The 57,671-nt window shown below is 35.7% G+C and carries 54 protein-coding genes (1 of these 54 running past the window's edge); 50 read left to right on the top strand and 4 right to left on the bottom strand.

Annotated elements, in window-relative coordinates; genetic code table 11:
* The first annotated feature begins 497 nt into the window (after window positions 1-497).
* From HMPREF0631_RS09590 to dnaJ, 6 genes are all read left to right on the top strand, one after another.
* A complete protein-coding gene (locus HMPREF0631_RS09590; RefSeq protein WP_002844472.1) occupies window positions 498-4,565 on the top strand; it encodes a cell wall-binding repeat-containing protein in 4,068 nt (1,355 codons plus the stop codon).
* A gap of 169 nt (window positions 4,566-4,734) precedes the next feature.
* Window positions 4,735-5,610, top strand: coding sequence for a YitT family protein (locus HMPREF0631_RS08235; protein WP_002844508.1), 876 nt, complete (start codon window positions 4,735-4,737; stop codon window positions 5,608-5,610).
* Window positions 5,611-5,901: 291 nt separating this feature from the next.
* Window positions 5,902-6,918 (top strand): heat-inducible transcriptional repressor HrcA, encoded by a 1,017-nt coding sequence (hrcA, locus tag HMPREF0631_RS08240; RefSeq protein ID WP_002844483.1) that lies wholly within the window; start codon window positions 5,902-5,904, stop codon window positions 6,916-6,918.
* Between the two features lie 22 nt (window positions 6,919-6,940).
* A complete protein-coding gene (gene grpE, locus HMPREF0631_RS08245) occupies window positions 6,941-7,576 on the top strand; it encodes a nucleotide exchange factor GrpE (protein ID WP_002844452.1) in 636 nt (211 codons plus the stop codon).
* A gap of 77 nt (window positions 7,577-7,653) precedes the next feature.
* Window positions 7,654-9,492, top strand: a complete 1,839-nt coding sequence (dnaK, locus tag HMPREF0631_RS08250; RefSeq protein ID WP_002844504.1) for a molecular chaperone DnaK — start codon at window positions 7,654-7,656, stop codon at window positions 9,490-9,492.
* Window positions 9,493-9,656: 164 nt separating this feature from the next.
* Window positions 9,657-10,811 (top strand): molecular chaperone DnaJ, encoded by a 1,155-nt coding sequence (dnaJ, locus tag HMPREF0631_RS08255; protein WP_408634960.1) that lies wholly within the window; start codon window positions 9,657-9,659, stop codon window positions 10,809-10,811.
* Between the two features lie 193 nt (window positions 10,812-11,004).
* Here the strand turns inward: dnaJ and HMPREF0631_RS08260 are convergent, their stop codons facing one another.
* A complete protein-coding gene (locus HMPREF0631_RS08260) occupies window positions 11,005-12,162 on the bottom strand; it encodes an acyltransferase (protein ID WP_002844465.1) in 1,158 nt (385 codons plus the stop codon).
* 244 nt (window positions 12,163-12,406) lie between these two features.
* Here HMPREF0631_RS08260 and HMPREF0631_RS08265 point away from each other — a divergent pair, with 244 nt between their 5' ends.
* The 10 genes from HMPREF0631_RS08265 to HMPREF0631_RS08305 all read left to right on the top strand — a co-directional run bounded on the left by HMPREF0631_RS08265 (window position 12,407) and on the right by HMPREF0631_RS08305 (window position 19,233).
* The gene (locus HMPREF0631_RS08265; protein WP_002844541.1) at window positions 12,407-13,234 is read left to right on the top strand and encodes an exodeoxyribonuclease III; all 828 of its coding nucleotides are present in this window, start codon (window positions 12,407-12,409) and stop codon (window positions 13,232-13,234) included.
* A gap of 10 nt (window positions 13,235-13,244) precedes the next feature.
* The gene (gene prmA, locus HMPREF0631_RS08270) at window positions 13,245-14,189 is read left to right on the top strand and encodes a 50S ribosomal protein L11 methyltransferase (RefSeq protein ID WP_002844476.1); all 945 of its coding nucleotides are present in this window, start codon (window positions 13,245-13,247) and stop codon (window positions 14,187-14,189) included.
* Window positions 14,190-14,230: 41 nt separating this feature from the next.
* Window positions 14,231-15,007 carry an RsmE family RNA methyltransferase gene (locus HMPREF0631_RS08275; RefSeq protein ID WP_002844420.1) on the top strand — a complete coding sequence of 259 codons (777 nt, stop codon included), beginning with the start codon at window positions 14,231-14,233 and terminating at the stop codon, window positions 15,005-15,007.
* Window positions 15,008-15,009: 2 nt separating this feature from the next.
* A complete protein-coding gene (gene mtaB / locus HMPREF0631_RS08280) occupies window positions 15,010-16,338 on the top strand; it encodes a tRNA (N(6)-L-threonylcarbamoyladenosine(37)-C(2))-methylthiotransferase MtaB (protein WP_002844466.1) in 1,329 nt (442 codons plus the stop codon).
* An 84-nt stretch (window positions 16,339-16,422) separates the two neighbouring features.
* Complete coding sequence (locus HMPREF0631_RS08285; RefSeq protein ID WP_002844414.1) at window positions 16,423-17,247, top strand: RNA-guided endonuclease InsQ/TnpB family protein; 825 nt, start codon at window positions 16,423-16,425, stop codon at window positions 17,245-17,247.
* Complete coding sequence (locus tag HMPREF0631_RS10355) at window positions 17,228-17,593, top strand: RNA-guided endonuclease InsQ/TnpB family protein (RefSeq protein WP_330360462.1); 366 nt, start codon at window positions 17,228-17,230, stop codon at window positions 17,591-17,593. Before HMPREF0631_RS08285 ends, HMPREF0631_RS10355 begins: the two co-directional genes overlap by 20 nt.
* Window positions 17,594-17,769: 176 nt before the next feature.
* Window positions 17,770-18,090 carry a putative heavy metal-binding protein gene (locus HMPREF0631_RS08290; RefSeq protein ID WP_002844513.1) on the top strand — a complete coding sequence of 107 codons (321 nt, stop codon included), beginning with the start codon at window positions 17,770-17,772 and terminating at the stop codon, window positions 18,088-18,090.
* Window positions 18,091-18,122: 32 nt separating this feature from the next.
* A complete protein-coding gene (locus HMPREF0631_RS08295) occupies window positions 18,123-18,467 on the top strand; it encodes a histidine triad nucleotide-binding protein (protein ID WP_002844485.1) in 345 nt (114 codons plus the stop codon).
* Between the two features lie 122 nt (window positions 18,468-18,589).
* Window positions 18,590-18,769, top strand: coding sequence for a 30S ribosomal protein S21 (gene rpsU / locus HMPREF0631_RS08300; protein WP_002844447.1), 180 nt, complete (start codon window positions 18,590-18,592; stop codon window positions 18,767-18,769).
* Between the two features lie 23 nt (window positions 18,770-18,792).
* Entirely contained in the window at window positions 18,793-19,233 is a 441-nt protein-coding gene (locus tag HMPREF0631_RS08305) for a GatB/YqeY domain-containing protein (protein ID WP_002844512.1), read from the top strand.
* A 120-nt stretch (window positions 19,234-19,353) separates the two neighbouring features.
* Here HMPREF0631_RS08305 and HMPREF0631_RS08310 read toward each other — a convergent pair whose 3' ends face one another.
* Both HMPREF0631_RS08310 and HMPREF0631_RS10045 read right to left on the bottom strand, forming a co-directional pair.
* A complete protein-coding gene (locus HMPREF0631_RS08310) occupies window positions 19,354-19,749 on the bottom strand; it encodes a type II toxin-antitoxin system death-on-curing family toxin (protein WP_002844417.1) in 396 nt (131 codons plus the stop codon).
* Between the two features lies 1 nt (window position 19,750).
* On the bottom strand, window positions 19,751-19,897 hold the full coding sequence (locus HMPREF0631_RS10045) for a hypothetical protein (RefSeq protein WP_002844434.1): 147 nt from the start codon (window positions 19,895-19,897) through the stop codon (window positions 19,751-19,753).
* Between the two features lie 434 nt (window positions 19,898-20,331).
* Between HMPREF0631_RS10045 and HMPREF0631_RS08315 the strand changes: the two genes are divergently transcribed.
* The 34 genes from HMPREF0631_RS08315 (at window position 20,332) to HMPREF0631_RS08475 (ending at window position 56,502) form a co-directional block, all read left to right on the top strand.
* Window positions 20,332-20,544 carry a hypothetical protein gene (locus HMPREF0631_RS08315; RefSeq protein ID WP_002844503.1) on the top strand — a complete coding sequence of 71 codons (213 nt, stop codon included), beginning with the start codon at window positions 20,332-20,334 and terminating at the stop codon, window positions 20,542-20,544.
* A gap of 8 nt (window positions 20,545-20,552) precedes the next feature.
* Entirely contained in the window at window positions 20,553-20,699 is a 147-nt protein-coding gene (locus HMPREF0631_RS10050; protein ID WP_002844461.1) for a hypothetical protein, read from the top strand.
* Window positions 20,696-20,989 carry a hypothetical protein gene (locus HMPREF0631_RS08320; RefSeq protein WP_002844459.1) on the top strand — a complete coding sequence of 98 codons (294 nt, stop codon included), beginning with the start codon at window positions 20,696-20,698 and terminating at the stop codon, window positions 20,987-20,989. Before HMPREF0631_RS10050 ends, HMPREF0631_RS08320 begins: the two co-directional genes overlap by 4 nt.
* Before the next feature lie 319 nt (window positions 20,990-21,308).
* Entirely contained in the window at window positions 21,309-21,872 is a 564-nt protein-coding gene (locus tag HMPREF0631_RS08325; protein WP_002844552.1) for a TetR/AcrR family transcriptional regulator, read from the top strand.
* A complete protein-coding gene (locus HMPREF0631_RS08330; RefSeq protein WP_002844419.1) occupies window positions 21,869-22,948 on the top strand; it encodes a DUF2871 domain-containing protein in 1,080 nt (359 codons plus the stop codon). The genes HMPREF0631_RS08325 and HMPREF0631_RS08330 overlap by 4 nt, the downstream gene beginning before the upstream one ends.
* Window positions 22,949-23,144: 196 nt before the next feature.
* On the top strand, window positions 23,145-23,573 hold the full coding sequence (locus HMPREF0631_RS08335) for a GntR family transcriptional regulator (RefSeq protein WP_002844408.1): 429 nt from the start codon (window positions 23,145-23,147) through the stop codon (window positions 23,571-23,573).
* 37 nt (window positions 23,574-23,610) lie between these two features.
* Entirely contained in the window at window positions 23,611-24,330 is a 720-nt protein-coding gene (locus HMPREF0631_RS08340; protein WP_002844477.1) for an ABC transporter ATP-binding protein, read from the top strand.
* Window positions 24,323-25,126 carry a hypothetical protein gene (locus HMPREF0631_RS08345; protein WP_002844478.1) on the top strand — a complete coding sequence of 268 codons (804 nt, stop codon included), beginning with the start codon at window positions 24,323-24,325 and terminating at the stop codon, window positions 25,124-25,126. Before HMPREF0631_RS08340 ends, HMPREF0631_RS08345 begins: the two co-directional genes overlap by 8 nt.
* A 12-nt stretch (window positions 25,127-25,138) precedes the next feature.
* Window positions 25,139-26,026, top strand: a complete 888-nt coding sequence (locus HMPREF0631_RS08350) for a hypothetical protein (RefSeq protein ID WP_002844511.1) — start codon at window positions 25,139-25,141, stop codon at window positions 26,024-26,026.
* On the top strand, window positions 26,019-27,383 hold the full coding sequence (locus HMPREF0631_RS08355) for a hypothetical protein (RefSeq protein WP_002844479.1): 1,365 nt from the start codon (window positions 26,019-26,021) through the stop codon (window positions 27,381-27,383). The genes HMPREF0631_RS08350 and HMPREF0631_RS08355 overlap by 8 nt, the downstream gene beginning before the upstream one ends.
* Window positions 27,384-27,536: 153 nt before the next feature.
* Window positions 27,537-28,682: an SLAC1 family transporter gene (locus HMPREF0631_RS08360; protein WP_002844412.1), complete on the top strand. Its 1,146-nt coding sequence runs from the start codon at window positions 27,537-27,539 to the stop codon at window positions 28,680-28,682.
* A 123-nt stretch (window positions 28,683-28,805) separates the two neighbouring features.
* On the top strand, window positions 28,806-29,357 hold the full coding sequence (gene hpf, locus HMPREF0631_RS08365; protein ID WP_002844470.1) for a ribosome hibernation-promoting factor, HPF/YfiA family: 552 nt from the start codon (window positions 28,806-28,808) through the stop codon (window positions 29,355-29,357).
* Between the two features lie 149 nt (window positions 29,358-29,506).
* Window positions 29,507-30,517 (top strand): PhoH family protein, encoded by a 1,011-nt coding sequence (locus HMPREF0631_RS08370; RefSeq protein WP_002844410.1) that lies wholly within the window; start codon window positions 29,507-29,509, stop codon window positions 30,515-30,517.
* Between the two features lie 6 nt (window positions 30,518-30,523).
* Window positions 30,524-31,000, top strand: coding sequence for an rRNA maturation RNase YbeY (gene ybeY / locus HMPREF0631_RS08375; RefSeq protein WP_002844469.1), 477 nt, complete (start codon window positions 30,524-30,526; stop codon window positions 30,998-31,000).
* Entirely contained in the window at window positions 30,990-31,739 is a 750-nt protein-coding gene (locus HMPREF0631_RS08380; protein ID WP_002844453.1) for a diacylglycerol kinase, read from the top strand. Before ybeY ends, HMPREF0631_RS08380 begins: the two co-directional genes overlap by 11 nt.
* A gap of 114 nt (window positions 31,740-31,853) precedes the next feature.
* Window positions 31,854-32,753: a GTPase Era gene (gene era / locus HMPREF0631_RS08385; protein WP_002844458.1), complete on the top strand. Its 900-nt coding sequence runs from the start codon at window positions 31,854-31,856 to the stop codon at window positions 32,751-32,753.
* Between the two features lie 28 nt (window positions 32,754-32,781).
* On the top strand, window positions 32,782-34,161 hold the full coding sequence (gene mgtE, locus HMPREF0631_RS08390; RefSeq protein ID WP_002844495.1) for a magnesium transporter: 1,380 nt from the start codon (window positions 32,782-32,784) through the stop codon (window positions 34,159-34,161).
* A gap of 101 nt (window positions 34,162-34,262) precedes the next feature.
* Window positions 34,263-35,009 (top strand): DNA repair protein RecO, encoded by a 747-nt coding sequence (gene recO / locus HMPREF0631_RS08395; protein ID WP_002844451.1) that lies wholly within the window; start codon window positions 34,263-34,265, stop codon window positions 35,007-35,009.
* A gap of 11 nt (window positions 35,010-35,020) precedes the next feature.
* Window positions 35,021-35,608 (top strand): DUF4342 domain-containing protein, encoded by a 588-nt coding sequence (locus HMPREF0631_RS08400; protein ID WP_002844475.1) that lies wholly within the window; start codon window positions 35,021-35,023, stop codon window positions 35,606-35,608.
* A 103-nt stretch (window positions 35,609-35,711) separates the two neighbouring features.
* Window positions 35,712-36,596 carry a glycine--tRNA ligase subunit alpha gene (gene glyQ, locus HMPREF0631_RS08405; protein WP_002844456.1) on the top strand — a complete coding sequence of 295 codons (885 nt, stop codon included), beginning with the start codon at window positions 35,712-35,714 and terminating at the stop codon, window positions 36,594-36,596.
* On the top strand, window positions 36,589-38,652 hold the full coding sequence (gene glyS, locus HMPREF0631_RS08410; protein ID WP_002844509.1) for a glycine--tRNA ligase subunit beta: 2,064 nt from the start codon (window positions 36,589-36,591) through the stop codon (window positions 38,650-38,652). Before glyQ ends, glyS begins: the two co-directional genes overlap by 8 nt.
* Before the next feature lie 288 nt (window positions 38,653-38,940).
* Window positions 38,941-39,573, top strand: coding sequence for a helix-turn-helix transcriptional regulator (locus HMPREF0631_RS08415; protein WP_002844430.1), 633 nt, complete (start codon window positions 38,941-38,943; stop codon window positions 39,571-39,573).
* 13 nt (window positions 39,574-39,586) lie between these two features.
* Window positions 39,587-40,426: a pyruvate, water dikinase regulatory protein gene (locus tag HMPREF0631_RS08420; RefSeq protein WP_002844464.1), complete on the top strand. Its 840-nt coding sequence runs from the start codon at window positions 39,587-39,589 to the stop codon at window positions 40,424-40,426.
* Between the two features lie 17 nt (window positions 40,427-40,443).
* Window positions 40,444-43,089, top strand: coding sequence for a pyruvate, phosphate dikinase (gene ppdK / locus HMPREF0631_RS08425; RefSeq protein ID WP_002844443.1), 2,646 nt, complete (start codon window positions 40,444-40,446; stop codon window positions 43,087-43,089).
* Window positions 43,090-43,337: 248 nt separating this feature from the next.
* On the top strand, window positions 43,338-43,799 hold the full coding sequence (locus tag HMPREF0631_RS08430; RefSeq protein ID WP_002844409.1) for a GtrA family protein: 462 nt from the start codon (window positions 43,338-43,340) through the stop codon (window positions 43,797-43,799).
* 140 nt (window positions 43,800-43,939) lie between these two features.
* Window positions 43,940-44,410, top strand: coding sequence for a COG2426 family protein (locus HMPREF0631_RS08435; RefSeq protein WP_002844496.1), 471 nt, complete (start codon window positions 43,940-43,942; stop codon window positions 44,408-44,410).
* Window positions 44,411-44,505: 95 nt separating this feature from the next.
* The gene (locus HMPREF0631_RS08440) at window positions 44,506-45,429 is read left to right on the top strand and encodes a nucleotidyltransferase family protein (RefSeq protein WP_002844494.1); all 924 of its coding nucleotides are present in this window, start codon (window positions 44,506-44,508) and stop codon (window positions 45,427-45,429) included.
* Between the two features lie 231 nt (window positions 45,430-45,660).
* Window positions 45,661-46,914, top strand: coding sequence for a M16 family metallopeptidase (locus HMPREF0631_RS08445; RefSeq protein WP_002844486.1), 1,254 nt, complete (start codon window positions 45,661-45,663; stop codon window positions 46,912-46,914).
* Window positions 46,914-49,343: a DNA translocase FtsK gene (locus tag HMPREF0631_RS08450; RefSeq protein ID WP_002844468.1), complete on the top strand. Its 2,430-nt coding sequence runs from the start codon at window positions 46,914-46,916 to the stop codon at window positions 49,341-49,343. The genes HMPREF0631_RS08445 and HMPREF0631_RS08450 overlap by 1 nt, the downstream gene beginning before the upstream one ends.
* 39 nt (window positions 49,344-49,382) lie before the next feature.
* Complete coding sequence (rimO, locus tag HMPREF0631_RS08455; RefSeq protein WP_002844437.1) at window positions 49,383-50,732, top strand: 30S ribosomal protein S12 methylthiotransferase RimO; 1,350 nt, start codon at window positions 49,383-49,385, stop codon at window positions 50,730-50,732.
* Window positions 50,733-50,744: 12 nt separating this feature from the next.
* Window positions 50,745-51,284, top strand: a complete 540-nt coding sequence (gene pgsA / locus HMPREF0631_RS08460) for a CDP-diacylglycerol--glycerol-3-phosphate 3-phosphatidyltransferase (RefSeq protein ID WP_002844516.1) — start codon at window positions 50,745-50,747, stop codon at window positions 51,282-51,284.
* Between the two features lie 304 nt (window positions 51,285-51,588).
* The gene (gene recA / locus HMPREF0631_RS08465) at window positions 51,589-52,644 is read left to right on the top strand and encodes a recombinase RecA (RefSeq protein WP_002844480.1); all 1,056 of its coding nucleotides are present in this window, start codon (window positions 51,589-51,591) and stop codon (window positions 52,642-52,644) included.
* A gap of 355 nt (window positions 52,645-52,999) precedes the next feature.
* Entirely contained in the window at window positions 53,000-54,547 is a 1,548-nt protein-coding gene (gene rny / locus HMPREF0631_RS08470) for a ribonuclease Y (RefSeq protein WP_002844445.1), read from the top strand.
* A 173-nt stretch (window positions 54,548-54,720) separates the two neighbouring features.
* The gene (locus HMPREF0631_RS08475) at window positions 54,721-56,502 is read left to right on the top strand and encodes a UvrD-helicase domain-containing protein (RefSeq protein ID WP_002844440.1); all 1,782 of its coding nucleotides are present in this window, start codon (window positions 54,721-54,723) and stop codon (window positions 56,500-56,502) included.
* Between the two features lie 134 nt (window positions 56,503-56,636).
* Here the strand turns inward: HMPREF0631_RS08475 and HMPREF0631_RS08480 are convergent, their stop codons facing one another.
* On the bottom strand, window positions 56,637-57,671 hold the 3' portion of the coding sequence (locus HMPREF0631_RS08480) for a DUF4091 domain-containing protein (protein WP_002844481.1). The gene runs 801 nt beyond the window's last position; only the last 1,035 of its 1,836 coding nucleotides appear in the window; the start codon falls outside the window, past its right edge; it ends in the stop codon at window positions 56,637-56,639.

Raw genomic sequence — 57,671 nt, forward strand, 5'->3', positions numbered from 1 at the left:
AAAATGAAGAGATTGTCTTGACATCTGAATAAAAAACTAATAAAATAAATTTAGCAGTTACAGGAGCAGAAGGAGGTGAGAAAGAATCTCAACCAGTAACAGCTAAAGCTGTAGAAAGACAACAACTACCAGAGCCAACTATCAATCCAATCAAAACTGGAGAAAAGAAAGTATCTGGTAAAGCAGAAAAGGCTACAACAGTTGACATCTGATAAGCTAAAAGAAGCAGTTGAAAAAGCAAGTAAACTTATTGGTGATAAAGAAGCACATTCTTATAAACCAAATGATATTAAAAATCAAATTTAAGACGAAAAAAATAATGGAGAATTAAAGAAAGGAAACGTTTTAGTAATAACTATATCTCACAAAGATTACCTATCTAAAACTGACACTCAAAGTGTAAGATAATATGACAAGGATGATTATGGGATAGAATTAGTAGTCCTTCCTATAATCATTAAATTTGAAAACATAACTTAATTAATAGGAGGTTTAAAATGAAAAAAAGACTATTGTCTCTAGTTTTAGTTTTTTCATTTATATTTGGCACGTTACCTGCAAACGTATTGGCAGGTGCAACGCAAACTGGAATAAATAAACCAAAAAGTGAAACTAGAATAACAAATGGTAAGGCTTACGTTAAATATAAATATCTTGATGAAACTAAAAATGATTTAACAACTCTTAGCCCAAGTGTTAAGATTGTTAAAGAAAACTACCCAGCTACTGCAGAAGGCAAAGATGGAGCAGTAATTTCTAATGATCATTTAGACACTACAAAGGCACCAAAATTTATCGGTTATGAGATTAAAACAGTTAAGACAAATCCAGTACCTTCATCAAGTGAAAAAGCAACTTACACTACAAATGGTAAGTACACTGTTGAGTTTATTTATAAAAAGATTGATGACATCAAAGGACCACAAGAACATGCAGATGTATTCCCAGATGGATATGTAGCTGTTATGTTCACTGCTGATGACTCTGGAAATGACAGAGGAGAGTTTGCTGGTAACAAGAGAGAAGTTGTATATGCAGTAAATCCAGATAATACAAAAATTGATATGGGTGCTAAGAAGTTAAAGGGTACGAAGGCTGATGGAAGTGAACAAAATGTACCCTTCCCAATATATACTGTAAAACAAGATTCTCAAGATACTTGGAAGATAAATAATAAAGCCCCATGGAAAATGAATCCTGATAATGCAATTGGATCTGATAATAAAATTGCTTCAGATAAACTTGGAAAAGAACAAAAACTTACTTTTACAGCACAATATGTAAAAGAAAAAGGCACTGTAACTTACGAATTTGTTTCTGGTACAGATAGAAAAACTCTTCCAACTGAAGGGATGCCAACAAAACCAGACGATAAGGAATATGATGTTCAAACTGAAGTAACTGCTGACCCAACAACTTTTGCCCCAGTTCCTGTTAAGGGAACTAGAGAAAGTAAAGAAGTTGTAGTTGGCAACTGGACTTTCAAAAAATGGAAAGTTGGAGATAAAGAAACTAATAAACTTTCTGTTACAAAATCTGGACCAAACAAGTTTACTGGAGTTTGGGAATTTACAGAAGCTGGTAAGCATGGTGTAACTTATGAATTCAAAGATATGCAAGGAAAAACACTTCCTATAGTATCAGGTGAATTAAATAAATTCCCAGTTAAACCAACTGATGGCAAAACATACTATATCGAACAAAATATAACTCTTCCTACCACACCAGCTGTTAATACAAAAGTTAAGGGTACTAATGGAGATAAACAAGGTACTTGGAAGTTTGCTGGTTGGTATAATGGTAACACCAAATTAACTGGAACAACTGTAAAAGCTGCTGGCGAAAACAAATTCGTTGGTAAGTGGACATTTACTGAAGATGAAAAGAAAGATGTTGAATTCTCATTTAAGTTCTACAACAGTAAGAAACTAACAGAAGAAATCCAAACATCTGTTCTTAAGAGTAAATTTGAACCTACTGTCCCAGCTAAACAAACTGGTAAATATGTAGGAAGCGATATTGATTTACCAACATATCAAGAACAAACAGTTAGTACTGGAGATCTACAAGGTACTTGGAAGTTTGAAAGTTGGTATCGTGGAGATACAAAATTAACAGAAGCTAAGGCCAAAGTATCTGCAAATGATGAAGAAAACAAATTAGTTGGTAAGTGGATTTTAACTGAAACTCAAACTGCTAGAGTTAGTCATGCATTTAAAATTGATCCATCTATAGTCGGTGATGATAAGGTTGTTAAGTCAAATCATAAACTACCTAAAGGTGTAAAGGATCAAAAACGTCAAGATACAACTAACTATATTGGTTCAACAGTTAATCCTATAAGCCAACCTCCATTTAGAGATGTTGAAGAAACAATCGACGGTAAAGTTGGTACTTGGACATTTGTAAAATGGGACAAGGATCAATTAACTGTTAATAAAGAGGAAGATAAAAACGTATTTACAGGTACTTGGACTTGGACTGAAAAAGACAAACAAACTCAAACACCAGTCGTTCCAGCACCAAAAGTAGAAGCAAATGACGATGGAAGTGTAAAAGTAACACCACCAACTGATAAAGACGTTGCTGGTGTTCTAATCACATATACTGATGAAAAGGATAATGAACACAAGCTTGAAGTAACAAAGGATGCAAAGGGACAATGGAAATTGCTAAAAGTAACTGACCCATCTATAAAAATAGACCCAAAAACAGGTCTTGTAACTATTCCTGCAAATCAAGTTAAAGATGGAAGCGAAGTAAAAGCACAAGCTGAAAAAAACAGTACACTTTCTGATGAAGTGAGAGTAAAAGCAAAGAATAATCCTAAAAAAGTAGTTACAAAATGGGTACAAGAAACAGCTGGTGGAAAATTCATTGAATTAAAAAAACCAGCAGAAGGAAACAAATCTGACAATGATGGAGTTTCAGATATTCCAGGATATGAACTTGTTCGTACAGACAGGACTGAAGATAAAACAACAATAACTTATACAAATGTATATAGAATAGTATTGGGATCAAAATCAGTAGGACTTGATAGACAAGAACTTAAACCAGCTACTATTGGATATAATAAGGAAAATCCAGAGATATTTAAAGGATATACTTTCTTATTCGATGAAGCTGGAAATACACCATCAGTTGTAGAAGGCAAAAAAGTATATGTAGTAAGCAGAATCTATGCTAAAAATCCGGCAGTAGTAGAAGTAGCAAATCCTAAATCCTTAACGGCTGATGAACAAAAGGCTGTTAAAGCCGCAGTTAAAACTGCAAACCAAGATCTATCTGATAATCAAATCTCTGTAAATGATAAGGGAGAAGTTACAATAACAAGAGGAGGGCGAACTGCTAAATTAGCTCCTACTTTAACTGTCGTAAAAAAAGGTCAAACAGATGCTGAAAAGAACCCAGCTCAAAAGCCAGATAAAACAGAAGTTAAAGACAAAAAAGCTTTAACAAAAGAAGAGAAAGCAGAAGTAGAAAAGAAAGTTAAAGAAAAGAATCCAAAAGCTGCCAAGGTAGAAGTAGGAAATGATGGATCTGTATCTTTAACATATCCAGATAAATCTACAAACACTTTAACTCCAGATCAAACAATAACTCAAAAACAAAAACCAACTCCAGGAGGAAATACTCCAGGTGGTACAACTCCAACAAAACCAACAAAACCATCAACTCCAGACAGAGTTAATGGAAAAAATAGAGTTGATACAGCAATCGAAATTTCTAAGAAATACTTTGGACAAGCTGAAAGAGTAATAATAGTAGATGCTTCAAACTTCCCAGACGCAATGGCAGCATCAGCACTTGCAAAGCAACTTAAAGCACCTATTCTATTAACAAACTCAAATAATTTAGATTCAAGAGTAGCTGCAGAGATTAAAAGACTTGGAGCACATAATGTTACTGTTATTGGAGGCAAATCTTCAGTTTCAGATGGAGCATTAAATCAACTATCTAAATTCGACAAAGATGGCGTAGAAAGAATTTCTGGAAAAGATAGATATGAAACATCAGCACAGGTTGCAAGAAGATTAGCAAAAATAACTGGAAAAACTGACCATGCAGTGATAGCATCAGGTGAAGTTTTCGCAGATGCATTAGCAGTTGGTCCATACGCAGCAAGAGAAGGCTATCCAATACTATTAGTGAAATCAAATAGTATACCAAAATCAATTTCAGATGCTATTACAGAAATTGGTGTAAAGAAGGTATCCATTGTAGGTGGCTATGGCTCAGTATCAAAATCACTAGAAAAATCACTACCAGTAGTGGCAGAAAGATTAAGTGGTAAAACAAGATACGAAACAGCTATAGAAATAGCATCCAAAGGATTAAAAACTTCAAACAAAGCATTTGTTGCAAATGGAGAACATTGGATGGATGCACTAGTAATAGGACCAGTAGGCGGAATGTTAAATATGCCAATCCTATTAACACAAGCAAACAGCGCACCAAAATCACTAAGAGACCATATCGCTAAATCAAAAATCGATAAGATAACTGCAATTGGTGGTACAAGTATGGTAAGTGATAGAGTTCTTAATGAACTAAGTAAATAAAGTAAAAAGAAAGAGCTTGGGGGGACCCTGAGTTCTTTTTTCATGTTGTATATATTGTTCTAAATAGAATGCTCTAAAATAGGAGATATATAAAAAATAAGGAGGCGTATTTAAATAGCTCTTATAAATATGATATAATAATATAGAGATTCAGAAAAGGGGAATGCTTATGGATAAGATTGATTTAAAAAACTTTATATATTTAACTATAGCCGGTATTGTAAATGCCTTTGGGGTGACTATATTTTTGGCACCAGTAAAATTATACGACAGTGGTATATCAGGAACATCTATGCTCTTGTCACAGATGACACCACCCTATATGAGTCTGTCATTTTTCCTGATTCTGCTAAATATACCCCTATTCATGTTCGGTCTTAAAAAACAGGGTAGGGAATTTACAGTTTATGCAGTATATGCTGTCATGGTCTACTCTATAGCAGCCTGGTATATAACGGAGGTGTCACCTATTGATGTGAGTGTAGTATCTCCTCTAGCCGGTTCAGACCTATTATTATGCGCCTTGTTTGGAGGTATGATATCTGGTACCGGTAGCGGTATTGCCCTCAGGTATGGTGGAGCTATGGATGGCATCGAAGTAATGGCTGTTATATTTTCCAAGAAGTTAGGAGTTACGGTAGGTATTTTTGTTATGGTATACAATGTGATACTCTATGTAGTATGTGGTCTTATACTGAGTAGTTGGGTACTTCCATTATACTCAATAGTTACCTATATGGCAGCCCTAAAGACCATAGACTTTATAGTTGACGGTATAGATAGGTCAAAGTCACTTATGATAGTAACTCAAAAGGCCGACGTAATCTGTGAACAATTGTCTTTGGAATTTGAAGAGGGGATTACTATTATGGATGGTAAGGGCTACTACTCAGATGCAAGAAAATCCATAATATACATTGTACTAAACAGGTTCCAGATTATAAAAGCAAAAAACATTGTACACAATCTTGATCCCAATGCATTTATAACAATCAGTGAGATAGCGGATGTTTTTACAAATAACCATGCTAGCTTGGATAATTAAATACCAGCAATATATAATACAATTAAATTTGGACTAGTCAATAGGCTAGTTCATTTTTTTGTATAGTTGTTTATTTATTTTGATCTTATTTTCAGATGGGCTAGTCGAAAAATAAAAACTTTTTTCAAAAAAGGTATTTACAAATTGACTCAAACATGATATAACATAGTTAAGAAGTTTTTAGCACTCTTCGATAGTGAGTGATAATAACAAGAAAAAACATCATGTAAGTTAAGATAGGGACGGGCTAAATTTTTGAACCGTCGTTAATATAGTAAATGGGGTGGTAGTATGGATCTAAGCGACAGACAATTAAATATTTTAAAAGCCATAGTGAAAGACTACATCGAGACAGCAGAAGCTGTTGGTTCGAGGACTATATCTAAAAAATATAGTTTGGGTGTATCGGCAGCGACTATCAGAAATGAGATGTCAGACCTAGAAGATATGGGATATCTAGTTCAGCCTCATACTTCTTCTGGTAGGATACCTACTCAGAAGGGATATATGTTGTATGTTGATTCTTTGATGGGGTCAACTGAGCTGGAGGACCATGAAAAAGAAATTCTAAGAGGATGTATTCAAGGCAACTTTAAGAATATGGACAGCCTGCTTGGTGAATTGTCCAAGATCCTTTCTAGGTTGACAAATTACACAACTATAGCAGTGTATGATGATGAGAGACTAAAACATACTATAAAGTATATACAGTTAGTTAATTTGTCTCCTGAGAAGATACTTCTTATAGTAGTAGCAGATGATGGTGAGATAAAATCCCAAGAGTTTAATACCTTGGTTGATCTACCTCAATCAAAATTGAATGTAATATCCAATAGCCTTTCTAATAAATTGGAAGGTAAGAAAATTACAGAACTAGATGACGATATGATATCCTATATAAAATATGAGATAGGTGAGTACTCAGAGATAGTAGATGATTTAATCAATCTTCTTAATTCTAGTATGGATAACAGGGGATACAAGATTAAGTTAAATGGTACAACAAACATATTTAACTATCCTGAGTTCAATGATATGGTCAGGGCCAAGTCATTCCTTAATATGTTGGAAGAAAAAGATGAGGTCGCTAGAATAATTGATACTAAGGGTATCCAAAAGGATAATCTTAATATAGTAATAGGCAATTCACAAGATGATATGAGTAAGGATTTGAGTATTATTACAGCAACTTATAATGTACAGGACAACCTGCAGGGCAAGATATCCTTTATCGGTCCTACTAGGATGGACTATTCGAAAATATACTCTATATTAAATTATATGAGTTTGTTGCTGGATGGTAATTGATAAAACTTAGAGGGGTGTAGATGTGGAAAACAAGAACAAGGAAGAATTGAAGAACAAAGAAGAATTGAAAAATAAAGAAGAAATGAGTCAAGAAGAAAGTATTGAAACTGAAGAAACAGTGACAGTAGATAGTGATCAAATAAGTGTGGAAGAAGGTGTTCAAGATCAGGAAGAGGAAAATCTTGAAGAAGAACAAGATGACATGGAACCTGCTTTTAAGATTAAATCACTAGAGAACAAATTGGCTGAAAAGGAGGATGCCCTAAAGAGATTAAATGCAGAATATGCAAATTTTAGGAGAAGGACATCTGAAGAAAAGGACACAATTGCCTTATATGCCAATGAAAAAGTAATGAATGAACTATTGCCAGTTCTAGACAACTTTGAAAGAGCTCTTAATGCTGTTGAAGATAAGGAAGACAGCTTATATAAGGGAGTAGATATGATAAGGCTTCAGATAGTTGAAGCTCTAAAAAAATCTGGTCTTGAAAAGATAGATGCTCAGGTTGGTGTAGATTTTGACCCGAATTTACATATGGCAGTTATGCAGGAAGAAAGTCCTGACCATGAGGCGGGCAAGATTTTGATGGAATTACAGCCGGGTTACAAGCTAGGCAAAAAAGTCATCAGGGCTAGCATGGTAAAGGTTTCATGCTAGGATAAAGTAGACAAAAATAATAAAAATAAAAAACAATATTTAAAAGGTAAAATAAGATAATATTTGGAGGTAATAAAATGAGTAAAGTAATAGGAATAGATTTAGGTACAACAAATTCATGTGTTGCAGTATTAGAGGGTGGAGAACCTACAATAATACCAAACAACGAAGGTATGAGAACAACTCCATCAGTTGTAGCTTTCACTAAGGATGGAGAAAGAATAGTTGGTGAACCAGCAAAGAGACAGGCTGTAACAAATGCAGACAGAACTATATCATCAATAAAGACTCACATGGGTACTGACTACAAGGTTAATATAGATTCAAAGAGCTACACTCCACAGGAAATATCAGCTGTAATCCTACAGAAGTTAAAGGCAGATGCAGAGAGCTACCTAGGTGAAAAGGTAACTGAAGCTGTAATTACAGTTCCAGCCTACTTTACAGATGCCCAGAGACAGGCTACAAAGGATGCTGGTAAGATAGCTGGTCTTGATGTTAAGAGAATTATAAATGAGCCAACAGCAGCATCACTAGCTTACGGTCTTGACAAGATTGAAGAGGAAAAGAAGATACTTGTATTCGACCTAGGTGGTGGTACATTCGACGTATCTATCCTTGAAATAGGTGATGGTACATTTGAAGTACTTGCAACTGCTGGTAACAACAGACTAGGTGGAGACGACTTTGACCAGATTATAGTTGACTACCTAGCAGAAGAATTCAAGAAGGCTGAAGGAGTAGACCTAAGAAATGACAATATGGCCCTTCAGAGATTAAAAGAAGCTGCAGAAAAGGCTAAGAAGGAACTATCTTCTACAATGTCTTCTAACATCAACCTACCATTCATAACTGCTACAGCAGAGGGTCCAAAGCATATGAACCTTGACCTTACAAGAGCAAAGTTCAACGAACTTACAGCTAAGTTAGTTGCTGATACTATGGGACCAACTGAACAGGCTATCAAGGATGCTGGTATATCAGTTTCTGAAATAGACGATGTCCTACTAGTTGGTGGTTCAACAAGAATACCAGCAGTACAGGAAGCAGTACAGAAGTTCATAGGCAAGGAACCACACAAGGGTATCAACCCAGACGAGTGTGTTGCTGCAGGTGCAGCAGTACAGGCAGGTGTCCTAACAGGTGAAGTTAACGACATACTTCTACTAGACGTAACTCCACTTTCACTAGGTATTGAAACTCTAGGTAATGTATTTACAAAGATTATAGAAAGAAATACTACAATACCAACTAAGAAGTCACAGGTATTCTCTACAGCAGCTGACAACCAGACAGCAGTTGATATCCATGTACTACAGGGTGAAAGAGCTATGTCATACGATAACACTACTCTTGGTAGATTCCAGCTTACAAATATACCACCAGCAAAGAGAGGAGTACCTCAGATAGAAGTAACTTTCGATATAGATGCCAACGGTATAGTAAACGTAACAGCTAAGGACCTAGGAACTGGTAAGGAACAGAAGATAACAATAACTTCTAACACTAATATGTCAGAAGAAGAAATAGAAAAGAAGGTAAGAGAAGCAGAAGCAAACGCAGAAGCAGATAAGAAAAAGAAGGAAAAGATAGAAGCTGTAAACCACGCTGAATCTTTAGCATATCAGACAGAGCAGACTCTTGCTGAACTTGGTGAAAATATCAAGGCTGATGAAAAATCAGAAATAGAATCTCTAGTAGCCAAGGTAAGAGAAGTTAAGGATAAGGAAGAATCTACAGTTGAAGAAATAAACGCAGCAGTTGAAGAGTTGTTGGCTAAGTTCCAGAAGATATCTCAGGACCTATATGCACAGGCTCAGGCAGCACAGCAGGCAGGAGCAGACCAGCAGGCAGGTGATCAGCCAAAGGACGATAATGTTGTAGATGCTGACTTTACAGAAGTTGATGACAAATAATTAGTAGGATAGTGTAAGTGTCTAATAACTAGTAGACTTTATAAAAAATATATCCTATAATTGTATAGGTAGAAATAAGACAATGGCTTGTGGATAACCGCAAGCTATTGTTGTTAAATAAGGGGAGGCAGGTGTAAGTTTTGGCAAATAAAGATTATTATGAGATGCTTGGAGTGTCTAAAACTGCTGATGAGAAAGAAATCAAAAAAGCATATAGAAAACTTGCGATGAAGTACCATCCTGATAAGAATCCAGGTGATAAAGAGGCCGAAGAGAAATTTAAAGAAATAAATGAAGCCTACGAAGTACTTTCAGATGCAGACAAGAGAAAGATATACGACCAATACGGAGCAGATGCAGTAAATGGCCAAGGTGGCTTTGGAGGAGCTGGTGGCTTTGGCGGATTCGGTGGAGGTGCCGGTGGCTTTGAAGATATTTTCGATATGTTCGGAGATGTTTTTGGAGGATCAGGTGGCTTTGGTGGATTCGGTGGCGGATATACTAGACGTGGTCCGGTAAGAGGAGCCGACATCAGACAGAATGTTACAATTGATTTTATGGAAGCTGCATTTGGAAAGAAAATATCTGTAAAAATAAATAGAAATGAAGAGTGTGACGAGTGTCATGGTAGTGGATGTAAACCAGGAACTTCTAAGAAGACTTGTTCGACTTGTGGTGGATCAGGTACTATAAGAGATATCAAACAGACTATGTTTGGTAATATAGCTACTCAAAGAGAGTGTCCAGACTGCCATGGTACAGGAGAGAAAATAGAAACTCCATGTTCTAAGTGTAAGGGCAAGGGATACACAAGAAAGACTAAGACGATAGAAGTTGATATACCTGCAGGTATAGATGATGGTCAGATTATAAGAGTATCTGGTCAAGGTGAATATGGTGAAAAGGGCGCTCCAAGGGGTGACCTACTTGTAGTAATAAATGTCAGACCACATGATGTATTTATAAGAGATGGTTATGATGTTTATATTACTATACCAGTATCAATTGTACAGGCTACACTTGGTGATGATATACAGGTACCAACAGTTGATGGAGATGTCAAGTATACAGTTCCAGCAGGTACTCAGCCAGGTACAGTCTTTAGGCTAAAATCTAAGGGTATACAGCACGTAAATTCATCAAGAAGGGGTGACCAGTACGTCAAGGTCGATGTACAAATACCAAAGAAGGTAACAGACAAGCAAGCAGATTTATTGAGACAGTTTGCTGGTGATTCTAAGGATGGGGTTGCAATAAATAATCCAAAGGGAAATAAGAAGACATTTGGACAAAAGGTTGAAGACTTCTTCACTAAATGAAGCTCAAGGCTGGGCTTAGACCTAGCTTGAGGATAAAATTTTATATATGAGTATAGATAAAATCATAAGTAAGAGTATTAAAAAACAATAAATAAAAGCATAAATATAATCCTAACAAATATCCTCTTATAGCTAGAAAGTTTAACTCTAGGCTATATCTTTGAGGATAGGTGTTAGGATTTTTCTTGTAATATTAAAAACCGACTAGTTTTTTTAGTAGAGGTATCTTGCTGAGGATAAAGGTAATAATCCAACTTACTATCATCAATACATAAACATAAACCAATACGGCTATAAGTTTATCTAGTCCAAGAGATATCATATAGTTTAAAAAGTCCGTGAATATTTCCTGGTCCTTTACTATCATATGAAGTAGGTAGATTCCAAAAGTGCATGAACCCAAAGACCTTATATACTTAGACAAGAGTCTAGGTATTTTTCTATTCTCTAATAAAAGTTTGCCAGTGATATATACACATATCATATTTATAACCAAGAAAGAATAGTGGTAGGCCTCTATATCGAATGTTTTTGTATCCATTGCCCTCAAGTATGTCACATATGAGGCTATTGAAATACAGCCTATATTGACAATCCAAAGTATAATAGGAGTCAATAGCCTATGTTTAATTTCAAGTTTCTTGTGTATATAATAGCCTAGGCAAGGGTAGATCACTACGTTTGTACAAATCCAACCTATACTGAAGTCACTGCTTAGTCTAAAGGCCTCATTATTTACAAAAAACTGTGTAATAGGTACAAGAGCATTCATAAGCAAGCAAATAGCAACCATATAGTAGTAGTGTTTGTCTTCTAGGTGTTTGACAAGCGACTGCAGAAATGGCAGACCTATCAGGTAGGCTATAAATGCATACATATACCACAAGTGTGTACGGACATCACCCGAATAAAGTTTTAAAATGAAGTCATTTATCCAACCCTTTTCCAGAATTAGCTTGTTGCCATTTGCCTTGTAGATAAGTTCTAGGTAGTATATCAATGATATAATTATAAGTATAAGTAAAAATTTGAGGATTTTTTTTCTCCATAATCTTCCAAGTGGTTCCGGATCTTTTCCAAGTGCCAGGGCACCTGAGATAGCAAAGAATACAGGAACTGAAAACTTACAGAAAATGGCAACACCAAGGCTTATCCAGAACTGTAAGGATGCTGGTTGGTATGTTGAAAATAAGTTAAATCCATTTGTGCCTGTGTGGTTGAAGATAACGAAGAAAATAGCAAACCCTCTCAAAAACTCCAAATACAAGATCTTATTTTTGCTGTGTTTTTTATCTTGTTTCCTAAGGATACTCGGAGTTGGCTTTTGTGAGTCTGTTGAAATATTATGCATTTCTAAATCCTTTCTAATTAATTTATTGAATTAAATTTATCCCACTTTATATTATAGCATTTTAATTAGCAAATAAAAGGGTAATTGTCAAAAAAATTGAAAATTCTAATAGAAAGCATCTATTTAAAAGGAATTTATAAGAGACTTAGATATATTAAAGTTGAAAATCTTGGGTATAAAATATATAATTGACTTAGGATATACTGTTGAATAATAAAACGTAAATGGAGGTTGTAATAAACAAATGAGATTAATTTCTTGGAACATAGATTCATTAAATGCTGCACTTACAAGTGATTCAGCTAGGGCACTCTTATCTAGAGAGGTGCTAAAGACTATAATAGACCTAGATCCGGACATAATAGGTCTTCAGGAGACTAAGTTATCTGTTAAGGGGCTTACAAAAAAGCATATAGAGATTATTGAGGAGATGCTACCAGACTATGAGTACGTCTACAGGTCTTCAGTAGAACCGGCTAGAAAGGGATATGCTGGTACTATGTTCCTGTATAAGAAGGGGATGAATGTCAAGGTGAGTTATCCTGAAATAGGGGCACCTACAACTATGGACTTTGAAGGAAGGATAATAACGCTTGAACTTGATGATTGTTATGTGACTCAGGTATATACACCTAATGCTGGAGATGGACTTAGGAGACTTGAGGAAAGACAGGTTTGGGACTGTAAATATATGGAATACCTAAAGACACTGGATGAAGATAAGCCAGTTCTTGCTTGTGGGGACTACAATGTTGCCCACAATGAGATAGACCTTGCCAACCCAGCCAGCAACCATATGTCACCTGGATTTACAGATGAAGAAAGGGCTGGATTTACCAACCTGCTTGGGGCTGGATTTGTAGATACATTCCGTCATAAGAATGGAATGGTAGAAGGGGCCTATTCTTGGTGGGCTCAGAGGGTCAAGACTAGCAAGATAAACAATACAGGCTGGAGAATTGACTACTGGCTAGTGAGTGAAAGAGTGGCAGACAGGGTTGAATCATCAATAATGGTGGACTCTGGACCTAGACAGGACCATACTCCAATTCTTATGGATATCAATTTATAGGAGGTAAGATATGAGCGATATTTGGATAGAGGTAACAATTAGTACTACTACTGAGGCTGTTGAGGCTATTACAAACATACTGTTTGAAAATGGTGCCCAGGGTGCTATGATAGATGACCCTAAGGACTTTTACCAGCAAAAGGCCCATGACTATGATTGGGACTATGCTGAAAGGGAGCTTTTCAGGGAAGATGAAGATGTAGTGTACATCAAGACATATATATCAGATGAAAAAAATGTCCTTAAATTTATAGAAGACACAAGGCTGAGAATTCAGGAGCTAGGCGACTGTGGCTTAGATGTTGGTGAGGGAACTGTAACTACTGGTCAAGTCAAGGAAGAGGACTGGGCTAATAATTGGAAGAAATATTACAAGCCTACCCTTATTGGAGACAGGATAGTTATAAAGCCTGAATGGGAAGATTATGAAGTCAAAAATCAGGAAATAGTCGTTGAACTAAACCCAGGTATGGCATTTGGTACAGGCAACCATGAAACAACAAGTATGTGTATAGAAAATCTTGAAAAATATGTCAAGGAAGACTCAGTCGTATTCGATATAGGTTGTGGAAGTGGTATTCTTGGTATATGCGCGGCCAAACTAGGAGCAAAGGAAGTAATCGGCATAGACATAGATGAGGTTGCTGTAAAGGTAGCTAAAGAGAATATCGACAAAAACCATGTAGGATCAAATATGACAGCTATCAAGGGTAACCTAGCTGATGATATAGACCCATCAAAAAAGGCTGATGTCGTTGTCGCTAATATAATGGCTGATATAGTGATGTTCCTTACAAAGGATGTCAGGTCATTCCTTAAGGATAGTGGTAAGTTTATATCTTCTGGAATCATACTTGACAAGGTTGACGAGGTTGTTGCTTGTCTAGAAGAGAATGGATTTAAGGATATTCAGGTAAATAAAAAGGGCGAATGGTCTTGTATAGTAGCTAGCTAATTTGAGATGGTAGATAATAAACTTTTCAGTTAGGAGATAGTATGGATAGGTTTTTTGTAGATAGGGAAAATATTGACACACAAGCTAGGAACCTAGTCATATTGGGTGATGATGTAAAGCATATATCCAAGGTGCTAAGGTATAGTGTTGGCGATGAACTAGAAGTGTGTGATGGTCAAAACAAGGAGTATATCTGTAGGATTGATTCTATGGATAAGACTGAGATAGGATTGTCGATAATTGAAGAAAAAGATGTAGATAGGGAGAGCCCTATAAGGATCAAGTTATACCAAGGCCTTCCAAAGTCTACAAAAATGGAGATAATACTACAGAAATTGACTGAGTGTGGTGTAGCTGAAATTATACTTGTAAATACTGCTAGGTCTGTTGTGAATATAGATGATAAAAAATCAGAAAAGAAGTTGGACAGGTGGCAGAGGATAGTATACGAAGCAGCCAAACAGTCAAAGAGGGGTATAATACCAGACTTAAAGGGTATATATTCATTTAAAGAGGCCCTTAGGGATATGGAGGTCAACGACATAAATATAATGCCCTATGAAGAGGAAGGTTCTTTGGGTATCAAAGACCTATTAAGGTCTGAGGGCATACAGCAAATAATAAAAGAAAACAAGTCAGCAACTATAGGTATTTTTATAGGGCCAGAGGGTGGATTTACTGAAGATGAAAATGCCAAGGTAAAAGAAGCAGGAGGACACTCAGTAAAGATGGGTCCTAGGATATTTAGGACAGAGACAGCCTCAATAGTTGCGACTAGTATATGCCTATATGAATTAGGCGATATAGGAGGAATGTAAGTTTGAAAAAAGTAGCATTTTATACATTGGGATGCAAGGTCAACCAGTATGAAACTGAGGCCATGCTTGAGATGTTTGAAAAGAAGGGCTATACCAATGTAGGAAGTGAAGAGTATGCAGATGTATACGTAATAAATACTTGTACAGTAACGCATATGTCTGATAGAAAGTCTAGACAGTATATAAGAAGGGTCAAAAAGAAGAACCCAAAATCAATAATAGCGGTTGTTGGATGCTACTCACAGGTATCTCCAGAAGAGATACTTGAGATTGAAGATGTAAATCTTGTCATGGGTACAAACGACAGGCGTACCATAGTCGATAGGATAGAAGAGTTGGATTCAAACTCTAAGCTTAGTACAGTTGATGATATCATGAAGGTTAGGGAGTTCGAGTCCATTGAAATAAGCCAGAACAACGGCAAGACAAGGGCCTTTATCAAGATTCAGGATGGGTGCGACAGGTACTGTACCTACTGTATCATACCATATGCAAGGGGTAGGATAAGGTCAAGAAATATAGATGAGATCAGAGAAGAGATCATTACACTTGCCAATAATGGATATAAGGAAGTTGTATTGACAGGTATACACGTTGCATCCTATGGTAAGGACCTAAAGGAAGATATAGGTATACTAGACGTGATAAAGGCTGTAAATGATATCGACGGAATTGAGAGGATTAGACTAAGTTCAGTCGAGCCGGTATTATTTACTGATGAATTTATAGATGAGATATGCAAGATAGACAAGTTGGTACCTCATTTTCACCTTTCTCTTCAGAGTGGGACAGATTCAACCTTAAAGAGGATGAACAGGAGGTATACAGCAGCAGAATACAAGCGCACAGTAGACACTCTAAGAGACAGAATTAAAGATGTGATGCTGACTACTGATGTTATTGTAGGATTCCCTGGAGAGACCAATGAGGACTTCTCAGAGACCCTAAGGTTCCTTAAGGAGATCAAGCTGATGCATATGCACGTATTTAAGTACTCACCTAGAAAGGGAACACCAGCAGCTAGCATGAAAGACCAGGTTGACCCACAGGCCAAGCAGTTTAGAAGTGATGCCTTACTCAACCTATCTAAGAAGAACTTCAAGGAAAATACTGAGAAATATATAGGCAGACCTCTTAACGTATTATTTGAGGAAGTAGACAAGGAAGGTTACTATGAGGGCCTATCAGACAACTATATCAGGATCAAGGTTAAATCTGATAAGGATATAAGGGGTCAAATACTAGAGGCCAAGATAGTCGATATAAGGGATGATTATTGTATAGGTGAATATTATAATAGGAGGTATGTAACTGTTAAGAATAAATTATAAAAAATTATAAAGTATATATCGACTTTTATAGCTTTTAATGATAGAAGAAAGCATAAACACTATAAGGAGGTTTAATTATGAGTAATGATAAAGTCAATAAAAGTAAGATTGAATCTAAATAATAAACAACGCACTAAGTTGTTCCAGTATGCTGGATGTGCAAGATTTGCTTACAATTGGGCTATTGCAAGAGAACAAGATAACTATAATCAAGGAAATAAATTCTTGTCGGATAGTGAATTACGAAAAGAATTTACACAGTTAAAGAAACTACAAGAATATAAATGGCTAAATGAAGTAAGCAATAATGTAACAAAACAAGCAATTAAAGATGCCTGTAATACCTACAAGAGATTTTTCAAAGGACAATGCAAATATCCTAAGTTTAAGAGTAAGAAACACTCTACCCCATCTTTTTATCAAGATAATATTAAGATTCAGTTTACGGATACTCATGTAAAGGTTGAAAAGTTTTCAATGAGTAAAAAACAGAATAAGCAAAAATTGAATTGGATTAAACTTTGTGAAAAGGGAAGAATACCAACTGATTGTAAATATGTGAATCCACGTTTTACCTATGACGGGCTATATTGGTATGTGTCAGTTGGAATTGAAGTGGAAGATGCTACTACTATTCCATTAAATGATGGTATCGGAATTGATTTAGGTATCAAAGATTTAGCAGTTTGTTCTGATAAAAATACTTATAAAAATATAAATAAAACACAAAGAGTAAAGAAGTTAGAAAAAAGAAAACGCAGGTTACAGCGTTGTATATCTAGAAGATATGAGAAAAATAAGAAAGGAGTAAGTTACTGCAAAACAAGTAACATTATAAAAAGAACTTTTAAAGGTAGCAAAACGATTAACAAATATTCGTCAAAACCACATACATCAAGCAACATCTGAAATCGTAAAGCGAAAACCAAGTTTTATCTGTATGGAAGATTTGAATGTAAGTGGAATGATGAAGAACAAATATTTATCCAAAGCAGTTTGGCAACAAGGGCTTTATGAATTTAGAAGACAGATTAAATATAAGTCTGAACTTAATAACATACCAGTAATTATTGCTGATAGGCTTTTTCCAAGTTCTAAATTATGTAGTTGTTGTGGAAATATTAAAAAAGATTTAAAACTGTCAGATAGAATCTATAAATGCCAATGTGGAAACATCATAGATAGAGATTTTCAAGCAAGTTTAAATCTAAAAATATATGGAGAAAATGTTTTAAAGCAACAATCTGTATCATAACACCTTCAAGTTATTACAGATATGTACCGAGCGTTAATCGGGAATTTACGTCTATGGAGAGTACAAGAACTTGTGAGTAGTATCTGGATTTGTTCAGTATGAAAGCATGCTCGATGAAGTAGGAATGAAACATAAAAGTTTATAACTTTTTATAAGTTTTCAGTAACGGTAATGATATGATAGTTACTACGACAGGAAATATAGAAGGCAGAGAAATTGACCAGTATAAGGGCATTGTATTTGGAGAAGTGATATCAGGTGTTAACTTTTTACTAGATATAGGAGCAGGCCTTAGAAATATCTTTGGAGGACGCAGTCAAGGCTATGAGGGCAAGCTAAAAGAAGCTAGGGAAGAAGCCATAGCAGAGATGGAGCAAAGGGCGGCAAGTATAGGAGCTCATGCTGTAATCGGTATGAAGATGGACTATGAAATACTAGGTGCAGACAATGGTATGTTGATGGTGACATGTTCAGGAACTGCAGTTACACTTAGATAGTAATTAATAATAAATATATGGAGATGATAAATATGGATTGTATTTTTTGTAAACTAGCTAATGGAGAAATACCTACAAACATGGTATATGAAGATGATAGGGTGGCGGCTTTTAGGGATATGGCACCAGTTACACCACAGCATATATTAGTGGTACCAAAGGCCCACTATGCCAGTCTTGAAGACATTCCAATGGATGAGATGGATATAATTGCAGATATTCATAGGGCTATAAGAAAGATTGCAGACCAAGAAGGATTTGCCAAGGATGGTTATAGGATAATAAATAACTGTGGCAAGGATGGCGGCCAGGAAGTGCCTCATATCCACTACCACCTACTAGCAGGCAAGCCACTTACAAGACTAGTGACAGATTAATTAAGAGATTTAATTAATAAATATACTCAAAAAGTCTTGAAAAAATAAAGGCTTTAGATTATAATATTATGGTGCAAGTCTATATGACATGCAAATCGCTAAATTGCAGGGAGGTGAAACAGATGTCAGAAGTAAGAGTAAGAGAAAATGAATCATTAGATAGTGCACTTAGAAGATTTAAGAGACAGTGTGCTATGTCTGGCATAATGTCAGAAGTAAGAAAAAGAGAACACTATGACAAGCCAAGTGTTAAGCGTAAGAAAAAAGCAGAAGCTGCTAGAAGAAAAAACGCTAAAAGATAGTTTTTAAGAAGAGGTGAAGGGGAATGTCCCTTAAAGAAAAGTTACAAGAAGACCTAAAGTCTTCAATGAAAAACAAGGACACAATCAGAAAGTCAGTTATAACATTAGTTAGAGCTGCGATCAAGCAAATCGAAGTCGACCAGAGAGTAGAATTGGATGACGTTGCTGTTATGGATATTATATCCAAGCAATTGAAGCAGAGAAATGATTCTCTAGCAGAATTTGAAAAGGCTGGAAGAGAAGATTTGATTGAAGAAACAAAATCTGAAATACAAGTTTTGAAAGAATACCTACCTCAACAATTAAGCGAAGAAGAACTTGAAAAAATTGTAATCGAGACTATAGCTGAAGTTGGTGCTACATCAATGAAGGATATGGGCAAGATTATGGCTACCATAAAGCCTAAAACTGCCGGACGTGCAGATGGAAGAAAAATAAACGAACTTGTTAAGAAGAATTTGTAAATTAGGATACCCTAAGAGTGTTGAATACCAATGCTCTTAGGGTATTTTTGTGTCAATCCAATGATTTCTCCAAACTTTTAATCATAGTAAATTACCTACCTTAAAATATATAAAATTTAATTATAGGATAACTTTTTTAGATACTATATCTCTCAATATAACTCTTAAACCACCTTTACTTATGCTTCCTTCTGCAATAGATACAACAACGTCTTCCATAGCCACTATGAAGTCATCAACTACTGAATCGTAACCATTAATATTAAGGAATAAGACTCCACAGGCTATAGAGCTTCTTTTGTTGGCGTCATTGAAGGCATGATTCATAACCAGACTAAAAACTATATGTGTCAACTTGTCTATCATAGTAGGGTAGTAGTCGTCATTCTTAACATGTTCAACAATGCTACTTATTAACCCAGCATTGTTTATACCTGAAAACCCACCTGTTTTTTGTAAGATGATGTCATGCGTAGTCATAATATCATCAAATGTAAGATATTTTATTTCATTCATTTTACTTATCCTTTAGTCTCTTAAATACTTCTATATGCTTGTCAATTTGGTTCTCTAGTTTTTTGTAATTTTCTTGCTTGTCATATGTGGTTTGTTTCGCATTGTTTTCTGATGCGTTTATTTTGATATTTCTATTTGTGTATTCCATAATTTACCTCCTAAACATTACCATTTATGTTGTCATATTCTGTCTTTACTAGGACTATATCACCATCTTTATACATTGACTACATACTGTCACCAGTAACTAGGGTAGCCATGTCATGCGGGTGTAGGTCAATCCTATCTGTATAATATATGCAACTGGGAAAAAAATCAATATATATTTATGAAAAACAAAAATAAATGGGGAAAAAATTCAATATGGGGGCTTTTAATGGAATTTAATTCCATTAAAAGAACAAACAACCCAGCGAGTTAAGAGAAAGAGAGGTTTATATAAAATCAGATATGGAGTTAACACAACTTTTCAAATAAAGCAGTAAAGTTCCCGGAAAGCTTGAGGACTTTCAGAATATAAAGTATAATGAACCTAGAAGGATGAATCAATTGAATAACTAGAAAAGAGAGGGGTTGACGTAAGTGAGCGGAAAAATAAATAATGACGATAAGTGGGAAGTCACTGGGGAGACTCTAGGATATATGATTTCTAGGATTCAAGAGAGGTATCAGGAATCTTTGAGTGAGGGTGACGATGATTTCAACAATGGTAGAAAGCTGGCCTTTTATGAAGTACTGGATATGATAAAGAATGACCTTGAAGTAAGAGGGTATTCTCTAGATGATTTCAAGTAGGTGATACAATGGATAATCTAAAAATAGCGTATAAGATACTGGTTGGCATTGAAGCATCTATGTATAGTCCTGTATTTGATGCAGGGCATAAAACAAACATAAAGACTATAGTGGCTAATAGAAATAAACCGAGAAAGGATTGGAACGAAATATGATCAATCAACTCATAAATTTTATAGAAAAGTATTTAAATAATGAACCTGTAGATACTCCAGAAGGCTATGAAGATATTCATGTAGATAAAGAACAGACCGAGGGGAACTATTACTTTTATTATTTCTTAGAGGATTTTATAGGTTCTGAAAAAGGCGAATTAACCACAGAAGTTGATGACATTGTAGAACATATATTTGATATAGCCATAGAAATGGAACCAATGTTGGATACTACAGATATGGATATTAGGCTTAGTATGTACTATGAAAGATTAAAAGAGATGGTATAATGGATAACCTCTTAAAATAGTGTATAAGATACTGGTTGGAATTGAAGCATCTATGGATAGTCCTGTATTTGGAAGAAATAGGATACTTCAATCAATGATTTTGATATTGATGCAGTTTATGTTGACTCAGATATAGAATTGACACAGTTTTTTTAAAAAAGCACTTTAACAGAGGTTGGGGTGCTTTTTTAGTGCAGAAATTGACCTATACAAGTCCTTAAAGGGTCTATTTTTAATACCTAAATTCGACCTATTGACAAAAATGACACTATGTCATATACTATAGTGACACGATGTCACTTTTGAAAGGGGGATATTTATGCCAAAGGAGACTTTTTATAATCTCAACGAAGACAAGAAGACTTTAATAGAGAAAGCTCTGATCAAGGAGTTTGAATCGAATCCTCTTTGTGAGGCTACCGTAAAAAATATAGTTGAAGACTTAAATATATCCAGAGGTAGTTTCTACCAGTATTTCTACAGTCTAGAGGAGAGTTATTTTTATATATTGGACAAGTTTACTGGAGAGGTTCATTCCTTATTTTTAAACTTGTTAGAAAAAAACAAGGGCAACATAAATAAGACTCTTGAAGACTATGGAAGAGAGCTTGCTGATGAGATATTTAAGGGTGAATACTATTATATATACAGGAATAAGTTTTTGTATTGGAATATGAGTCTCGACAGGGATTGGAAGCAGTATGTAGCTAGCAACTCTAAGGCTTGTGAGGGAAACTATGGCGAGAGTGAACAAGTCCACTACCTGGGGGCCCTGGTACATTCGCTGATGCAGAGATTGTTTTTGGAAGAGTGGTCAAAAGAAGAGTTTGTGGACCACTATAGCTTGTATGTTAAATGGATAATAGGAGGTATTGGACGATGATGAGTTTAATGGAATCAATTTTTGATATAGGTTACTTGAGTCTTGTAATAGGCTTGGGTGTTAGGATACTTTTAGAGAGAAAGGAAGGAGCTAAGAATTTTGGAATAATGGCTATTTTATTGGGGCTTGGTGATGCCTTTCATCTGATTCCTAGGCTTGTCAGTCACCTGAGTTTAGGTGGATTTGAAAAAAATATAGCTGCCCTTTCTTGGGGTGAATTTGTTACTAGTATAACTATGACTATTTTTTATATAATGTTTTATAGGTATTATGTAGGCATAGCAGGTGATAAAAGCAAAAGAAAGTCCATGCTTATATATGGCCTTGCAATTGTGAGGATAGGTCTTGTCTTGATGCCACAGAATCTATGGGGCAGCCAAGGTGACTATACGTTTGCTATTATAAGAAATATACCATTTTTAATAATGGGTATCTTGATAATAGGGTGGACTTACAAGTACAGACATATTGATGGTCTAAAAAATGCAAGTATTTTTATCTTCTTGAGCTTTTTGTTTTATATTCCTGTAGTTGTAGGAGCTAGATTTATACCGATTTTAGGCGCACTTATGATACCCAAAACTATAATGTATGTTCTAATTGTAATGGTAGGCTATAGGTATTTTGTGGACGAGTTTGAACAGGAGAATATATTTAAGTTAGCTATTAGTTTTTTGATTATGGGTCTTATAAGTGGTGTATTTTACAGGGAGTTTGTCAAGTACTACAAGTGGCAGGGGCTTACAAGTCTTAGTTTTATTCATGTACACCTATTGACTCTCGGATTTATGATGCTAGTCTTGGTATATATGCTTGTAAAAATTCTTAGAATAGACATCATAAAGCTAAAAAGACCTATCAAGCTATATCTATCTGGTCTGGTTCTTACAATTGTCTGTATGCTTGTAAAGGGAATCTATGAGATAACCTCAGCAGGTGCTGACCTATTCCCAAGAGCTGCCCTTTCTGGAATATCTGGTCTAGGACATATGATCATAGGTATTGGTATGGTCTGGGTTCTTATAAGTCTGATACCTGAAAAAAATTTACAAAAAACACCAGAAAATAAAATATAGTAAATAAAATGTAGTAATTAAAAGGTTGTTGATAGAGTAGTTTATATCAACAACCTTTTTTAGTATTGACCTTATAGTGTACTAGTGCTATAATACACCTAAGATGTACTACTAGTATAGTACACTTACCAAAATAGACTAGGATACAATATTTTTATTAAACATTGGTAAATATAAGGAAAGGAGCGTGGTTTAATTGCCTATTAAAGGATTTGTCTTTAATAACAATACGCCAATATACCTACAAATAAGTAAGTATTACCAGGCCAAGGTTTTTATTGGAGAGATAGAGCCGGGTGATGTGATACCTTCTAGAAGAGAATTGGCAGGTAGCTTTGGTGTTAATCTAAATACCGTACAAAAGGCATATGCCTATATGGAAGAGATAGGTCTCATATGCACTGAGAAAAACAAGCAGTCTACAATTACACTTGATTTGGACTTGATCAATAGACTTAAGACCGAATACCTAAAAGAGCCCTTGATGGACTTTATATACAGCATGAAGTCTGTAAATATAGACAAAAAGACGGTTTTGAAGCTTGTAGGTGAGTACTATGACCTAGTTGAAGAAGATGTCAAGGCTGACGAGGAAGATGATGAATATGAGGATGGGGATAGATAACCCAGTTTATAAAATGAGTATTTAGGAGGAAGGACTAATGATAAAGGTTCAAAATTTGACTAAAAAATATAAGACTAATGTTAAGGTGGGCAAGTCGTCTACAAGCTATGCTCTTGACAATGTCAGTCTAACTATAAAAGAAGGCAAGATCACTGCCATACTAGGTACTAATGGTTCAGGCAAGACTACCTTGTTGAAGTCTCTGATGGGATTTGTAAGACCTACATCTGGCAAGGTCTCTATTGACGATGAAAAGATAAGCCACAAAAGCTATGAGAAGATGATATTTATACCTGATTGTCCAACCCACTTTCCGGGATTTTCAATTAAGAAGATGATAGACTTTTACAAGGATTTTTATCCTACTTGGAACTCAGAAAAAGAAAGGGAAATGCTAGATTTCTTTGGGCTAGACATAAACCAGAATATAGACTCTCTATCCAAGGGTAATATTGCCAAGGTAAAGCTTGTCTTGGGATTTTGTCTAGATATGAAGTATATCATAATGGACGAGCCCTTTAATGGAATTGACATATTTAAGAGGGAAGAATTTGTATCTGTTATGGCTAGGTTTATGGAAGAAGACCAGGCTATAATCCTTTCAACACATGAGATTGATGAGATAGAAAAAATAGTTGATTATGTGTTTATACTCAGTGATGGCAAGCTAGTATCAGAGTTTGATGCTGAAGAGATGAGGTCATTGGAGGGTAAATCTATAATTGAAAAAATAAGAGAGGTGTCATTGAATGACTAAATTGCTAAAGTTATTGAAGTTGGAATTCAAGAATAACATGATGTTATTTATTGGATTTAATATAACATCAGTTATAGTCCTGGTCCTATCCTGTATAATTAGCAATCTTTTATACTTGAGGGATATCAGACGGTCATACTTAGTGGGAGATGGCAACACTGTTTATGTGTATGACTCACTACAGCCCAGCCTTACAATGCTTGTTTTGGTATTTAGCCTAGTATTTGTCATAATATATACGGCAACTAGTCTTACAAGAAAGCTGTCTAAGTCTGATGGTAGTGTCTACAGTATTATGCAGTTGCCTGTCAAAATTTACAACCATATACAGGCGACATATATATCTTCATTGGTATTTGCCTTATTTAATAGTCTATTATCAATGATTATATTGGTCGTGTATTCAAGGTATTTGAGAGGCGAAATGATAGATATAGTTAGAACAGTGCCCCTATTCCAAAGTAGGATACCATCTGTGAAGGAGATACTTAACAAATTTATAGATGGAAATCCGTTTTTTACAATTAATCCAAGCATGGTGGCCCTTGTAGCCCTAAAATGGATTCTATTGATAAGTGTTGTGATTGCTATTGTACTACTTGTCAAATCATCTAAGAATATACCTATTTACATTACTGCCTTGATTATATTTTTATCATTTTACAGTGCTAATGTAATAGAGTTTGTAGGATGGGGTAGTGGAAAAATAGATACTACATATATTGTCAAGCTAATTGTTTCAACCATTGGATTTATTGTAGCCAATCATATTTTGATTAGAAGAATAGAGTACTAAGGGGGGACATCTATGAACGATATACTAAAACTTTACTACTACGGTTTAAAGATTAATAAAAAGAAGTTTATGCTTATAGGTGGTCTGATATGTGTATGGATAATCCTATCTATAAGTGTATCCATGTTTTCAGTAAGTTCTATAGGCAAGGTTAGCTTTGTAGGATCATTTTTCAAGGATTTTTACCAGGCTAAACCACTGCCTATGGCTAGTATGGATAGATTTAACAAGATTATATCTTCATCCATACTACTGAGGGACACTGCCAGTTTTGCTATGTATAGCTTTATAGGATTCGTAACTCTGCTATCTGTGCTGATGTCATTTTTACTAGTTACGGATGATTACAAGAGGAAAAATTCGAGCTACTTAATAATGGCCAACCTACCTACAAAAATATATAGGGTCAAGATTTCTAAGATACTAGTGGGATGGTCAATATACATTTTTTGCATCGTGGGATTCTCACTTGCAGCCTTGTTGATGGATGCAATTTGGAAGCTATACTTGGGAGATATGTATATGATGAGTGCCTGGTCTTTGTTGGGTAATGATTCATTTTTGCTGACTAGTTCATATTCAGCGATAATAATATCCCTAGTCGTTGTATTGCCATCAGTAATGGGCATACAGGCCCTTACAAGTATATTCTTTGTGTCCAATGATAGGGGCAAGGTACTAAAGAAGATTATATGTGTAGTTTTACTGATGATAAATGGCATAGGTGTATTTGTATTTGTGGTTTCTTATATGTTTAATTACAACATATTTAACAGCTATAGTGAGCTAAGTGTAGTTACATGGTTTGCCATGGCAATTTACATAGTGAGCTTGACCCTTACTTATGTAGATTGCAGATTAAGTCAAAAAAGAACTAGGGGAGGTGTGATAAATGGATAAATCTAGTATAAAGGGTGGCCTAATCCTTGGTCTACTAATCCTACTAAGCCTAGGTCTTGCAGCAGGTTTTCATACTATGAAGCTTAGTTCTAGTAGGGTAGAGACTATTCAAGGTGACAAGGGTGAACTTGAGAAAATGAACCTAATAAGTACAGAAACGGACCTGGAAAATTTGAAGATTAGGCCCGACATGAACAAGAGCTATATAGAAGGCATGAAATCCAATATAAAAAATATCCCTGCTTATATCTTAAAAGATGGTAGGCCTGAAAAAATCACCTTGAAATTTGACAAGAATGACAATATAAAGGCAATAGATAAGAAGTCCAATAGATACTCTATATTAAACGAGCTAACCTATGACCATACTGCCTATGTTGTAGACCCTAAAAATTCACATGGTATTTATCTAAATTACAGTATCGAAGGTGTTGGCAAGAAGATAAGATTAAATGAGAAAGATTTGATTGGATACACTGGAAATGATCGTATAGAGGTAAAGAGGCTAGAAAAATACAAGGGTAAGACCTATCTTGTCCTATCTTATTCAGTTAAAAATACTGATAAGGCTACTATGAAAAAGAATGATCTAATAGAAAAGCTTGTATTTGCTGAGATTGTAGGTGATGGCATACAAGTACTAAATAGGCTGGATATATTATCTGATTCTGAAAATGCTAATAGTATGAGGGTTATAGCTGCATTTGACAAGATATTGATATTCTCCTATAGGGACTATCCTTCCAAAGACTTGAAAAATGAGATGATATCCCTAGACTTGGCAAGTAAGAAGCTTGCTAGGGAGGATATTAGCAGTAAAAAAGACTCTAAGGGCATATATATCAATCCAGATATTTATGATTCATATATCAAATACGACAAAAATAATGGTATCCTCTACCTAATATCAAGGGAAAACAATCAAAAGCCTTTCCATATAAGGTCATACAAGATGAAAGAAGATAAACTCATAGATGTAGATGATAGGACAATAAATCTAGATGACTATTTAACTCAGGTACAGTTACCTACTAAGGATGATAAAATGAGTCAAATGGGTAGTATAAACAGGGTTAATATTATGATGAAAGGTAAAAAAGTTATAATAATAAAGTATAATAACTTTAATATATATCAATGGAAGGGAAAAGGGGTAGAAAAAACAATTAAAAATGAAGATGGAACAGAGATACCCGAGGATAGGGATAATTTAGAATTTAATAATTCTAGTATATATAGTTCTACTCAAATATACATATACGATGTGGATAAAGATAAGATTACTTACTCAGGTGCCATAAAAGGACAGTTGGAGATTGATGCAAGGACGATATATATGTCAGAAAAAGAAAAATAATAAATTTCAAAAACTGTTTTATTAACTGTAAGATGTATATGTAAATAGGTGTTTATAAGGTCTGATAGGGAAGTTCTTTAGCTATAAAATGCTATTAATATGTCTAATTTTATGCTATAATTGAGTTTAGACGAAATATTAAGAGGTGATATAATGAAGGATTTCCTATCCAGACTTCCTCTACCGGTTACCGTACTAGCCCTTGCTTGGGTTGTGCTTGGTAACTCGCTTCAAGGAGTTATACCATTTTTAAGTGATTTATGTATGGTTATTACAATTTTACTATTATTGCTTACATTGATGAAATTGATATTTATGCCTAAGACGAGTTTTAAATCCTTGTCTACACCGGTTGGTCTTTCGATGTTTTCGACATTTGCCCTATCCCTTATAATGATAGCGGTTTGGATGAAGGGCGTGTTTGACAAGGCCAATATATATTTCTGGGCGGTAGGAGTAATATTAGAAGCAATTATACTAGTGATATTTATTGTAAAATATGCATTAAACTTCAAACTTAAATCAGTTTTTTCGACTTGGTACCTAGTTTTTGTGGGTATTGGTATGGCTTCCATCACAGGTAGCGATTTTGGTATGGAAGTATTTGGTAGAGCAATACTTAAATACATATTTGTGGCAGCTATTGTACTGACACCGTTTATAGTGTACAGATATATGAGGGTGAGTTTGACTAGTGCAGCCAAACCACTAATAGGTATTTTTGCATTCCCATTGGGGGTTATCATACCATCATACATAGCCTTGGGTCAAAACATATCTACTAGAAATCTATGGAGTATGTGGATTTGTCTCCAACTTATATTCTTTGCAATTATGGTATATCTGGCATTTCATTTGTTTGATGGATACTATCCTAGTAATTCCTCCTATGGATTGGCAGCTGCTATTACATTATATGCAACTAGAGAGTTTGAATTGTACCTTATAGCAAGGAAGCTGTCTACAGGCTTTATTCAGTATTTGATGTATTTTGAGTTTGTTCTTGCCTTTGTAATCTGTGCTGTGATATCAGTTTCATATCTTATGAATACACTTGAAGATCCTGAAAAACATAGGCAGAAAGTGAAAGAGAATAAGGAAAAAGAGCGCAAGAGATTAAGAGAAAAAAGAAGAGCACATCAAAAAAGACTTAGAGAAATTGAGATATCTAAGGATAAAAAAGAGACAAGAAAAAATAAAGTATCTACAAGAAAAACTGATCAAGTGTCAAATACAGAAAAAGAGCCTAAAAAAAGTCTCCTAGTTGATATAGAAGACGCTGAGAGCTTGATTGATTAACTCACTTATACATCTATTTTAACACAAAAAGTAATTAAATTAAAGACTTTTAAATAAGCTTAAACTAGGGTATATTGTAATTAACAACAAAAAGTACTTAGGTACTTGGAAGGAGTGTTAATTATGAAAATACTAGTAACAGGAAAGAAAATTAGATTAACTGAAGGCATTAATGGTTATATTGATAAAAAATTTTCCAAGCTTGAAAAATTGCTTTCTGAAGACACTGAGTTAAGGGTAACGGTAAGTGCAAATAAAAAAGAAAAGCAAAAGGTAGAAGTAACACTAGATAATATCAACGGTCATATAGTAAGAGCTGAGGATGTCCAAGAAGACCTTTATTCAGCTATAGACGTTGTTTGTGACAAGTTAAATAGACAGATAGTAAAGTATAAGCATAAGTTTAAATCTAGAGCATCAGGCAATGATACTATTAGATTTGAAAACTTCAATCAACTACTTGAAGAAGAGATAGAAGCAGTTCCAGAGGATTCTGAACTTGTATTTGAAAGAAGAAAGAAGTTTGACATTAGACCTATGAGCCCTGAGGAAGCTGTTCTTCAGATGAACCTTCTAGGCCATGATTTCTTCTTATTTAAAGATCAAGATACTTTTGAAGTTTGCCTAGTATACAGAAGAGGTGACGGTGGTTACGGTCTGATAGAACAGGCATAGGAAGAGTATATTTTGAAACCTTAGAGGGTTTATATAGACTAGGGGTAGCCAAGTAATTAGTGGCTGCCTCTTTTTCTTATCTATAGATTAAAAAGTGTATACATATATGTTATAATTAAGATATTAATACTATGATTTGGAGTGAAGATATGATTATACAAAGGCAATTTTCGATTTTCGAACCCAATTTTGAAAAAGAGCTATTCGGGAATTTTGATGAAAATGTAAAATTAATAGAGAAAAACCTAAGTGTGGATATACTTCTTAGGGAAGGTAATATAGTTCTACTAGGTGAAGAAAAAAATGTGGAGACTGCTGAAAGACTCTTAAATTCTTTACATAAGATAGTGGAGTCTGGTAAAAGACTTGATAGGCAGACTGTACTCTATACTATGGACCTTTTGTTTGCAGATAGTGAGGACAGGGTCAAGGAACTTGAAGGAACTATAGTGATCACTAAAAAAGGGGCTCCAGTCCAGCCCAAAACCCTAGGACAAAAAGAGTATGTCAACATAATAGAAAACAACGATATAACTTTTGGTATCGGTCCGGCGGGAACTGGTAAGACATATCTGGCAGTAGCTATGGCTGTCAAGGCCTTTAAGGCTGACGAAGTATCGAGGATAGTACTTACAAGACCTGCTGTCGAGGCGGGTGAAACTCTTGGATTCTTGCCGGGAGACATGAAGGACAAGGTTGACCCATACCTTAGACCCCTTTATGATGCCCTATTTGATATGTTTGGACCAGACAGGTTCGCCAAGTACTTAGAGAGAGGTACTATAGAGGTTGCTCCTCTTGCATTTATGAGGGGTAGAACACTTGACAATGCCTTTATAATACTTGATGAGGCCCAAAACACTTCTCCAGAACAGATGAAGATGTTCTTGACTAGACTTGGATTTGGGTCAAAGGCGGTAGTGACAGGAGATATAACTCAGACAGACCTGCCACGCCACAAGGTGAGTGGCCTTATAACAGCCATCAAGATCCTGGATGGGGTAAAGGGTATCGGTTACAAGGAACTTACTGAAAAGGACGTAGTGAGACACGAGCTTGTTCAGAGGATAATAAAGGCGTATGCAAAATATGAGAAAAAGATGGAATTTAAGGAAAATGAAAAAAAGTACAAAGCAAGAAACAACAATAATAGGAGATAGATAAGTATGGAAATAATTTTCGATGATAGACAGACTTACAAAAAAATAGATGAAGATATCCTAGACAAGGTAGAAAGAGTTATGCTGGCGGTACTTGATTATGAGGATTATGATGACAATTATGAAGTCAGTCTTTCTTTTGTAGATAATGAGGAGATAAGAAATCTTAACAGAGAGTTTAGGAATATAGATAGGGTTACTGATGTCCTTTCTTTTCCAATGCTGTCTGATGATGAATTTGATATTGAATATGAAGTAGAGTCTCTAGGGGATATAGTTATCTCTATACAGAGGGCTGATGAACAGGCTGAGGAGTTCGACCATTCTTTGGAGAGGGAGATATGCTTTTTAGTGTGTCACAGTATGTTCCACCTACTTGGTTATGACCATATGGAGGAAGAAGAAGCCAAAGATATGCATAGAAGAGAAGAAGAAGTATTGAATGGTCTAGATATTACAAGGGATGAAGGATATGAGAAGTAAGAAAAATCAAATCGAAAAAAAACAGAAGAGAAAAAAGAATAAACAGAGTTTTGTAAAGTCTGTAAATGCCGCCATAGCAGGGATTCAATATACTTTTAAGAGTGAAAGAAATATGAAACTCCATTATTTGGCTTCCTTTATGGTCCTAATTGCGAGTTTGTTTTTCGACTTCTCAAAGATTGAGTTTATTGTCTTGTTGGGGGCTATAACTTTGGTTGTAATTGCGGAAATGGTGAATACTGCTGTTGAAAAGACTGTAGACATGGTGACATTAGAGTTTCATCCTCTCGCCAAGATAGCAAAGGATGTCGCAGCTGGAGGTGTTTTGGTATCTGCTCTATATGCAGTTGTAGTTGGTTATATATTATTTTATAATAAGCTAAATATGTTGACTGGCAATATAGCTCTTAGGATTAGGGAATCGGAGTTACATATTACAGTTATATGTATAGCTATTGTCCTAATCGCTGTAGTTGTTGTAAAGGCAGTAACTTTGACAGGAACTCCAGTCAGGGGTGGTATGCCAAGCGGCCATGCTGCACTAGCATTTGCACTAGCTACATCAATTACCTTGATTACTGAGAGGGTAGAGGCCTCATCACTAGCATACCTTATGGCTCTATTGGTAGCTCAAAGTAGAATAGAGGGAAAGATACATACTTTTTGGGAGACCTTTGCTGGTGCCATACTAGGAACCTTGGTGGCAGTAGTAGTATTTCAGCTCGGACTATTTTATTAGTAGAGAAAATATGATATAATAGAGTTTGGATTATTGATAGTGTGGTTATTTGTGTAGAATTATAATAGTATAGTTCATGAAAATGCTGCACAATTGTAGGAATAGGAGAGATATATGACATATAAATCGGGATTTGTAAGTATAGTTGGTAGACCGAATGTTGGAAAGTCAACGCTTATGAATGATATGGTAGGAGAGAAAATCGCTATTATGAGTGACAAGCCTCAGACTACTAGAAATACTATCCAGGCTGTATATACAGATGAAGAGGCACAGATAGTATTTATGGATACTCCAGGTATCCACAAACCAAAGAACAAGCTAGGCGAAATGATGGTCAAATCTGCGTCAGATGCTTTCAAGAATGTAGACAGCATTATATTTGTTGTCGATGATTCTAGAACAATAGGCAAGGGTGACAGCCTGATCATAGAAAACCTTAAAAAGACTAGTACGCCTGTATTTTTGGTTATAAACAAGATTGATAAGATAGACAATAAGGAAGACCTATTTGAGATGATAAGGATGTACGATGACCTAAATGTATTCAAAGAGATAATACCTACATCAGCCCTAAAGGGTTCAAATATAGACTCCTTGATAAAAGTAATAAAAAGAAATCTTAATGAGGGACCCAAGTACTTCCCAGACTACATGGTTACAGACCAGCCTGAAAGAGTGCTTGTGTCTGAACTTATAAGGGAAAAAGTCCTTCACTACACTAATGATGAAGTTCCACATGGTGTAGCCATTGAGATAGAAAAGATGAAAGAACGTAAAGGAAAAGACTTAATAGATATATCTGCTGTTATATACTGTGAGAGAAATTCACACAAGGGTATAATCATAGGCAAGCAGGGCAAAAAGCTTAAGGGTATAGGAAAATCAGCAAGGGAAGAAATAGAATTCTTACTTGGTACAAAGGTTAATCTCCAGATATGGGTAAAGGTAAAAGAAAACTGGAGAAACCTACCTAACTATATCAGCTATTTTGGATTAAAAGAAGAAATATAATATAATTATTGATAAAAAGGTGGTTGTAATGGACAAAAAGCAGGACTCGTCGCGAGAGTTGTTTAATGAAGTTAAAGAAATGATGGATGCTAATAAGCTGATCGATTTAAGAGAGATGTTGGAAGAATATCACACTATGGATATCTATGACATCCTACTTGAATTAGGAAACAATGATCAGGTTAAACTATTTGAAATATTGCCATTGGATACAGCAGCTGACATACTAGAAGAGTGTGAGGCGGACTTTTTCATAAAGATTGTATCTCAAATTGACAAAGAACACGCAAAGAGGGTTTTTGATGAGATGTCACTAGGTGATCTTTCAGATATTCTACGTGAGATGGATGATGACGAAAGAGAAAAGATACTTGATATTGTGAGCAAGGCAGATGAGTTAGAACTTAGGGAACTCCTTGCCTATGTAGATGAAACTTCAGGATCTACTATGAAGAAGGGCTACATAACAGTAAACAAGAACCTAAACGTATCTCAGGCTATCAGACATATAAGATCTGAATCAGTAGAAGCAGACTCAATATACTACATATACGTTGTCGATAATGAACAGAAACTGGTAGGTGTGCTTTCTTTAAGAGACCTATTTATTTCAAAGGATTCTTCTACTATGGAAGATATAATGGTAGAAAATGTAAAGTCAGTAAAGGATAATGAGGATAGGGAAGAAGCTGTTAAGATGGTATCCAAGTACAACCTAGTAGCAATACCAGTTGTTGACGAAGAGGGTGTACTAAAGGGGATAATAACAGTTGACGATATACTTGATGTTATGGAAGAAGAAGCCAGTGAGGATATGTACAAGTTTGCTGGTTCAAGTGAGCATGAAAGAGATGTCGCAGAAAATGAAAACTCAACCCTATTCGAGCAGGTTATCTCTTGTGTTAGGGGTAGACTTGGCTGGCTTGTAGTGACATTATTACTTTCTTTTGTGACTGCATATATATTTATGAAGTTCCAGGGACTTATGTCAACTAAGATGTACGAGTTGATATTCTTTGTTCCTATGATACTTACAATAGGTGGTAACGTGGCTACACAGTCTTCAGCTGTTACAGTTATCAACCTTATTGACAATGACAAGAAAGTGGATTTTCAGACTATAGCAAAAGAGCTTGTAAGTGCAACTATAAATGGACTAGTCCTTGTAGCTATTGCAAGTATAGTTTTATTATTGCTTGGTGGTGTCAAGATGTCTATACTGATAATAGCAGTAAGTATATTGATAAACGTCTTATTGGGTGCGGCTTTTGGAACATTGATGCCAATAGTAATAAACAAATTAGAAGCTGACCCATCAGTAGTCACTTCTCCAGTTATAACTGTAATAATGGATGTTATAGGAGTTTTAGTATACTTCTTAATAATCAGTGCCTTTATAGGTTTATAATTAGATTATATGTCGCATTAATTTCAATCTTGATAATTAGTGCGACTTTTATTTGTGAAAGATAATTTGACTTGACCTTATGAAAAAAGATAGGAGGAATAATGTCAGTAATAAATACTCAGGCAGTAGTTCTTAAAGCCCTAAAATTTAAAGAAAACGATATAATATTGACCCTCTTTACCAGAAACTATGGCAAGGTCAGTGCAATAGCAAGGGGGGCTCAAAAGCCTAAGAGCAAGCTGATCGCTACATCACAGGTATTTTCCTACAACAACTATGTCTTGAGAAAGCAAAACGATATGTATGTAGTATACCAGAGTGAGAGTATCAAGAGCTTCTATAATATAGCCACTGATTTTGATGCCTTTTCCTATGCATCTTTTATTATGAAACTTGTTGAAGGAGTACTAGTAGAGGGCCAGACCAATAACAGGTTATTTGTATTACTGGTCAGGACCCTGTTTTTGTATTCGGAAGGGGTTGATAACCCCAAGTTTATACTTGATGCCTTTATAGTCAAGTTTTTGGATTATACGGGTTTTAAGCCAAATGTAGATGCGTGCACTTCTTGTTCTTCTACAAACTATAGGAAGGCTGTATTTTCTATATCAGACGGCGGTATAGTATGTGATAAATGTATAAAAAAACAAGAAAATTACTTAAAAATTGACCAAACTACAATAAGACTTATGCAATATATTTTAAAAAATGATATAATAGATATAAATAAGGCTGAGGTTGCCAAGGTACTAGTTGATGAACTATTTTTCTTGTTGAAGAAGTACCTCATCAACTATTTTGAGTACATCAATTTCAAGTCTATAGATATGTTGAAGAATTTAACTTAGGAGGTTACATTATGGCACAGATAACAATTGAAATGGTAGACCAGATTATGGAAAGGTTCCCATATGTTACATATAAGCAGGCTAAAGAGGCCCTTATAAAGACAGATGGAGATGTACTAGAAGCTATAATATTAATAGAAAATAGCGAAGAGGCCAGTGCCTTTGATGGATTTGAAAAGAAATTTACTGTAGAGACTGAGAAGGTGAGAGACCAGTTAGCAGATTTATTAAAGCAGGCTACTCTTGTGAGGGTTGTAGTTGAAAAAGATTCAAAGATTATGTTAAATATACCTCTTGGAATAGGTGTTGTTGGAGTTGCGGTTATGCCAATAGTTACTCTACTAGGCCTATCTGCAGCAATGCTTAGCAAGTATTCTGTTAAGATAGTAGATGCCAATTCAGGTCAGGAGGTAGACTTAGGAAATCTTACTCCTGAAAAAGTAGAGATTTTAAAGGAGATATTATTCAATTCTTTTAGCAGCATGAAGGACACAATCAAGCCTAAGCATGAATCTAATGAAGAGGAAGATATAGTAGATGATATAACAGACGAACTTATTAAAGAGTCTGAGAATAAAAATGAAGAAAATAATAAATAATTATATTAAAATGTATTTTTAAAATACTTGTAAAATACATCTAAAAAACGTATAATATAACTACACAAAAATAGCTAGTTATTTATACATAAGGAGGAATTATATGAATTTTCAAGAGATGATATTGACTTTGCAAAAATATTGGGCAAAGCAGGGATGTATAATGACTCAGCCTTATGATGTTGAAAAGGGTGCGGGTACTATGAATCCCAATACTTTTCTAAAGTCTCTAGGACCTGAGCCATGGAACGTGTGTTATGTTGAGCCATCAAGAAGGCCGGCAGATGGTAGGTATGGAGAAAACCCTAATAGACTATACCAGCACCACCAGTTCCAGGTAATACTAAAACCATCACCAGACGATATTCAGGATCTATATCTTGACTCACTAAGAGAGATAGGTATCAATCCAGATGAGCATGACATTAGATTTGTCGAGGATAACTGGGAAGCTGCTACAGTAGGAGCATGGGGCTTAGGATGGGAAGTATGGTTAGATGGTATGGAAATAACTCAGTTTACATATTTCCAGCAGGTAGGTAATATAGAGTGTGAGCTAGAGACTGGAGAAATTACATATGGTCTTGAAAGAATAGCAATGTATATCCAGGATGTTGATAGCGTTTATGACCTACAGTGGAATGATAATATAAAATATGGAGATGTCTTTAAAAGACAAGAATATGAAAACACTAGGTATGCATTTGATGATTGTAATGCAGATATGTTATTTAAGGTATTTGATATGTTTGAAGAAGAGGCAGTTAGACTTGCTGATATAGGACTTGTAATACCATGCTATGACTATGTACTTAAGTGTTCTCATATATTTAATACTTTGGAAGCTAGAGGAGCTATCGGTGTTAGTCAGAGAGCAGCATTTATAGGTAAGATAAGGTCTCTTGCCAAGATAGTTGCAGAGAGCTATGTTAAGCAGAGAGAAGAGTTAGGTTATCCTCTAATGAAGGCAGGTGAAGACAATGAATAATTATTTACTATATGAAATAGGTGTTGAAGAAATGCCATCAAGATTTGTCCAGTCTACACTTGACCAGTTAGTTAGTGGCTTAAAGTCAAGACTAGAGGAAAAGAGAGTGGCCTTTGAAGATATAGACACTTTTGCAACACCAAGAAGACTTATCCTAGTTGTAAAGGGTCTAGCAGATAGACAGGCAGACCTAGAAGAAGAAGTAAAGGGACCAGCCAAAAAGATTTCTATAGCAGAGGATGGTAGTTTTACAAAGGCAGCCCAAGGATTTATGAGAGGTAAGGGCCTAAGTGAGTCTGATGTATACTTTAAGGACCTAAATGGTACTGAGTATATATTTGCTACAATAAGAGAAGAAGGTAAAGATACTGATGAGGTTCTTATGGAAGTACTTCCTGAGATAGTAAAATCAGTAGTATTCCCTAAGTCAATGCGTTGGGGTGGCAAGAATATGAGATTTGTCAGACCTATAAGATGGTTGGTTGCCCTACACAATGACAAGGTTGTGCCAGTTGACCTTGAGGGAATAATAGCATCTAATGTTACAGTTGGTCATAGGTTCCTAGGTGCCAAGTCTATAGAGGTATCATCTATAGAAGATTACTTCAAGAAACTTGAAGAAAACTTTGTAGTATACGATCAGGACCTTAGAAAAGACATGATAAGAAAGCAGATAGACCAAGTTGCAGCTTCAATAGGTGGCAAGGTTGAGATGGATGAAGAACTACTAGATGAAGTCACTTATATAGTAGAGTATCCAACTGCATTTTATGGAGAATTTGACAAGTCATATACTGAACTTCCAAAGGAAGTAGTAAAAACTCCTATGAAGGCCCACCAGAGATATTTCCCAGTGGTTGGAGAGGACTCAAATCTTCTGCCATACTTTATAGCTGTTAGAAATGGTAATGACTATAAGATAGAAAATGTTAAGGCTGGTAATGAAAAAGTACTTGAGGCTAGACTTGCAGATGCTAAATTCTTCTTCAATGAAGACAGACAGCATGATCTAGAATACTACAGGAACAAGCTAAATACAGTAGTATTCCAGGAAAAGCTTGGAACTCTACTTGACAAGTCTGAGAGAATATACAATATAGCCAAGGTATACGGAAAGGAAGTTGATGTAAATATAGAAGACCTAGAGTCAGCTGCCTACTATGCCAAGGCGGACCTTGTAACTAACATGGTATTTGAATTTGATGAATTACAGGGTTACATGGGTATGCAGTACTCAAGGCTAGAAGGAAAGAACGACACAGTTTCAAAGGCTATATACGAACACTATATGCCAAGATTTAACGGTGATACAGTACCTTCAACTATGGAGGGGGCTATACTTTCTATAATAGACAAGATGGATACTATAGCAGGATTCTTTGCAATAGGCATACAGCCAACTGGTTCAGCCGATCCATTTGCCCTTAGAAGACAGTGCATAGGTATACTTACAATACTTCTAGAAAAGAATATTGAAATAGACGTAGCTAGACTAGCTTCAATATCTCTTGACCAGTATTCAAGTGTAGAATTTGACAAGGATTCAGTAATTGAGAATATAATAGAATTCTTTAATGAAAGAACTAAGAACATGTTCAAGGATATGGGTATCAGGTATGACGTTGTCGAGGCTGTCCTAGCAAGTGATGAAAAGAATATATCTGACCTATATGTAAGAGCTGAGGCTATGAACAAGTGGATAGACAGGGATTCTTTGACTGATATGCTTGTAGCCTTCAATAGAGTATCTAATCTGGCAGAGGGAGCTGAAACTGATAAGATAGATCAAGCCTTATTGTTAGAAGACGTTGAAAAAGAACTTTATGATAACTTCAAGGATGTAGATTCAAAGATTAGTGACCTAATGGACCAGAAGGAGTACACAAAGTCTCTTGATGCGTTCGCTAGTCTAAAACCAGCGGTTGACAATTTCTTTGACAATGTAATGGTAATGTCAGACGATCCAAAACTTAGGGCTAATAGACTTGCCCTATTAAAGAATATCAGCGATTCAATGCTAAAGGTTTGTGACCTTACTAAGATAGTTTATAAATAGCATACAAATAGTATGTAATATATATGGCAAATTCTGTATTCATTAGAGATATAGACAAAAATACATATGAATATTTTAAGATGACTTATAGTTATATGTAGATAAAATGCTTATAAATGGCCTGGTTGACTCGTTTGACCAGGCTGTTTATATATGATGCATATTTATTTAATAGTATGTATTATTTTTTTGATAAACCTATTGATTAATCATAAATAACATATTATAATATACTATATAAGAAATAAAGATATATTGTATATACTAATACGGGGATTTTGAGAGAAGGTGCTTCATATAAAACTTAATGATAGACAATTAAAAATAATCGACATAGTAAAGCAATATGAGCCGATAACGGGTGAAAAGATTGCTGAGAGGCTAAATGTCACAAGAGCTACCTTGAGATCAGATCTAGTGGTATTGACCATGACAAATATACTGGATGCTAGACCAAAGGTTGGCTACTTTTATGTTGGTGAAGGCGACTTCAACAATGAAAAAAATAGGATGAAGGATGTCAAGGTTTCAGATGTGATGGGGGTACCTATGATAGCCCATCAAGGTGATTCAGTATATGATGTGATAGTTAATCTTTTCATAGAAGATGCTGGTGGCGTATTCATCTTGGATGAGTCTGACAACTTATGTGGAGTTGTATCTAGAAAAGACCTACTTAAGGCCACTATTGGTGGTGGAGATGTCAACAAGATGCCAATAGGAATGATAATGACGAGAATGCCAAATGTGGCGATAATAGAGGAAAATCAATCAATCAGTGATGCGGCGGCATTGCTAGTAAAGAGGGAAGTAGATAGTCTACCTGTTGTTAGATTCAATGAAATGAGAAACAAGATGACGGTTGTGGGCAAGGTATCAAAGACACTCATTACTAGGTTATTCGTCGAATTAACAGAATAAAAGTGAGGTAAATATGGATAATACTATAGATATATATATTGTTTCAGATTCTTTGGGGGAAACTGCAAAAACAGTTGCAAAGGCTTGTATATACCAGTTTCCAAACCACGAGAATTGGAATATAAGGAGACACCCATACATAAACAACAAGAATCTTCTTATGGACGTTTTGGAGAAGGCCAAAGAAGTAAATGCACTTGTAATGTACAGTATGGTAAATCAGGAACTAGTTGATTACGCAAAATCATACTGTGAGGACAACAACATATCATATATAGATTTGCTATCAAGTGTAATTGGTCAGATGGCAGAAAAGGCTGGAATAGAGCCTATAAGAGAGCCAGGCGTTATAAGAAAGATGGATAAGTCGTATTTTGATAGGATTGAGGCAATTGAATTTGCTGTTAAATATGATGATGGTAAGGATCCTAGAGGTGTCCTAAAGGCAGATGTTGTATTAGTTGGTATATCTAGAACATCAAAGACGCCACTGTCAATGTATCTTGCCAACAAGCAGCTAAAAGTTGCCAATGTGCCTTTGGTGCCAGAGGTTCCAATACCAAAGGAACTTATGGAAGTTGAGACTAAGAGGATAATAGGTCTGACAAATTCACCAGATACCCTAAATAGGATCAGGATGGAAAGGTTAAGGGCTTTAGGACTTTCAGGGGCAGCCAACTATGCTAAACTTGAGAGAATACTTGAGGAACTTGACTATTCAGAAGAGATAATGAAGACTTTAAAGTGTCCAGTTATCAATGTTTCAAACAAGGCTATAGAAGAGACAGCAGGGATAATAATAGACATATTAAAAGAAAATGGTGTAGCCGTTGAAAAAGACTACTCAATATAAAAATTAGGAGGAATCTAATGAGTACAAAATTTGTTTACAGTTTTGATGAAGGTAATAAGGATATGAGAGGCCTGCTAGGTGGTAAGGGTGCCAACCTAGCAGAAATGACTAATATTGGTCTTCCAGTACCTCAGGGATTTACAATAACTACAGAAGCTTGTAATGACTATTATGAAAACGATTTAAAAATCAGACAAGAAGTAATAGACCAGGTAGAAGACAAACTAGCTCAGCTTGAAAGAGAACAAGGCAAGAAGCTAGGAAGTGACAACAATCCATTGTTGGTATCAGTAAGATCTGGTGCAGTTTTCTCAATGCCAGGTATGATGGATACAATACTTAACCTTGGTCTTAACGATACAAGTGTAAAGGGTCTAATAGATTCTACAAAGAACGAAAGATTCTCATATGATTCATATAGAAGATTTATACAGATGTTCTCAGACGTTGCTATGGAAGTTCCAAAGTATAAGTTTGAAAACGTTCTAGACAAGATGAAGGAAGCTAAAGGATACAGTTCAGACCTTGATCTTACAACTGATGACCTAAAGGTTATAGTAGAAGAATTCAAGAAGATATATAAGGATGAAATAGGAGAAGACTTCCCACAGGATCCTAAGAAGCAGTTGATGCTTGCTATAGAGGCAGTATTTAGATCTTGGAACAACCCAAGAGCTATAGTATACAGAAAATTAAACGATATACCAGGAAACCTTGGTACAGCTGTAAATATCCAGTCAATGGTATTCGGTAATATGGGTATGTCATCAGGTACAGGTGTTGCCTTTACTAGAAACCCATCAACAGGAGAAAATAGACTATTTGGTGAATACTTGATAAATGCCCAGGGTGAAGACGTTGTTGCAGGTATAAGAACACCTCAGTCAATAGATACACTTAAGGAAGAAATGCCTGAAATGTATGATCAGTTTGTAAATATTACACAGAAATTAGAGGCTCATTACAAGGATATGCAGGATATAGAATTTACAATAGAAAACGGTAAGCTATATATCCTACAGACTAGAAATGGTAAGAGAACAGCTAAGGCTGCTATAAATGTAGTAGTTGACCTAGTAAACGCTGGTACAATAGACAAGGAAGAGGCTATAATGAGAATTGAGCCAAATCAGTTAGACCAGTTATTACACCCAACATTTGATCCAAAGGCCCTAAAGTCTGCAGAATTACTTGCTAAGGGTCTTCCAGCATCTCCAGGTGCTGCAACAGGTAAGGTATACTTCCATGCAGATGATGCAGTTCTTCATGCCAAGGAAGGTGAAAAGGTTCTACTAGTTAGACAGGAGACTTCTCCAGAAGATATAGAAGGTATGGTAAGTGCTGAAGGTATACTTACAGCAAGAGGTGGTATGACTTCTCATGCTGCAGTTGTTGCTAGAGGTATGGGTAAGTGCTGTGTAGCAGGCTGTGGGGAATTAAGAGTTGATGAAGCAGCTAGAGAAATCAGATGTGGAGACAGGATAATAAAGGAAGGTCAGTACCTTTCAATAGATGGTTCTTCAGGTTGTGTATACCTAGGTTCAGTTGAAATGACTAGTGTAGAACTAGTTGGTAACTTCGAAGTATTTATGAACTGGGTAGATGAAATAAGAGATATGATGGTTAGGACAAATGCCGACAACCCAAGAGATGCTAAGAAGGCTATAGAGTTCGGTGCAGAGGGTATAGGTCTTTGTAGAACTGAGCATATGTTCTTTGAAGAAGATAGAATACCAGCTGTTAGAGAAATGATAATAGCTGAAAATGTAGAAGATAGGGTAAAGGCACTAGACAAGTTACTTCCATTCCAGAGAGAAGACTTCCACGGAATCTTCAAGGCAATGGATGGCAAGCCATGTAACATCAGACTATTGGACCCACCACTACATGAATTCCTACCTCATGATGATGCATCAATAGAGGAACTTGCAAAGCAGATGGGAATTAGACCAAGTGATCTTAAGAAGAGAGTTGTTGACTTAGATGAATTCAACCCAATGCTAGGACACAGAGGTTGTAGACTTGCTGTTACATATCCAGAAATATGTATAATGCAGGCAAGGGCTATAGCTCAGGGTGCAGTACTTGCTACTAAGGATGGACACAAGGTAACACCTGAAATAATGGTTCCACTTGTTGGTCATGTAAATGAATTAAAGATGCTTAGACCACTAATAGAAGAAGCTGTAAACGAAGAGTTTGAAAAGGCTGGAGTAAAGGTAGACTACACAGTAGGTACAATGATAGAAATACCAAGAGCTTGTGTAACTGCTGATGAAATAGCAGAGGTTGCTGACTTCTTCTCATTCGGTACAAACGACCTTACTCAGATGGGATTCGGTTATTCAAGAGACGACGCTGGTAAGTTCCTTGGAGAATATGTAGACAAGGGAATACTTGAAAAAGACCCATTCCAGGTACTAGAACAAAAGGGTATAGGTAGACTAGTTCAGATGGCTGCAGAGCTTGGTAGAGGCGTTAAGCCAAACCTAAAGCTAGGAATTTGTGGAGAACACGGTGGAGAACCATCTTCAGTAGAATTCTGCTACAATACAGGTCTAAACTATGTATCTTGCTCACCATTCAGAGTACCAATCGCAAGACTAGCTGCTGCTCAGGCAACTGTTAAGAAAAGAAAGGGCGACTCACATAGAGACAAATAAAATCATATAAAATTATATAAAACCATAAAATCTAGGAGTACACATTGAAATTGATGTGTACTCCTTGTCGTATATGGGGTACAAATTTTTTTATAATTATAGTAAAGGATCACGAATATTTAGAAACTCTTATATAGGTATTTATTCTTGCAAATATTTGCTTATTTGTATATAATGTTAGAAGCAGTGTAAGAAATATAAATATTTTGTGTGTTTTAAATATATGATATAATTTGGGGGCTACTATAATGATAATTGAGTACTATAAAAAATATAAAAGTGTTATTTCATATTTATTTTTTGGTGTATTGACTACTATTGTAAATATTGTTACATATAACCTACTCTACTACAAGTTTGGTGTCACTAATGTTGTGTCCAATATAGTAGCATGGGTGCTGGCAGTCTTGTTTGCCTATATTACAAATAAATTATATGTGTTTAACAGCAAGTCATGGGAGATAGACTACTTGCTTAGGGAGATACCCTTGTTTTTCTCTGCTAGGCTCCTAACAGGTATCATTGATACAGCTATTATGTATATGGCTGTTGACTTGATGAATCAGGAGGCATTTGTATGGAAGTTGCTTACAAATGTAATTGTTGTGGTTCTCAATTACCTTGCTAGTAAGTTTATAATCTTTAAAGATAGAGATAAAGAAAAAGATAAAGATATAGATAAAGATATAGATATAGATACCAATTCATAATAAGAGTATAACTAAACAATAGCATCACTATAATTAGGATTACAAATACTTGATTTTATATGTAAACGATTGAATTGAAACTTATAGAAGAGTATGGTATAATAAACAGATGTAAATATTTTAATTGGGGGTATAAGGATATGATGGACCTTATTGTTACTTTAAAAAAAGAATTGATAGTCTTTTTTGTATCTATGTTACCCATAATAGAACTAAAGGGAGCCATACCCATTGGTCTGTCTTTAGGCTTGAGTGCTAGGACATCCATATTATTTTCTGTCTTGGGGAGTTGCATACCATGTCCATTTATATTGTATGGCATAAATAGGGTCTTGTTTCAGCTTGAGAGCCTAAGGCCTCTTAAGGTGAGGATTTTGAATATGAAGTCCAAGGTCTTGAGAAGGGGCAAGTATGTCAATAGAATAGGTAGGATAGGCCTGTTTTTATTTGTTGCAATTCCACTTCCTGGAACTGGTGTATGGAGTGGTAGTCTTTTGGCTGTCTTGCTTGGTTTTAGACCCAAGAATGTATTGCCATATATTATAGTTGGCAATATTGTGGCAGGTTTTATTATAGCTACAGTTAGCTATGGTGTTGTTAGCTTATTATAAAGTAGAAATATATAGTTTACCAAGTGCATTTATGTGCTTGAGTTGATTTTTTTATGTTAATTCAAATAATAAATAAGTATAGTAGGGAGAATATAATGAGAACTTCGTTAGTAATAATGGCTGCTGGCATAGGGTCAAGATATGGTGCTAGTATAAAGCAGTTGGAATCAGTAGGCAAGTCCGGTGAGATAATCATGGACTATTCAGTATATGATGCTATAAATGCTGGATTTAATAAGATTATTTTTATAATTCGTGAAGATATCAAGGAAGACTTTATGGAGGTAATAGGTAATAGGATTGAAAAAATCTGCAGCAAAAATAATGTGGAAGTAGCCTATGCCTACCAAGATTTAAACGATCTACCTGAGGGTGTAAGCTTGCCTGATGGACGTAAAAAGCCATGGGGAACAGGTCAAGCGGTCTTAGCCTGTAGAGATATCATAAATGAGCCTTTTGCAGTTATAAACGCAGATGATTATTATGGCAAGGAATCATTTGTAAATATACATGAATTTTTGATTTCAAACTCATCTAAAGAGAAGAGTTATTGTATGTCTGGATTTATCCTTAAAAACACTCTTAGTGAAAACGGTGGTGTTACAAGGGGCATATGTTCAGTAGATGAAAATGACTACCTTACTGATGTTGAAGAAACTTACAATATAGTAAAAACAAAAGAAGGTGCTGAGACAGAAGGCAGAAAAATAGATGTCAACTCACATGTATCTATGAATATGTGGGGATTTACTCCTGAGTATATAGATATACTTAAGGATGGTTTTAAGGAGTTTTTCGACAAGCTAGCTGAGGACAAAGCCTTGTCAGCAGAATACCTTATACCAATACATATAGGTGGCCTACTTGAAGATGGTAAAATATCTGTTAAGCTACTAGAAACTCATGACAAGTGGTTTGGAATAACTTATAGAGAGGACCTTGATGCAGTTATAAAATCATTTGACAAGCTGATTGAAGAGGGAGTTTATTCTAAAGACCTATTTGAGGATATGAGATAAGAATAAATAGTGAATAGTTTTATATAATATAAGTGAGCCTTATAGGTTTTTCTGTTAGATAACAGATGTCTATTAAAAGGCTCTTTTCTTGTTTAGGCATGTATTTGAAAGCTAAAGTTAAGACGGTGGGGGTAATATATAATAGGTACAAGTAAATATAAAACATTTATAGCCATATAAGAAAAAATTACCTATTTCTATGTTATAATGAAAGGTAAATGATAAAAAGAGGTGAATATTATAAAAGAAAAAATATTAAAAAATGGAGTTAGAATTGTCGCTGAAGAGATACCATATGTCAAGTCTGTATCTCTAGGCGTTTGGATAAATGTAGGTTCTAGGATGGAATCAGAAGACAATAGGGGAATAGCCCACTTTATAGAGCATATGCTTTTCAAGGGGACTAAGACTAGGTCTGCCAAGAAGATATCTAATGACATTGACTACTACGGTGGCAACATCAATGCCTTTACGACACATGACCATACTTGCTATCATGTCAAGATGCCATACAACCATATAGACAGGGGCATAGAGGTCTTGGCTGACATACTAAAGAATTCCGTCTTTGATGAAAATGAGATAGAAAAAGAAAAGTCTGTTATAAGAGAAGAACTAAAAATGTATGAAGATTCTCCTGAGGACTATGTATATGAAGAACTTCTTAAAAGGGTTCATTCAAATAAGGGCATAGGCAGGAATGTACTGGGAACTCTTGAATCTATACAGGATATCAACAGAGAAAAGATAATTGACTTCTTTGATAGCCACTATGTTGCTAACAATTCTGTTATAGTTGCAAGTGGCAACTTTGATTTTGATGATCTAGTTGATAAGATAGAAGACAACTTTTCTTCTTGGAAGTCCTATGATGTATCTACTATTCAAGAGGGACAGGACTTTTTACCTATTGCCTTTGTTGAGGACAGGGAGGACGAGCAAGCCAATATAGCCATAGTATTTGAGTGTCCAGATGATAGGGTGGACAAGGATTTTTATGGGGTCAAACTTCTAGGTAATATATTGGGCAACTCACCTAGTTCAAGGCTCTTCCAGCATATAAGGGAAGAAAAGGGCCTATCCTATAGTATATATTCTTCAGATAGTTTCTATAGAAATTATGCTGAATTTGGAATCTATGCTAGTATGGCTATTGATAATTTAAAAGAAGTGTATAGGCTTGTCAAAAAGGAGATAGCAGACCTTGTAGACAATTATATTACAAGAGATGAACTCCTATTTGCCAAGGAGCAGTACAAGGGCAGTGTCTTGATGAATATTGAGGATACTGAGGACAGGATGCTCTTGATAGGAGAGTATGAAATAGAAGGCAAAAAACTCAAGTCAACTGAAGAGATAAGTCAGATAGTGGACGATATAGATATTGACTACATGAAGGGTCTAATAGATAGGCTATTTAGTAAACCTATGGCAATTGGAGTCACAGGTAAGGGAGTTAAGGCTATTATGAAAGGGGTGTTATAGTGGCTAAGAATTCAAAGGGGAGACCAAAAAGACCTCCTCAGTCAAAACAGAGTAGAAAAAGAAAGAGTCCTGTTAAGGGAAGGCAGAGAGAATATAACCCAGAATATCACAATTTGGTTATTATATTTTTAGGTCTATTTATAGGATATGGACTAATGTCATCATCAGGAGCTCTTCTTCCTAGGATAATACAGTTGATATTTAAGGGATTATTTGGTGGACTTGCTATACTTGTGCCACTTGTCCTAGTACTAGCAGGTATAACAGGATTTATCCGCAATAACGAAAAAATAAATAGGATTAGAAGAACCAAGATGAAGTATATAATACCTATATTCTTGATACTTTATTATGGTTTGATCAACTATGCTCAGTCACCTTCATCTAGTCCACTAAGGTTGGATGAAATACAGGATATAATAAAGATGGGTGTTTCAAGAGAGGGTATGGGACTTATACCTTCATTTGCGATTTATTACTTGACACATATACTTGGGCTTGTGGGTGCATGGCTTATAGTAGTGTTTGCTACGATTATATGTATACTACAGGTTATGGACATATCTATAGCAGATATGATAGAGCTTGCCCAGAATCCTTCTAATGGCAGGGCAAATATATTGTCAAAGCTAAAGGTGTTCAATAAAAACAAGACAAACGTAGATGGAATTGAGGAAACGACTGTTATCAGTAAGACAGGTATATTCTCAAAGATAAAGGACAAGTTTAAAAAGAATGACCAAGATAGTCCTGAAGAAGAGGATGATACAGATAAGACTATAAAAATAGTTGGTTTCAACAAGGCAGAGGACGACTATCTTGAAATACTAGAAGGAACTCAGAGCCTATCAGACCTTGAAGTCCTTCAGAAGCTACAGCAGGGTGACCTAGAGGGTATAGATGGTATCACACCGAACTTAAAGGATATTTGTCCTAAGAGTAAGTTGATGGGTGGTCCCGGTCAGATAGTCGAACCAGAAAAAGAAGATTTATTTGAAGAAGAAAACGAGCATATAAAATATGCAAACTATAAGATGCCACCTGTTTCACTCCTTAATAAGGTTGTGAACAAGTCTGACAAGAGGTCAAAGCAAAAGGTACTAGAAAATGCAAGAAGACTAGAGCAGACTCTTAGGGACTTTGGTGTTGAGGCATCTATCAACCAGGTTACGGTTGGACCTACTATAACTAGGTACGAAATACAGCCAAGACCGGGTGTTAAGGTGAGTAAGATAGTCAACCTTACAGATGATATAGCCCTATCTCTTGCAGCCAAGTCTATAAGAATGGAAGCACCAATACCGGGTAAAAATGCCATAGGTATAGAGGTTCCAAACGAGGAGTCTCAGATGGTAGGCATAAGAGAAATCATAGAGAGCAAGGAGTTCAATGGATACCCTTCTAAGCTGGCCATGGGACTAGGCAAGGACGTTGCAGGCAGGATTATAATTGGTGATATAGCCAAGATGCCACACCTACTAATAGCAGGTTCTACTGGTTCAGGTAAGTCTGTATGTGTAAATACCTTGATCACTAGTTTGGTATACAAGGCCAAGCCAGACGAGGTCAAGCTGATATTGATAGACCCTAAGGTTGTCGAGCTATCCAACTACAACGGAATACCTCACCTTTTGATACCAGTTGTAACAGATCCTAAAAAGGCTGCCAATGCTCTTACTTGGGCTGTTACTGAGATGAATAGAAGGTATAAGCTCTTTGCAGATACTCAGGTAAAGGATATAAAGAGTTATAACGAAAAGACGGATAATCCACTTCCTAGAATAGTAATAATAATAGACGAGTTGGCTGACCTTATGATGGTATCTGCCAATGATGTAGAAGACTGTATACACAGGCTTGCCCAGATGGCAAGAGCTGCTGGTATGCACCTTATAGTGGCTACTCAGAGACCTTCAGTAGACGTTATAACAGGTGTGATCAAGGCCAACATACCATCTAGAATAGCATTTGCAGTATCGTCTCAGACGGACTCAAGGACTATTATAGATATGGGTGGAGCAGAAAAACTACTCGGTAAGGGAGATATGTTATTCTATCCTCTTGGAGCTGCCAAGCCAGTCAGACTACAGGGGGCATTTATATCAGAGGCTGAGTCAGACAAGATTATAGAACATATTAAAAATGAGGTTGGAGAGCATACCTATGCAGATGATATAGAAGAGAAGATATCAAATGTAAACACTGATGAAGTATCTTCAGCTGACGAGTTATTGGTCGAGTGTATCGAGTTTGTGGTAGCCAATGGGCAGGCATCTGCATCAATGCTACAGAGAAAGTTCAAGATAGGATTTAACAGGGCTGCAAGGCTCATAGACGATATGCAAGAAAGAGGAATAGTTGGTCCTAGTGAGGGCAGTAAACCTAGAAAGGTCCTTATTTCCAAGCAAGACCTAGAGGGTTTGTTATAGAAAATTAAATTAGAATTAGAGTAAATTGGAGGAATAGATTTGAAAATAGCCTTAGAATCATTAGGATGTTCAAAAAATTTAGTAGATGCGGAGATTATGTTGGGGCTCTTGAACAAGAAGGGCCACCAACTTGTTTCAAGTCCTGAAGGGGCTGATGTAGTTATTGTAAATACTTGTGGATTTATAGAGTCTGCCAAGCAGGAGTCTATAGATTCTATAGTAGAATATGCAGACCTTAAGAACGAGGGTAGTCTAAAGTATCTTTTGGTGTCAGGATGTCTTGCCCAGAGGTATCCAGATGAATTAAAAGAAGAAATACCAGAAATAGATGCTATAGTTGGTACAGGAAGCTACCAAAATATCACAACTGTTGTAGACAAGTTGATGACTAGAGATGGTATAGTTGAGATTGGAGATATCAACTTTAGTTTTAATGAAGATCTACCTAGGTATATATCTACACCTGACCACCTAGCCTACCTTAAAATAGGAGAAGGATGCGACAATAATTGTACCTACTGTATAATTCCTAAGTTGAGGGGTAAATATAGGAGTAGGAAGCTAGAAGATCTTTTGGCTGAAGCAGAGGGTCTTTTAGAAAGAGGCGTCAAGGAATTGGTTGTGATAGCCCAGGACACTAGTGTATACGGAAGAGACAGATACGGAAGGGTCATGTTGGCAGAATTACTTGAAAGATTAGCCAAGATGGGCTTTAAGTGGATAAGGGTCATGTATTCTTATCCAGAGGGAATAACGGAAGAAATAGTTGATGTAATAGCTAAATATGACAACCTATGTAGCTATTTTGATATTCCAATGCAGCATGCCAGTGACAGGATCCTAAAGCTGATGAACAGGCATACCAGCAACCAAGAGCTAAGGAGCAAGGTTGAAATGATAAGGTCAAAGATACCAGATGCGACTATAAGGACTACCTTTATAGTAGGTTTTCCTGGTGAGACTGATGAAGACTTTGATACCCTGATAGACTTTGTAGAGAATATGGGACTTGACAGGATGGGGGCCTTCACTTATTCAAGAGAAGAAGATACACCGGCTGACAGGCTTCCTGACCATATAGACGAAGATACCAAAAAAGAACGTCTTGAGAGACTGATGATGGTCCAGCAGTCAGTATCTGAAATTATTAATCAGAAAAAGATAGGAAATACCTACGAAGTATTGATAGAAGACCAGATTGACGATACACTATATATAGGTAGAACAAAATATGATGCCGAAGAGATAGACAGCGTCATATATGTTGAAACAAAAAGAGATCTTTCAAGAGGAGACATGGTAGATGTCTTGGTCGAATCAGCTTATGAGTATGACCTTAAAGGCCACCTTGTAGATGAAGTACCAACTATGAAAAAGATAAATATTTAAGGAGGTATTATTATGAACTTACCAAACAAACTCACAGTACTTAGGATATGCATGGTACCATTATTTGTACTATGTATGTACTTGCCTATATCTAGCAAGTATATAATAGCTATGATTATATTTGCCCTTGCATCTATAACAGATATGCTTGATGGAAAGATAGCAAGAGCTAGAAATTTAGTCACAGATTTTGGGAAATTTATGGATCCACTTGCAGACAAGCTACTGGTTATAGCGGCCCTTACTTCAATGATAGAAGTCAATCTAGTTCCAGCATGGATAGTTATAATAATAGTTGCAAGAGAGTTGGCAGTGAGTATTATGAGGGCTATTGCAGCTGCAGAAGGCAAGGTAATAGCTGCTGGATCAAGTGGTAAATTAAAGACAGTAACACAGATGTTTGCGATAATATTCCTATTACTAGGGGCTCATATGGGACCTGGTGTTTTCAAGACTATAGGTGGAGTACTGACATATATAGCTGCCATACTTACTTTGTATTCAGGATATGAATATTTCTATGCAAATAGAAAACTATTTTCTGATATGTAATAGATATAAGAATTGTTCAATAGGCATAAGAAAGTATATTAAATATCACATATCACATATAACATATCACATATTTACAATACTTGATATCTCAATAAGACGTGTTAGACGTGATCATCAATAAGAAGTAATGGCTTGGAAAAATATTAAAGTAGTTTACTTTTAAGTAGTTTTGCCTATATAGATATAGATAGACTAGCTAGTATATAAAAGTATTCTAAGAGAACATTTGTTCTTGACACTTTGTATCTATTAATTTATAATAAATATATAAGAACAAATGTTTGTATGGAGAGGAAACGAAATGACAATAGACAAGAATAAAATGGATGCCCTTAATGAGGCACTTGGTAAAATTGAAAAAGAGCACGGAAAAGGATCAATAATGAAGCTTGGTGAGACTTCTTCACTAGAGATAGACTCTATACCTACAGGGTCTATAGGTCTCGATGTAGCCCTAGGAGTAGGTGGCTTACCAAGAGGAAGAATAATAGAAGTATATGGACCAGAGTCTTCAGGTAAGACTACTGTAGCCCTTCACTGTATAGCAGAGGCTCAGAAGAGAGATGGTATAGCAGCATTTATAGATGCAGAACACGCACTTGACCCAGTATATGCAAGGGCTCTCGGAGTGGATATCGACAACCTAGTCATATCTCAGCCAGATACAGGAGAACAGGCCCTAGATATAGCAGAGTCCCTTATAAGATCAGGAGCTGTAGATATACTAGTAATAGACTCAGTAGCTGCCCTAGTACCTAAGGCAGAAATAGAAGGTGACATGGGAGATTCTCACGTAGGTCTACAGGCTAGACTTATGTCACAGGCACTTAGAAAATTGACTGGATCTATAAAGAAGTCAAACTGTGTTGTTATATTTATCAACCAGTTGAGAGAAAAAGTAGGGGTTATGTTCGGTAATCCAGAGACAACAACAGGTGGTAGAGCCCTTAAGTTCTTCTCATCAGTAAGACTAGAGGTCAGAAGAATAGAAACTATCAAGCAGGGTGACAAGATGATAGGATCTAGGACAAGGGTCAAGGTTGTAAAGAACAAGGTTGCCCCACCATTCAAGCAGGTAGAGTTTGACATTATGTACGGTACAGGAATATCAAAGATGGGCGACCTACTAGAAGTAGCAACAGGTATAGATGTTGTCAAAAAATCGGGTGCATGGTACAGTTACAAGGATAGCAAGATAGGCCAGGGTAGAGAGAATTCAAAGGCATTCTTGGAAGAAAATGAAGATATAGCAAATGAAATAGAGGCAAAGGTAAGAGAATACTACGGCCTTGACTTTGACAGTGAGAACATATCAATTGAAGAGGCTAAGTTGGGTGAGGAACAACTTACTTTCTAGCAAGATAAATTGGAAATTAATTACTAGTCATAAATTTTAAAATTAATCCGTAGATGGTATATTGATATCAAATGTTAGATACTTGTTCTAGCTTTGGATGTCTAGCTGTCTACGGATTTTTGTATAATTTTAAGTAAAAAAAACAAATATTTACAATTAATTGACATTATTGATAAAAGATTATAAAATAGGATATAGGGATAAATGTTATAGTAGATGTTTTGCTCATGATGGGCTAGATATCAAATAGGTATTATATCCATTATGGTGGTGTCTTTTAGACAAGAAACCATTGAACTCAAATGTAATAATAGAACAAGATTTTGAACCTTGAAAACAGAATAAGAAAAAGGAGGTGGACATAATAATAGTATATATTATAGGAACTGCCGCTATAGCAGTTATAATAGGATTACTGATTGGTTATGTTATCAGAAAAAACATCTCTGAAGCTAAGATTGGACAGGCCGAAACACTGGCTAAGGAAATTGTCGAAAAGGCTAACAGAGACTCTGAGACTGTTAAAAAAGAGAAACTTCTTGAAGCTAAAGAAGAGATTCATAGATTACGTACTGAGGGTGAAAGAGAAAACAAAGAAAGAAGAAACGAAGTACAGAAATATGAAAAGAGAGTTCTACAGAAAGAGGAGACTCTTGATAGGAAAATGCAATCTTTAGAACAGAAGGAAGTAAATCTTACAAGAAAAGTCGAAGATGTAAAGAAAAAGGAAGCCGAAGTTGATCAAATTAGGGATAAGCAGGTACAGAAGCTTGAAAGTATCTCAGGATTTACAACTGAAGAGGCAAAAGAAATAATCCTTTCAAATGCGGAAAGAGATGTAAGAAGAGAAATGTCATTGATGATTAAGGAAAAGGAGTACAAGGCTAAGGAAGAAGCTGAAAAGAGAGCCAGAGAAATAATTGGCTATGCTATTCAGAAATGTTCTGCAGACCACGTTGCTGAGACTACTGTATCAGTAGTCAACCTACCTAACGATGAAATGAAGGGTAGAATCATAGGACGTGAAGGAAGAAATATCAGGGCCCTAGAAACTTTGACAGGTATAGATTTAATAATCGATGATACTCCAGAAGCAGTGATATTATCAGGCTTTGACCCATTAAGAAGAGAAGTTGCAAGGATAGCCCTTGAAAACTTAATCTCAGATGGTAGAATACATCCAGCCAGAATAGAAGAAATGGTTGAAAAGGGTAAGAAAGAAGTTCAGAGTATTATCAAGGAAGCTGGAGAACAGGCAATGTTTGATACAGGAGTACATGGGCTACATCCTGAAATCGTAAAACTGTTGGGTAGACTAAAATACAGAACAAGTTACGGACAGAATGTGTTAAAGCACTCTATTGAAGTTTCAATATTGGCTGGTATCATGGCAGAGGAAATTGGAGCAGATCCAAAGCTTGCCAAGAGAGCAGGTTTGGTACATGATATAGGTAAGGCAGTTGACCATGAAATAGAAGGTACACACATTGAGATTGGTATGGACTTGTTGAAGAAGTACAAAGAATCTAAGGAAGTCATCCATGCAATGAGTACCCACCACGGTGACTATGAACCACAGACTGTTGAGGCTGTACTTGTAACAGCAGCAGATGCTGTATCAGCTGCAAGACCAGGAGCAAGACGTGAAACTCTTGAATCATATATCAAGAGACTTGAAAAGTTAGAAGAAATCACTAACTCTTATGAGGGTGTTGAAAAATCATTTGCTATTCAGGCTGGTAGAGAAGTAAGAATAATGGTTAAGCCAGAAGAAGTAAGTGACGAAGAAATGCACCTACTAGCAAGAGACATGACAAAGAGGATAGAAGAAGATCTAGACTATCCAGGTCAGATAAAAGTTAGTATCATTAGAGAGACTAGAGCGACTGACTATGCTAAATAATAATATTAAAAGAGTGCTTATGCACTCTTTTTTTATATACCAAAAGTTTTTTATAGGCTGATAAATCTTTTAAGGTGAAATTAAAGTTAATGAATGATAATATTTATATGGATAAATATGATTTGTATATAAACTAGTAAGATGGTATAATAATCCTAATAGGAGGTGGTTGAGTGAGCAATTTATTCTCAGATATAAAATCACACTTGGATGCTCTCAAACTTAAGGATTTTGAACTTGAAATATACAACAAGTTGGGTGATGATGCTTATATCATACCAAATCCGATACCATTTAAGGGTATTAATATTGATATGCTGTACAAAAAAAATAATAGGATATTATTTATAAAATTCATGGATACTACTGAGGACTTGTTTTCATTTCTTGATGAAGAGATTCTAGAGGTCATGAACGAGGAACACAAGCTTATGGCCTCAAAGATGACCAAGCTATACCCAGAGATTTCCTACAATTTTGTCTATGTTATGCCTTATATAGAGGAGATAGTTGATACTTATAGCCTAGGTGAATTTGTAGACAATAGCATTATTTGTGGAAATGAGGCCCAAGAACTTATCGGTGACTTGGCTAAACTCGACTCCTTGCTTGGGCAAGAAAACAGTGATGTTGCACTAGGTATATTTTTGTACAATATTTGTTCAGAATATTTTGTACTCACAAAGGGCAATAGCTACAACAAACACATCAAAAAGATTACATTCTCAGGGCTAAACCTAGGATACAAAATGGTAATGATGGATGACAAGCAGATCGAGTGCGTAAATTCTGCTGATTATGGAAACCATGTTATACTTGGAGGGGCTGGAACCGGCAAAACTAGTATTATGCTAGCTAGACTGATAAAGCTATCTAAGATATATCCCCACCACAAGTTTTTGTTTCTGACATTTACAAAACAACAGTACAACAGGTGTCTAGAGCTACTTAGTCTGATGAGGGTAGATATGTCAAATATAGAACTCCATACTTTTAGCTCCTTTGTATTCAAGGTTGCCAAGGCCAATGACCTAGTTATAGACTACAATACACTAAAAAAGAACTACGATAAGGCCTTTACTAATGTTATGAAACAGGTACAAAACTCTGTGAAAAACAAGAAGATGTTCAAGGGTATATTCGTCAGTGAGGGAGAGAACTTCAATGAAGATGAAATACTTTTGATGCACGAGTTTTTATATAGTAAGAAATATATATTCAATATATCTATATGTAAGGCCTATAATATAAATAATAACCTAAATATATACAAGTGTCGTGCCAAGGCTATTGAGTATGAGGATGAGTTGGAACTTAAAAACAACTACCTACAGTCAAACAAGATAGTGGACTATATAAATGATTATTGCGACAGGTCAAACAAGCTATTGAGAAAGGTCAGGGCCAATATCGCAATAGATATGTTCAAGAAGACTAGGGCAATGTACAAGTCTAGTGAGTCTGTGAATATAGTCAAGATTGATGATTTAGATGAGCAGATAAAATCCGTAATATGGGAGATCAACCACCTAGTCAATGATAAGGGCTACAGACCAGAAGATATTGCAGTAGTCTATCCTTTCAATAAGAAGAGGCTTAAAAATGGCAAGGTTATATATTTTCAGTATATGCTAAGAAAGTCATTAGAAGAGGCTGGTATTGCCTATACAATGGCAGATGATACCATAACACTAGTAAGTCCCAAAAATGGTGTTACAGTATCAAACATATACTCTATAAAGTCCTTGTCATACAAGGCTGTTATAATATGTGAGTTGGAGATGCTATACAACCACAGTATCAGCAAAGATGAGCAAGACTACCTAGTAAATGATTTTGCAGGAGACTTAAATAAGGTATATGTTGCTATGACTAGGGCAGAAGAGTACTTGTGCTTGATAATGTCCTATACTAGTGAGAGTAGCGATATTATAAAATTACTGACAGAGACTTAAATATATTATAATTAAACAGCATCTTAGCTATTTACTTTAGTCTAGGATGCTGTTTAAATTTGTTGGTTTATTTTTTTTATGATCTTTCTATTTACTTCTACGCTTTTTCTATACTTTTTTCTATTTATTTATTTCTATACTTTTTCTATATATTCCTTGATATAGCTATTTCTAATAGACCTATATTTATTGTAGTCTGGATAGTCATCTAGGACTATGTCTCCATTTATTGGACTATCAGCTAGGTTAGTATCGCATGATTTTTTACTTATGTTGATTTTTATGCCAAAGTCATTCCTTATTCTATCATATAAATTAGGTATCTTGCCTTCTAATTTCTTGAATATATTGAAGTCCTGCACTCCATATAGGGTGTTTTTTTCCCTAAGTGATGATAGGGGACTCTTGTCCTTGTTTGGATAGACATATAGCATATCCCCAGCTGGCCATTTATTCGGCTTGTATCTTATATTAGAAATTGGGTCTTCAACATAGAGCCCATATGCCCACCTGAGCATACCCTTCATATTCCAGATATAAGTATAAAAGCCAGTCAACATTGACTCAATTAGGGGACTCTTAATGAATATATTAAAAGTCTGAGGGAAACAACAAGAGTACCAAGTCATTTTGTGGGAGTTTTCTCCAATTTTACCAGTAATTTGTCCATTCTTACAGTAACTAGCTAGGTTAAACACATTTATAGAAAAAGATTCAAGGTCCTTGTCATAGTTTTCAATAAATTCAGTGCTGTGTAGAGCATACTTGTATTTTATAGGATGGTGAGTTGAACTTTCCAAGAAGCTAGAGTATAAATTAAACTTGTCTATATTGCCTGGCTCATCACCGATTACATAAGTTATATCTATTAGACCGAGCTCATTTAAGTGGTCAAACAAATTAGATATATAGTCTGATAGGGTATCCTTGTCTCTTATATAATCATATACACCCCTGTCAATATCATAATACCTAATCCTTATAGGGTCTGGATAGCCTTGGATTGGTGAACCGAAATCATAACCATGCCAGTTGCCAAGTATACCAAATATATTTATTTCCTTATCTATTCCTAACTTCATGCACAAATCTATATACCTGTCGAGTTTTGTATAGTCAAACTTATAATTTCCGTCCTCTTTTGTAACGTCTATTATATTGTATTCATA

Source organism: Peptostreptococcus anaerobius 653-L, from assembly GCF_000178095.1.
GTDB lineage: Bacteria > Bacillota > Clostridia > Peptostreptococcales > Peptostreptococcaceae > Peptostreptococcus > Peptostreptococcus anaerobius.

Excerpts from the sequence above, each read along its gene's own strand:
- HMPREF0631_RS09590 (WP_002844472.1), top strand. The coding sequence starts at position 498 with ATGAAAAAAAGACTATTGTCTCTAGTTTTAGTTTTTTCATTTATATTT.
- HMPREF0631_RS08235 (WP_002844508.1), top strand. The coding sequence starts at position 4,735 with ATGGATAAGATTGATTTAAAAAACTTTATATATTTAACTATAGCCGGT.
- hrcA (WP_002844483.1), top strand. The coding sequence starts at position 5,902 with ATGGATCTAAGCGACAGACAATTAAATATTTTAAAAGCCATAGTGAAA.
- dnaK (WP_002844504.1), top strand. The coding sequence starts at position 7,654 with ATGAGTAAAGTAATAGGAATAGATTTAGGTACAACAAATTCATGTGTT.
- dnaJ (WP_408634960.1), top strand. The coding sequence starts at position 9,657 with ATGCTTGGAGTGTCTAAAACTGCTGATGAGAAAGAAATCAAAAAAGCA.
- HMPREF0631_RS08260 (WP_002844465.1), bottom strand. The coding sequence starts at position 12,162 with ATGCATAATATTTCAACAGACTCACAAAAGCCAACTCCGAGTATCCTT.
- HMPREF0631_RS08265 (WP_002844541.1), top strand. The coding sequence starts at position 12,407 with ATGAGATTAATTTCTTGGAACATAGATTCATTAAATGCTGCACTTACA.
- prmA (WP_002844476.1), top strand. The coding sequence starts at position 13,245 with ATGAGCGATATTTGGATAGAGGTAACAATTAGTACTACTACTGAGGCT.
- HMPREF0631_RS08275 (WP_002844420.1), top strand. The coding sequence starts at position 14,231 with ATGGATAGGTTTTTTGTAGATAGGGAAAATATTGACACACAAGCTAGG.
- HMPREF0631_RS08285 (WP_002844414.1), top strand. The coding sequence starts at position 16,423 with ATGATAAAGTCAATAAAAGTAAGATTGAATCTAAATAATAAACAACGC.
- HMPREF0631_RS08290 (WP_002844513.1), top strand. The coding sequence starts at position 17,770 with ATGATAGTTACTACGACAGGAAATATAGAAGGCAGAGAAATTGACCAG.
- HMPREF0631_RS08295 (WP_002844485.1), top strand. The coding sequence starts at position 18,123 with ATGGATTGTATTTTTTGTAAACTAGCTAATGGAGAAATACCTACAAAC.
- rpsU (WP_002844447.1), top strand. The coding sequence starts at position 18,590 with ATGTCAGAAGTAAGAGTAAGAGAAAATGAATCATTAGATAGTGCACTT.
- HMPREF0631_RS08305 (WP_002844512.1), top strand. The coding sequence starts at position 18,793 with ATGTCCCTTAAAGAAAAGTTACAAGAAGACCTAAAGTCTTCAATGAAA.
- HMPREF0631_RS08310 (WP_002844417.1), bottom strand. The coding sequence starts at position 19,749 with ATGAATGAAATAAAATATCTTACATTTGATGATATTATGACTACGCAT.
- HMPREF0631_RS10045 (WP_002844434.1), bottom strand. The coding sequence starts at position 19,897 with ATGGAATACACAAATAGAAATATCAAAATAAACGCATCAGAAAACAAT.
- HMPREF0631_RS10050 (WP_002844461.1), top strand. The coding sequence starts at position 20,553 with ATGGATAATCTAAAAATAGCGTATAAGATACTGGTTGGCATTGAAGCA.
- HMPREF0631_RS08320 (WP_002844459.1), top strand. The coding sequence starts at position 20,696 with ATGATCAATCAACTCATAAATTTTATAGAAAAGTATTTAAATAATGAA.
- HMPREF0631_RS08325 (WP_002844552.1), top strand. The coding sequence starts at position 21,309 with ATGCCAAAGGAGACTTTTTATAATCTCAACGAAGACAAGAAGACTTTA.
- HMPREF0631_RS08330 (WP_002844419.1), top strand. The coding sequence starts at position 21,869 with ATGATGAGTTTAATGGAATCAATTTTTGATATAGGTTACTTGAGTCTT.
- HMPREF0631_RS08340 (WP_002844477.1), top strand. The coding sequence starts at position 23,611 with ATGATAAAGGTTCAAAATTTGACTAAAAAATATAAGACTAATGTTAAG.
- HMPREF0631_RS08345 (WP_002844478.1), top strand. The coding sequence starts at position 24,323 with ATGACTAAATTGCTAAAGTTATTGAAGTTGGAATTCAAGAATAACATG.
- HMPREF0631_RS08350 (WP_002844511.1), top strand. The coding sequence starts at position 25,139 with ATGAACGATATACTAAAACTTTACTACTACGGTTTAAAGATTAATAAA.
- HMPREF0631_RS08355 (WP_002844479.1), top strand. The coding sequence starts at position 26,019 with ATGGATAAATCTAGTATAAAGGGTGGCCTAATCCTTGGTCTACTAATC.
- HMPREF0631_RS08360 (WP_002844412.1), top strand. The coding sequence starts at position 27,537 with ATGAAGGATTTCCTATCCAGACTTCCTCTACCGGTTACCGTACTAGCC.
- hpf (WP_002844470.1), top strand. The coding sequence starts at position 28,806 with ATGAAAATACTAGTAACAGGAAAGAAAATTAGATTAACTGAAGGCATT.
- HMPREF0631_RS08370 (WP_002844410.1), top strand. The coding sequence starts at position 29,507 with ATGATTATACAAAGGCAATTTTCGATTTTCGAACCCAATTTTGAAAAA.
- ybeY (WP_002844469.1), top strand. The coding sequence starts at position 30,524 with ATGGAAATAATTTTCGATGATAGACAGACTTACAAAAAAATAGATGAA.
- HMPREF0631_RS08380 (WP_002844453.1), top strand. The coding sequence starts at position 30,990 with ATGAGAAGTAAGAAAAATCAAATCGAAAAAAAACAGAAGAGAAAAAAG.
- era (WP_002844458.1), top strand. The coding sequence starts at position 31,854 with ATGACATATAAATCGGGATTTGTAAGTATAGTTGGTAGACCGAATGTT.
- mgtE (WP_002844495.1), top strand. The coding sequence starts at position 32,782 with ATGGACAAAAAGCAGGACTCGTCGCGAGAGTTGTTTAATGAAGTTAAA.
- recO (WP_002844451.1), top strand. The coding sequence starts at position 34,263 with ATGTCAGTAATAAATACTCAGGCAGTAGTTCTTAAAGCCCTAAAATTT.
- HMPREF0631_RS08400 (WP_002844475.1), top strand. The coding sequence starts at position 35,021 with ATGGCACAGATAACAATTGAAATGGTAGACCAGATTATGGAAAGGTTC.
- glyQ (WP_002844456.1), top strand. The coding sequence starts at position 35,712 with ATGAATTTTCAAGAGATGATATTGACTTTGCAAAAATATTGGGCAAAG.
- glyS (WP_002844509.1), top strand. The coding sequence starts at position 36,589 with ATGAATAATTATTTACTATATGAAATAGGTGTTGAAGAAATGCCATCA.
- HMPREF0631_RS08420 (WP_002844464.1), top strand. The coding sequence starts at position 39,587 with ATGGATAATACTATAGATATATATATTGTTTCAGATTCTTTGGGGGAA.
- ppdK (WP_002844443.1), top strand. The coding sequence starts at position 40,444 with ATGAGTACAAAATTTGTTTACAGTTTTGATGAAGGTAATAAGGATATG.
- HMPREF0631_RS08430 (WP_002844409.1), top strand. The coding sequence starts at position 43,338 with ATGATAATTGAGTACTATAAAAAATATAAAAGTGTTATTTCATATTTA.
- HMPREF0631_RS08435 (WP_002844496.1), top strand. The coding sequence starts at position 43,940 with ATGATGGACCTTATTGTTACTTTAAAAAAAGAATTGATAGTCTTTTTT.
- HMPREF0631_RS08440 (WP_002844494.1), top strand. The coding sequence starts at position 44,506 with ATGAGAACTTCGTTAGTAATAATGGCTGCTGGCATAGGGTCAAGATAT.
- pgsA (WP_002844516.1), top strand. The coding sequence starts at position 50,745 with ATGAACTTACCAAACAAACTCACAGTACTTAGGATATGCATGGTACCA.
- recA (WP_002844480.1), top strand. The coding sequence starts at position 51,589 with ATGACAATAGACAAGAATAAAATGGATGCCCTTAATGAGGCACTTGGT.